The 57,671-nt window shown below is 33.3% G+C and carries 61 protein-coding genes and 1 riboswitch (1 of these 62 only partly in view); of the genes, 18 read left to right on the top strand and 43 right to left on the bottom strand.

All coding sequences use genetic code 11. The annotated features are described in order from the left end of the window. Positions 1–1,043, bottom strand: the 5' portion of a protein-coding gene (locus ACFWM3_RS03870) for a serine hydrolase domain-containing protein (protein ID WP_390310329.1). Its footprint begins 61 nt before the window's first position; 1,043 of the gene's 1,104 nt are visible here — the first part of the coding sequence; its start codon is at positions 1,041–1,043; its stop codon lies beyond the left edge, outside the window. A 355-nt stretch (positions 1,044–1,398) separates the two neighbouring features. Here ACFWM3_RS03870 and dltX point away from each other — a divergent pair, with 355 nt between their 5' ends. From dltX to ACFWM3_RS03840, 6 genes are all read left to right on the top strand, one after another. Further along, entirely contained in the window at positions 1,399–1,542 is a 144-nt protein-coding gene (gene dltX / locus ACFWM3_RS03865) for a teichoic acid D-Ala incorporation-associated protein DltX (protein WP_082459405.1), read from the top strand. Between the two features lie 11 nt (positions 1,543–1,553). Next, positions 1,554–3,068, top strand: coding sequence for a D-alanine--poly(phosphoribitol) ligase subunit DltA (gene dltA, locus ACFWM3_RS03860; protein WP_390310327.1), 1,515 nt, complete (start codon positions 1,554–1,556; stop codon positions 3,066–3,068). After that, a complete protein-coding gene (gene dltB, locus ACFWM3_RS03855) occupies positions 3,065–4,216 on the top strand; it encodes a D-alanyl-lipoteichoic acid biosynthesis protein DltB (protein ID WP_390310325.1) in 1,152 nt (383 codons plus the stop codon). Before dltA ends, dltB begins: the two co-directional genes overlap by 4 nt. Before the next feature lie 15 nt (positions 4,217–4,231). Further along, positions 4,232–4,471 (top strand): D-alanine--poly(phosphoribitol) ligase subunit 2, encoded by a 240-nt coding sequence (gene dltC, locus ACFWM3_RS03850; RefSeq protein WP_056468776.1) that lies wholly within the window; start codon positions 4,232–4,234, stop codon positions 4,469–4,471. Further along, complete coding sequence (dltD, locus tag ACFWM3_RS03845) at positions 4,468–5,685, top strand: D-alanyl-lipoteichoic acid biosynthesis protein DltD (RefSeq protein ID WP_390310324.1); 1,218 nt, start codon at positions 4,468–4,470, stop codon at positions 5,683–5,685. The genes dltC and dltD overlap by 4 nt, the downstream gene beginning before the upstream one ends. Positions 5,686–6,372: 687 nt before the next feature. Next, positions 6,373–7,344, top strand: coding sequence for a 2-hydroxyacid dehydrogenase family protein (locus ACFWM3_RS03840; protein ID WP_390310322.1), 972 nt, complete (start codon positions 6,373–6,375; stop codon positions 7,342–7,344). 216 nt (positions 7,345–7,560) lie between these two features. On the opposite strand, the gene metQ is transcribed toward ACFWM3_RS03840, so the two are convergent. From metQ to ACFWM3_RS03785, 11 genes are all read right to left on the bottom strand, one after another. Further along, positions 7,561–8,382, bottom strand: a complete 822-nt coding sequence (metQ, locus tag ACFWM3_RS03835; RefSeq protein WP_082459406.1) for a methionine ABC transporter substrate-binding lipoprotein MetQ — start codon at positions 8,380–8,382, stop codon at positions 7,561–7,563. A 22-nt stretch (positions 8,383–8,404) separates the two neighbouring features. Next, positions 8,405–9,073 (bottom strand): methionine ABC transporter permease, encoded by a 669-nt coding sequence (locus ACFWM3_RS03830; RefSeq protein WP_390310320.1) that lies wholly within the window; start codon positions 9,071–9,073, stop codon positions 8,405–8,407. Position 9,074: 1 nt separating this feature from the next. Next, complete coding sequence (locus ACFWM3_RS03825; protein WP_335410236.1) at positions 9,075–10,079, bottom strand: methionine ABC transporter ATP-binding protein; 1,005 nt, start codon at positions 10,077–10,079, stop codon at positions 9,075–9,077. Between the two features lie 139 nt (positions 10,080–10,218). Next, positions 10,219–10,329: riboswitch (SAM riboswitch) on the bottom strand. A 78-nt stretch (positions 10,330–10,407) separates the two neighbouring features. Then, positions 10,408–10,770, bottom strand: a complete 363-nt coding sequence (locus ACFWM3_RS03820) for a hypothetical protein (RefSeq protein ID WP_056468787.1) — start codon at positions 10,768–10,770, stop codon at positions 10,408–10,410. A gap of 286 nt (positions 10,771–11,056) precedes the next feature. After that, on the bottom strand, positions 11,057–11,380 hold the full coding sequence (locus tag ACFWM3_RS03815) for a thioredoxin family protein (RefSeq protein ID WP_056468789.1): 324 nt from the start codon (positions 11,378–11,380) through the stop codon (positions 11,057–11,059). 15 nt (positions 11,381–11,395) lie between these two features. After that, positions 11,396–11,746, bottom strand: coding sequence for a ribonuclease M5 (locus tag ACFWM3_RS03810; protein WP_088014517.1), 351 nt, complete (start codon positions 11,744–11,746; stop codon positions 11,396–11,398). A 216-nt stretch (positions 11,747–11,962) separates the two neighbouring features. Further along, positions 11,963–12,346 carry a glycine cleavage system protein GcvH gene (gene gcvH / locus ACFWM3_RS03805; RefSeq protein WP_098428612.1) on the bottom strand — a complete coding sequence of 128 codons (384 nt, stop codon included), beginning with the start codon at positions 12,344–12,346 and terminating at the stop codon, positions 11,963–11,965. 45 nt (positions 12,347–12,391) lie between these two features. Next, a complete protein-coding gene (locus ACFWM3_RS03800) occupies positions 12,392–12,748 on the bottom strand; it encodes an arsenate reductase family protein (protein WP_056468793.1) in 357 nt (118 codons plus the stop codon). 408 nt (positions 12,749–13,156) lie between these two features. Further along, positions 13,157–14,941 carry an acyl-CoA dehydrogenase family protein gene (locus ACFWM3_RS03795; protein ID WP_390310317.1) on the bottom strand — a complete coding sequence of 595 codons (1,785 nt, stop codon included), beginning with the start codon at positions 14,939–14,941 and terminating at the stop codon, positions 13,157–13,159. A gap of 70 nt (positions 14,942–15,011) precedes the next feature. After that, positions 15,012–16,187: an acetyl-CoA C-acetyltransferase gene (locus tag ACFWM3_RS03790; RefSeq protein WP_390310315.1), complete on the bottom strand. Its 1,176-nt coding sequence runs from the start codon at positions 16,185–16,187 to the stop codon at positions 15,012–15,014. Positions 16,188–16,208: 21 nt separating this feature from the next. Next, positions 16,209–18,590, bottom strand: coding sequence for a 3-hydroxyacyl-CoA dehydrogenase/enoyl-CoA hydratase family protein (locus tag ACFWM3_RS03785; RefSeq protein WP_390310382.1), 2,382 nt, complete (start codon positions 18,588–18,590; stop codon positions 16,209–16,211). A 248-nt stretch (positions 18,591–18,838) separates the two neighbouring features. Here ACFWM3_RS03785 and ACFWM3_RS03780 point away from each other — a divergent pair, with 248 nt between their 5' ends. After that, entirely contained in the window at positions 18,839–18,979 is a 141-nt protein-coding gene (locus ACFWM3_RS03780; protein ID WP_098232476.1) for a YuzL family protein, read from the top strand. Positions 18,980–19,155: 176 nt separating this feature from the next. On the opposite strand, the gene ACFWM3_RS03775 is transcribed toward ACFWM3_RS03780, so the two are convergent. Then, the gene (locus ACFWM3_RS03775) at positions 19,156–20,073 is read right to left on the bottom strand and encodes a proline dehydrogenase family protein (RefSeq protein WP_056468798.1); all 918 of its coding nucleotides are present in this window, start codon (positions 20,071–20,073) and stop codon (positions 19,156–19,158) included. A 188-nt stretch (positions 20,074–20,261) separates the two neighbouring features. After that, entirely contained in the window at positions 20,262–20,525 is a 264-nt protein-coding gene (locus ACFWM3_RS03770; protein WP_390310313.1) for a DUF2573 family protein, read from the bottom strand. Positions 20,526–20,790: 265 nt separating this feature from the next. Between ACFWM3_RS03770 and ACFWM3_RS03765 the strand changes: the two genes are divergently transcribed. The 4 genes from ACFWM3_RS03765 (at position 20,791) to ACFWM3_RS03750 (ending at position 24,423) form a co-directional block, all read left to right on the top strand. Further along, on the top strand, positions 20,791–21,594 hold the full coding sequence (locus ACFWM3_RS03765) for a formate/nitrite transporter family protein (RefSeq protein ID WP_390310311.1): 804 nt from the start codon (positions 20,791–20,793) through the stop codon (positions 21,592–21,594). 115 nt (positions 21,595–21,709) lie between these two features. After that, entirely contained in the window at positions 21,710–22,528 is an 819-nt protein-coding gene (locus ACFWM3_RS03760) for a GDSL-type esterase/lipase family protein (RefSeq protein WP_056468805.1), read from the top strand. After that, complete coding sequence (locus ACFWM3_RS03755; RefSeq protein ID WP_056468809.1) at positions 22,521–23,438, top strand: ABC transporter ATP-binding protein; 918 nt, start codon at positions 22,521–22,523, stop codon at positions 23,436–23,438. The genes ACFWM3_RS03760 and ACFWM3_RS03755 overlap by 8 nt, the downstream gene beginning before the upstream one ends. 25 nt (positions 23,439–23,463) lie before the next feature. Beyond that, positions 23,464–24,423, top strand: a complete 960-nt coding sequence (locus ACFWM3_RS03750) for an ABC transporter permease (RefSeq protein ID WP_390310381.1) — start codon at positions 23,464–23,466, stop codon at positions 24,421–24,423. A gap of 62 nt (positions 24,424–24,485) precedes the next feature. Here the strand turns inward: ACFWM3_RS03750 and ACFWM3_RS03745 are convergent, their stop codons facing one another. The 7 genes from ACFWM3_RS03745 to ACFWM3_RS03715 form a co-directional block, all read right to left on the bottom strand. Beyond that, positions 24,486–25,370 (bottom strand): cation diffusion facilitator family transporter, encoded by an 885-nt coding sequence (locus tag ACFWM3_RS03745; RefSeq protein ID WP_056469044.1) that lies wholly within the window; start codon positions 25,368–25,370, stop codon positions 24,486–24,488. A gap of 122 nt (positions 25,371–25,492) precedes the next feature. Further along, the gene (locus tag ACFWM3_RS03740; protein ID WP_025672328.1) at positions 25,493–26,191 is read right to left on the bottom strand and encodes a tryptophan 2,3-dioxygenase family protein; all 699 of its coding nucleotides are present in this window, start codon (positions 26,189–26,191) and stop codon (positions 25,493–25,495) included. 12 nt (positions 26,192–26,203) lie between these two features. Then, positions 26,204–26,833 carry an arylformamidase gene (gene kynB, locus ACFWM3_RS03735; protein WP_056468812.1) on the bottom strand — a complete coding sequence of 210 codons (630 nt, stop codon included), beginning with the start codon at positions 26,831–26,833 and terminating at the stop codon, positions 26,204–26,206. Positions 26,834–26,840: 7 nt separating this feature from the next. Further along, positions 26,841–28,115 (bottom strand): kynureninase, encoded by a 1,275-nt coding sequence (gene kynU, locus ACFWM3_RS03730; RefSeq protein ID WP_390310309.1) that lies wholly within the window; start codon positions 28,113–28,115, stop codon positions 26,841–26,843. Between the two features lie 173 nt (positions 28,116–28,288). Further along, positions 28,289–29,083 carry an ABC transporter permease subunit gene (locus tag ACFWM3_RS03725; RefSeq protein ID WP_390310308.1) on the bottom strand — a complete coding sequence of 265 codons (795 nt, stop codon included), beginning with the start codon at positions 29,081–29,083 and terminating at the stop codon, positions 28,289–28,291. Between the two features lie 23 nt (positions 29,084–29,106). Continuing rightward, positions 29,107–29,904 carry an ABC transporter permease subunit gene (locus ACFWM3_RS03720; protein WP_390310307.1) on the bottom strand — a complete coding sequence of 266 codons (798 nt, stop codon included), beginning with the start codon at positions 29,902–29,904 and terminating at the stop codon, positions 29,107–29,109. Positions 29,905–29,910: 6 nt separating this feature from the next. Further along, on the bottom strand, positions 29,911–30,795 hold the full coding sequence (locus ACFWM3_RS03715; RefSeq protein WP_056468823.1) for an ABC transporter ATP-binding protein: 885 nt from the start codon (positions 30,793–30,795) through the stop codon (positions 29,911–29,913). A 159-nt stretch (positions 30,796–30,954) separates the two neighbouring features. Here ACFWM3_RS03715 and ACFWM3_RS03710 point away from each other — a divergent pair, with 159 nt between their 5' ends. Together ACFWM3_RS03710 and ACFWM3_RS03705 are read left to right on the top strand one after the other, a co-directional pair. Beyond that, a complete protein-coding gene (locus ACFWM3_RS03710; RefSeq protein ID WP_056468826.1) occupies positions 30,955–31,548 on the top strand; it encodes a TetR/AcrR family transcriptional regulator in 594 nt (197 codons plus the stop codon). 692 nt (positions 31,549–32,240) lie between these two features. Beyond that, on the top strand, positions 32,241–32,483 hold the full coding sequence (locus tag ACFWM3_RS03705) for a hypothetical protein (protein WP_390310306.1): 243 nt from the start codon (positions 32,241–32,243) through the stop codon (positions 32,481–32,483). A 41-nt stretch (positions 32,484–32,524) separates the two neighbouring features. On the opposite strand, the gene ACFWM3_RS03700 is transcribed toward ACFWM3_RS03705, so the two are convergent. Then, positions 32,525–33,490: an ABC transporter permease gene (locus ACFWM3_RS03700; protein ID WP_390310304.1), complete on the bottom strand. Its 966-nt coding sequence runs from the start codon at positions 33,488–33,490 to the stop codon at positions 32,525–32,527. Then, entirely contained in the window at positions 33,483–34,406 is a 924-nt protein-coding gene (locus tag ACFWM3_RS03695) for an ABC transporter ATP-binding protein (RefSeq protein WP_390310302.1), read from the bottom strand. The genes ACFWM3_RS03700 and ACFWM3_RS03695 overlap by 8 nt, the downstream gene beginning before the upstream one ends. Positions 34,407–34,515: 109 nt before the next feature. On the opposite strand from ACFWM3_RS03695, the gene ACFWM3_RS03690 reads away from it, so the two are divergent. Continuing rightward, a complete protein-coding gene (locus ACFWM3_RS03690; RefSeq protein ID WP_056468839.1) occupies positions 34,516–34,758 on the top strand; it encodes a transporter suffix domain-containing protein in 243 nt (80 codons plus the stop codon). A 352-nt stretch (positions 34,759–35,110) separates the two neighbouring features. On the opposite strand, the gene ACFWM3_RS03685 is transcribed toward ACFWM3_RS03690, so the two are convergent. Then, positions 35,111–35,695: an LOG family protein gene (locus ACFWM3_RS03685; protein ID WP_390310300.1), complete on the bottom strand. Its 585-nt coding sequence runs from the start codon at positions 35,693–35,695 to the stop codon at positions 35,111–35,113. 99 nt (positions 35,696–35,794) lie between these two features. Between ACFWM3_RS03685 and ACFWM3_RS03680 the strand changes: the two genes are divergently transcribed. Then, positions 35,795–36,787, top strand: coding sequence for a Gfo/Idh/MocA family protein (locus ACFWM3_RS03680; protein WP_056468844.1), 993 nt, complete (start codon positions 35,795–35,797; stop codon positions 36,785–36,787). Positions 36,788–37,113: 326 nt separating this feature from the next. On the opposite strand, the gene ACFWM3_RS03675 is transcribed toward ACFWM3_RS03680, so the two are convergent. From ACFWM3_RS03675 to ACFWM3_RS03665, 3 genes are all read right to left on the bottom strand, one after another. Then, positions 37,114–37,527 (bottom strand): hypothetical protein, encoded by a 414-nt coding sequence (locus ACFWM3_RS03675; protein WP_390310298.1) that lies wholly within the window; start codon positions 37,525–37,527, stop codon positions 37,114–37,116. A gap of 148 nt (positions 37,528–37,675) precedes the next feature. Then, positions 37,676–39,559, bottom strand: coding sequence for a ribosomal protection-like ABC-F family protein (abc-f, locus tag ACFWM3_RS03670; RefSeq protein ID WP_390310297.1), 1,884 nt, complete (start codon positions 39,557–39,559; stop codon positions 37,676–37,678). A 118-nt stretch (positions 39,560–39,677) separates the two neighbouring features. Continuing rightward, positions 39,678–39,809, bottom strand: a complete 132-nt coding sequence (locus ACFWM3_RS03665) for an RAxF-45 family protein (RefSeq protein ID WP_286131636.1) — start codon at positions 39,807–39,809, stop codon at positions 39,678–39,680. 190 nt (positions 39,810–39,999) lie between these two features. Between ACFWM3_RS03665 and ACFWM3_RS03660 the strand changes: the two genes are divergently transcribed. After that, positions 40,000–40,392 (top strand): VOC family protein, encoded by a 393-nt coding sequence (locus tag ACFWM3_RS03660; RefSeq protein ID WP_390310295.1) that lies wholly within the window; start codon positions 40,000–40,002, stop codon positions 40,390–40,392. A 54-nt stretch (positions 40,393–40,446) separates the two neighbouring features. Here the strand turns inward: ACFWM3_RS03660 and map are convergent, their stop codons facing one another. From map to ACFWM3_RS03645, 3 genes are all read right to left on the bottom strand, one after another. Further along, complete coding sequence (gene map / locus ACFWM3_RS03655) at positions 40,447–41,193, bottom strand: type I methionyl aminopeptidase (protein WP_056468854.1); 747 nt, start codon at positions 41,191–41,193, stop codon at positions 40,447–40,449. 197 nt (positions 41,194–41,390) lie between these two features. After that, on the bottom strand, positions 41,391–41,801 hold the full coding sequence (locus ACFWM3_RS03650; RefSeq protein ID WP_390310294.1) for an NUDIX hydrolase: 411 nt from the start codon (positions 41,799–41,801) through the stop codon (positions 41,391–41,393). Continuing rightward, positions 41,798–42,406 carry a histidine phosphatase family protein gene (locus ACFWM3_RS03645; protein ID WP_390310292.1) on the bottom strand — a complete coding sequence of 203 codons (609 nt, stop codon included), beginning with the start codon at positions 42,404–42,406 and terminating at the stop codon, positions 41,798–41,800. The genes ACFWM3_RS03650 and ACFWM3_RS03645 overlap by 4 nt, the downstream gene beginning before the upstream one ends. Before the next feature lie 133 nt (positions 42,407–42,539). Here ACFWM3_RS03645 and ACFWM3_RS03640 point away from each other — a divergent pair, with 133 nt between their 5' ends. Next, entirely contained in the window at positions 42,540–42,755 is a 216-nt protein-coding gene (locus ACFWM3_RS03640; RefSeq protein ID WP_390310290.1) for a DUF6199 family natural product biosynthesis protein, read from the top strand. 48 nt (positions 42,756–42,803) lie between these two features. Here the strand turns inward: ACFWM3_RS03640 and ACFWM3_RS03635 are convergent, their stop codons facing one another. Continuing rightward, entirely contained in the window at positions 42,804–43,817 is a 1,014-nt protein-coding gene (locus tag ACFWM3_RS03635) for a S66 family peptidase (RefSeq protein WP_390310289.1), read from the bottom strand. A 160-nt stretch (positions 43,818–43,977) separates the two neighbouring features. On the opposite strand from ACFWM3_RS03635, the gene ACFWM3_RS03630 reads away from it, so the two are divergent. Next, positions 43,978–44,796 (top strand): COG4705 family protein, encoded by an 819-nt coding sequence (locus ACFWM3_RS03630; protein ID WP_390310287.1) that lies wholly within the window; start codon positions 43,978–43,980, stop codon positions 44,794–44,796. A 63-nt stretch (positions 44,797–44,859) separates the two neighbouring features. Here the strand turns inward: ACFWM3_RS03630 and ytaF are convergent, their stop codons facing one another. From ytaF to ACFWM3_RS03570, 12 genes are all read right to left on the bottom strand, one after another. Next, positions 44,860–45,501 (bottom strand): sporulation membrane protein YtaF, encoded by a 642-nt coding sequence (gene ytaF / locus ACFWM3_RS03625; protein WP_056468870.1) that lies wholly within the window; start codon positions 45,499–45,501, stop codon positions 44,860–44,862. Between the two features lie 189 nt (positions 45,502–45,690). Next, positions 45,691–46,401, bottom strand: a complete 711-nt coding sequence (gene tatC / locus ACFWM3_RS03620; RefSeq protein ID WP_286131628.1) for a twin-arginine translocase subunit TatC — start codon at positions 46,399–46,401, stop codon at positions 45,691–45,693. Positions 46,402–46,661: 260 nt separating this feature from the next. After that, the gene (locus ACFWM3_RS03615) at positions 46,662–47,492 is read right to left on the bottom strand and encodes an ABC transporter ATP-binding protein (protein ID WP_335474045.1); all 831 of its coding nucleotides are present in this window, start codon (positions 47,490–47,492) and stop codon (positions 46,662–46,664) included. A 95-nt stretch (positions 47,493–47,587) separates the two neighbouring features. Continuing rightward, positions 47,588–48,634, bottom strand: coding sequence for a FecCD family ABC transporter permease (locus tag ACFWM3_RS03610; protein ID WP_390310285.1), 1,047 nt, complete (start codon positions 48,632–48,634; stop codon positions 47,588–47,590). Between the two features lie 50 nt (positions 48,635–48,684). After that, positions 48,685–49,746, bottom strand: coding sequence for a FecCD family ABC transporter permease (locus ACFWM3_RS03605; protein ID WP_390310379.1), 1,062 nt, complete (start codon positions 49,744–49,746; stop codon positions 48,685–48,687). A 13-nt stretch (positions 49,747–49,759) separates the two neighbouring features. Beyond that, positions 49,760–50,755 (bottom strand): iron-siderophore ABC transporter substrate-binding protein, encoded by a 996-nt coding sequence (locus ACFWM3_RS03600; protein ID WP_390310283.1) that lies wholly within the window; start codon positions 50,753–50,755, stop codon positions 49,760–49,762. Between the two features lie 415 nt (positions 50,756–51,170). Then, complete coding sequence (locus ACFWM3_RS03595; protein ID WP_390310281.1) at positions 51,171–52,256, bottom strand: toxic anion resistance protein; 1,086 nt, start codon at positions 52,254–52,256, stop codon at positions 51,171–51,173. A gap of 13 nt (positions 52,257–52,269) precedes the next feature. Further along, positions 52,270–53,889: a YceG family protein gene (locus tag ACFWM3_RS03590; protein WP_390310280.1), complete on the bottom strand. Its 1,620-nt coding sequence runs from the start codon at positions 53,887–53,889 to the stop codon at positions 52,270–52,272. A 23-nt stretch (positions 53,890–53,912) separates the two neighbouring features. Beyond that, positions 53,913–54,119, bottom strand: a complete 207-nt coding sequence (locus ACFWM3_RS03585; RefSeq protein WP_390310278.1) for a helix-turn-helix domain-containing protein — start codon at positions 54,117–54,119, stop codon at positions 53,913–53,915. Between the two features lie 188 nt (positions 54,120–54,307). Next, positions 54,308–54,886 (bottom strand): TerD family protein, encoded by a 579-nt coding sequence (locus ACFWM3_RS03580; protein ID WP_056468894.1) that lies wholly within the window; start codon positions 54,884–54,886, stop codon positions 54,308–54,310. 33 nt (positions 54,887–54,919) lie between these two features. Then, complete coding sequence (locus tag ACFWM3_RS03575) at positions 54,920–55,513, bottom strand: TerD family protein (RefSeq protein ID WP_056468898.1); 594 nt, start codon at positions 55,511–55,513, stop codon at positions 54,920–54,922. A gap of 685 nt (positions 55,514–56,198) precedes the next feature. Further along, on the bottom strand, positions 56,199–57,671 hold a 1,473-nt coding region (locus ACFWM3_RS03570; RefSeq protein ID WP_390310276.1), incomplete at its 5' end, for an Ig-like domain-containing protein.

Below are 57,671 nucleotides of genomic sequence, written 5' to 3'. Positions count from 1 at the left end.
ACCTTTTGACTATTAGAAAACACAATTACATATGTTTTTGAAACAGGATCGAAGACATTCATACAATTAATTCCTGGAACTACCCCACGATTGTATAAATACTTGCCTTTATTATAAAATCCGTAAGCATAATGGTTTTGATACGGATTAATAAATTGAGTAAAACTTTTACTCAAAATTAGTTTATTTGAAATAAGTGCCTCGTCCATTTTTTGCATTCCTGAAACCGTTGCATAAATATCTCCACAGCCTAATAAATAATTAAAATTTGGGATTCGTAATTGCTGCGGATCATTTTTAGATTGAATTAATAAATAACCGAGAGCATGATTCCTTGTTTTATAAAAATCATTACCTTGTCCAATTTCAGTCATATTCGCTTTATCGAAAATATGTGTCTTTATATATTCTCCATAAGGAATTCCAGTTACTTTTTCAATAACATAAGCAAGTAAAATATAATTTGTGTCATTGTAATCCCATTTGTTCAACGGTTTATAATGTACATTTGATTTAACTATTTTCTTTATCAGATTCGATGATGAAATTGGATTAAATTGCTCTTTTTGTTTCTTAATCCCTGAAGTATGTGAAATTAAATGAAATAATGTTAATTTTGACCCATTTGGAAAGTCCGGTATGTATTTTGAAATCGGATCATTAAAAGATATTTTGCCTTCTTCTTTTAATTGCATTAACAACGTTGAAACAAAAAATTTAGAAATTGAGCCAACTGGGTAATAGGTATTTGGTTTGTTCGGTAACTGATTTGAGATATCTCGATAACCGTATCCTTTATTAAGGATATTTTCTTCATTCTTCCTTACAAGAACAACTCCGTTAAAATGAATTTGCTGTAAGTAGCGATCAATCTCTCCATTATTCTTATTTTGATCATTAGTAAAATCAACTTTATTCATCGAAGAGTGATTCGAAACTGTCACTTTCGAAGAGTTTTTATTCAAGATAAAACTACAAAAAGGAGACATAATTAAAACAGCTAAGAAACTAGGAATCAAGAACAAATAAATTTTTTTCATCATATACCGCTCTCCCATTTTGCAGGGTTAAGAGGATTTCCCTATATTCCCTCTTCCCCATTATTTTTACCTTACCCCTATTTTATTGTGCAATTTTTTAGTTCCAATCACATACTATCTTAAAGCTACTGTATCTAAAACTTTTAAATCGGAACGAAGAACAAAAATTCACTTCAATTACTTATCCTAATTGTATTAACAATCTTGTCCATTAATCTTTAAAATTTAATTAGAAAAAATTTACTTAAACCTTAATAATTTATTATCTGTTTGTAATTTTAAAAGGTGTTTGGTTAATTTTTCATCTATTTTTCGGTGTTATAATACGTCTAGCTAAAAATTAAGAAAGGGGAAACAAATGGGTAAAATCCATATTTTCCGTTCAAAGACTTTAAGGTTTTTATTTTATACTGCGTTTTATTTATCAATTTTACTTGCACTACTTTACCTATATGGATTTAAAGATTCATTTACTGGGACCTTTATATATAACGATTTTTAGGACGTGAGCTGATGAAATCAATTATTGAACAAATAGATTATTGGGCAATTAACACCCCAAACACGATCGCATTTCAAAATAGTGATTACTCTTTAACATATAAAACTTTAAAGCAACAATCAGATGCGATTGCTAGCTGGATGATTAAAAATAATTTTACGAATAAGCCTATTATTGTGTATGGGCATATGCAGACAGAAATGATTTCCATTTTCTTAGGAAGTGTAAAAGCAGGTTGTGCATATATTCCCGTTGATGAGTCTATTCCTTTTGAAAGACTCAAAAAAATGATTACTAATTCTGGAGCAACTTTACTAATTACACCAAAAGAAATTACTTTAGAGTTTGAATCCATTAAAATTATAAATTTTGGAGAACTACAGGAAATTATTGATTCTACTGATCTAGTCAATTCTTTAACTGATTTTAATGTTAAAGACGATGATACATTTTATATTATCTATACTTCCGGCAGTACTGGAGATCCAAAAGGTGTGCAAATTACTGAAAAAAACTTACGTAGTTTTACCGATTGGATATTGAAGGATTTTAATATACACAATGGACAACGATTTTTGAATCAAGCTCCATTCTCTTTTGATTTATCAGTAATGGATTTATATCCATCTTTATTGTCGGGTGGCACACTCATTGCTGTTGAAAAATCTTTGGTTGAGCGACCAAAAGTATTATTCGATTATTTAATGGAAAGTGATATTGAGGTTTGGACTTCTACACCTTCATTTATAGAGATGTGTATGATGAACCCAAATTTCAGCGAATCCCTACTACCAAACTTAAAGACTTTTCTTTTCTGTGGTGAAGTACTATCGAATAATAGTGCTAAGCAGCTTTTATCTAGATTTCCTAATGCCGAGATTTATAATACTTACGGTCCAACAGAAGGAACAGTTGCTGTAACATTCGTCCAGATTACTGAGAAGGTCATAAACCAATATTCCCCATTACCGATTGGAACTCCGAAAGATGATACAATCATTTACATTATGGATGAATTAGGGAACCCACTTCCAGAAGGAGAAACAGGAGAAATTATTATAGCTGGTCCAAGTGTTAGTAAAGGGTATCTTAATAATCAATTAAAAACTGATGCAGCCTATTATCAAATAAATGGTATGCGCGCCTATAAAACAGGTGATTCTGGTTACTTTGATCACGGACTTTTGTTCTATAAAGGTAGGATCGATTTTCAAGTAAAGCTACATGGGTATCGGATTGAAATTGAGGACATTGAAAATAACATTAGAAGATTACCATTAGTCCATTCTGCAGTTATATTACCAGAGATGAAGGATGGTAAGTGTATCGATTTACATTGCTTAACAGTCGTTAAAGAACACGATTTCGAAAAGGAATATCATTTAACACGTTTTTTAAAACAAGAATTAAATAAATATATGCCGACTTATATGATTCCAAGAAAATTTAGTTACTTACAAAGCTTACCAATGACAACGAATGGTAAAGTTGATCGTAAAAAATTATTGGAGCAAACTTACCAATGATTCCTTACGGTAGTTTTACGTTTTTCGGTATTTTGTTTGTTCTATTAATCCCAGCAGTCATATTAGGCTTTTTAGGAAAAAGATTAACTAACTACACAACATTTCTTTCTTTTGTGTTTTTATTATTAGTCTTTTCCTCTTCTAAAATACAAACCTTCTATCTAGTTGCTTATATAATTTGGGTAGTTATTTTAATAAAAGGTTATAGTGTTTATCGGAAGAATGCGAACCATTCAACTGTTTATTACTTAAGTGTTTTTCTATCAATTTTACCTTTAATAATTGTAAAGGTTTCACCGATATTTGAAAGTACTACACTTGTAGGCTTTTTAGGAATTTCGTATTTAACATTTAAAGCAACACAAGTCATTATTGAAATTCGCGACCACAGTATAAAAGAAATAAGCATTGTTGATTTCTTGAAGTTTTTATTATTTTTTCCAACGATCTCTTCTGGACCAATTGATCGTTTTAGGAGATTTCAACAGGATTATCAAAAAAAGCTAACGGCTAGTGAATACCAGGAGTATTTTCAAATTGGCGTTCATAAAATTTTTATTGGTTTTCTCTATAAATATATAATTGGTTATTTAATTAACGTTCATATACTTGAAACACAGCTTGTTGTAGGGCATACTTTCGTCTCAAATCTAACGTATATGTATGCATATAGTCTGTACTTATTCTTTGATTTTGCAGGTTATAGTGCATTTGCAATCGGCGTTAGTTATTTAGTAGGTATTAAAACACCTGAAAACTTTAATATGCCATTCATTAGTCGAAATATAAAGGACTTTTGGAATCGCTGGCATATGAGCTTATCATTTTGGTTTCGTGACTATGTATATATGAGAATGGTATTCTTACTGACTAAGAAAAAAGTGATAAAAAATAGAAGAAATATATCATATATCAGTTACACTACTTTATTTTTACTAATGGGTGCATGGCACGGGATCCAAATAAATTACCTACTTTATGGTGTATACCAAGCCATATTGATGTGTAGTTTTGATTGGTTTGAACAATTCAATAAGAAAAAAAAGATTTGGAAAAATAATAAACTAACACATGTATTAGCGGTTATTATTACATTCCATTTTATTTGTTTCGGATTTTTAATATTTTCAGGACATCTAGTTAACTAAAGGAGAATGAGTATAATGGAAAATTTAAGAGCAGAAGTTTTAAAACTTTTAGCAGATTTATGTAATACAGATGAAGTGGTTGAAAATCCAGATATTCTGATTTTTGAAGAAGGATTATTAGATTCATTTGGTACAGTTAGCTTATTAGTTGAAATCGAAGAACAACTTGGTATCAACGTAACGATTTCTGACTTCGATCGTGAGGAGTGGGCAACACCAAATAAAATCATTTCGATTTTAGAGGCTAGAAAATGAAAAAAGTTCAAATTTTTGGGATGATAACAGCTATTTTCATTTTTTTACTAGCTTTGTATCTTCCAAATTCTTTTTACGAACTATTTATTACAAAAGAACGATTAAATAATACAGCAGCATCTTTAAATCCTGAAACATTTCAAGGGACTTTACTTCAAAGCAAAATGTTAAAAGACCCAAAATTTCTACCTATTTTCGGGTCTTCAGAACTTGCTAGAAGAGACCCCTTCCATCCTTCTAGATTTTTTATGGGAGAAAAAGATGAATTTACTCCCTATCTAATTGGTCGAGGGGGATCACAAAGTCTCGTTCATTTTCTTGATTTAGCATCTTTAGGTGATGGAATTAAAAATAGAAAAATTGTGTTTGTTTTATCTCCACAGTGGTTTATTCCACATGGGATTGATGATACTCATTTTTCACCTAATTATTCTGCGCTTCAAACTTATTCATTCGTTTTTAATAATACAATTGATATTTCAGTAAAGAGACAAATTGCAAAGAGACTTTTAACGCTGTCAATTATCAAAAAAGACTCTTTATTAGTAACTCAACTAAAATCATTTATTTCAAATAACAAAAAAATTAAATTCGAGGCTATGGCTGAAAAGCCGTTAGCTTACACATATTTTAAAATACTTGAAAAGAAAGATCTTTTTGATACCGTTATAATGGATCCAGATAAAAACTTCCGATTAAAAAAATCAAAATATGAAGATTTATCCTGGGATCGAGTAGCTCAAGTTGCCGATAAAATGGGCCAACGTGAATCAACTTCAAACCATTTCGGTATAATTAATAAATATTATAAAAAGCACATTCAAAACCGTCTTCTAGCATTAAAAAATTATAAACACGATAGTAACTATGGTGTATCGCCAGAATATGATGACCTTCAAATGGTATTAGCATTATTAAAAAAAGAGCACACAAAAGCGTTGTTTATCTCCGTTCCAGTAAATGGACCATGGTATGATTACGCTGGTTTCCCTAAAGAAGGTCGAGAAGTTTATTACAAAAAAGTAAAAAAACAAATTGAAGATTCTGGATTCCAAGTGGCTGATTTTTCTTCACATGAATACGATGAGTTTTTCCTAAAAGATACAATTCACTTAGGCTGGAAGGGCTGGGTATATGTAGATCAATCTTTAAATAAGTTTTATTCAGTAAATCATACACCCCCTTCTGCAAGTTTAAATCATAGATATCAATGACAAAAGCAGACTAATGTCTGCTTTTTTTTCATTGTGTTGAAATATAAAATAGTCAAACGGATATTAAGTGAATCTTATTACTATTTTTTTGTTATCTAATATTTATTTTAATGTTAATATGTTTAGCTGTTTTAAAATATCAACAAACTATAGTATTAATTATTCTTGAGAAATTAAAAATATTTTGAGCTAATTTTTAGAAAAACAATTTCAAATAATAGTTTAGTAAAATGTTCGATATTAATTGACCTATAAACTGATTAATAAATAACTGTTAGTTTATGCTAAGTAAAGGCTATTTGATTAAGTTTTTATTGTAGACTTCTTTGAGATAAACAAGTTGATTGGAACGAAAGGGGTGCTCGACTCCTATGGGATATGCAGGAAGGCTGAGACCCCGCAGGCGCGCCGAGGAGGCTAAAGAATCTCGCCCCATGGAAAGCGAGCATCCCGTAGTGGAAATCAATATCACTCTACTCCTTTTACGAAAATATGATAATTAATTGACAAGATTTTTTCTCAACAACGTGAAGCAGACTTGTGTCTACTTTTTTCATTGCTGACAGACATTAAATATAAATATATTCTTTAAACTACCAAATACTAAATTAAACAATAACTTGAAACTTCATTTATAATAAAAACGATAACATTCAATTATTAAACTGTTGAAAGAAGGTTTCTAATTTGGCACATATCTTAGTAGCGGGAAAAATCCCAGAAAAAGCCGAGCAATTATTAAAAGATCATCATGTCATTGTTTATGAAAATGAGCAATTAATTACAGAAGATGAATTGTGTGAACTGGTTGTTGGGGTAGATGCAATTTTAAGTTTACTATCCACTCCAATCACCAAAAGAGTAATTGATGCTGCTAAAAATGTAAAAATTATTGCTAATTACGGAGCAGGATTTAATAATATCGATGTAGATTATGCAACTAGTAAAGGCATTCATGTTACAAACACTCCACTTGTTTCTACAGACGCAACTGCTGAGTTAACTTTTGGAATCCTCCTAGCTGTATCCAGAAGAATAGTCGAAGGGGACGAACTTTGCCGCACAATAGGTTTTGAAGGGTGGGCTCCATTATTCTTTAGAGGAACCGAAGTATCAGGAAAAACTTTAGGTATTTTTGGTTTCGGTAATATCGGACAAGCTGTAGCTAAACGAGCTAGGGCTTTTAATATGAATATTATTTATCACCAACCAAGAAGATTAAGTAATGAACTTGAACAAGAATTAAATGCCACTTACGTATCAATGGATGAACTTTTACAGACTTCTGACTATATTACCCTTCATTCTCCTTACAAGCCCGATCTACACCATTTATTTGGAAAAGAAGAGTTTTATAAGATGAAAGATACTGCATTTTTTATCAATGCAGCTAGAGGTCCTTTAGCGAACGAACAGGAATTAGTAGACGCATTAAAGGATGGCGTAATTGCGGGTGCTGCTCTAGATGTATTTGAATTCGAACCAAAAATAACAGAAGTGCTAAAATCACTTACAAATGTTGTATTAACACCTCATATCGGTAATGCAACATATGAAACTCGTGATGCTATGTCAGAAATAGCAGCTAAAAATATTATTGAGGTTATGGCTGAACGACCACCAATCTCACCTGTAAATCAAATTCTTGTGAAGAGCTAAATATAGAAAAGGGATGGGCATAAGTTAGTTTAACTGACTTATGTCCGTCCCTTTTTTATTTATTTTATTTGCGATTCCTTGGGATTTAATTGCATTGCCAATTTTATATGCGATTTTCAGAATTTATTTTCAGTTAATAGTTTTTTAAAACTTTATTACCTATAGAAAAAAGAGGGTTCCCACAAAAATTCACTTGGGATACCCTCTCTCTTTTTATTATTGACTTACAGGTACTACAGCACCTTTATATTTTTTAATGATGAAATCTTGAATTTCTTTTGAGTGTAATACTTTTACAAGCTCTTTAATTTCTTTTTTATCTTTATCGCCTTTACGAACAGCAATAATGTTTACATATGGAGAGTCTTTACCCTCTAAAGCAATAGCATCCTTCATTGGGTTTAATCCAGCATCAATCGCGTAGTTTGTGTTAATTAGTACTGCATCGCCTTCATTGTTTTGATAAACTTTTGGAAGCATACCAGCGTCTACGTCAGCTTGGAATTTTAAGTGTTTTGGATTCTCAACAATGTCTTTAATTTGAGCAGTAGTTGGATCAATTCCAGCTTTAAGTTTAATTAATCCTTCGTGTTGTAATAAGCTTAACATACGACCATGGTCAGCTACTGAGCTACTCATGATAATTTTAGCTCCATTTGGAAGTTCATCTAAGCTCTTATATTTTTTAGAGTAAACTCCAATTGGCTCGATGTGGATTCCACCAGCGTTTTCAAATTTATAACCATTTTCTTTCATTTGAGACTCTAAATATGGAATGTGTTGGAAATAGTTTGCATCTAATTCTTTTGAAGCTAGTGCTTTATTTGGTAATACATAATCTTGGAATTTAACAATTTTTAAGTTAATTCCTTCTTTTTTAAGGATTGGTTTAGCTTGTTCTAAAATAACTGCGTGAGGTACATTTGATGCACCTACCACTAATTCTTTATTTTTATCTTCTCCACCTTTATTACATGCTGCTAAAGATAATGCTAAAACACCTGCTCCTAATAAACTTGCGATTTTTTTGAATTTCACTGTCAGTTCCTCCCTTATATGATTAAGCTCTTTTATCTATTTTCGTTGTTACTAAATCTCCAATAAACTGAAGAATAAATACAATTAATAAAATAATGACTGTCGCAACAAGAGTTACTTGGTTATTAGAACGTTGGTATCCTTCCATAAATGCTAGGTTACCAAGTCCACCTCCACCTACAACACCAGCCATTGCTGTATAACCAACAATTGCAATTGTAGTAACTGTTAAACCTGAAATAATTGCTGGTAAAGCTTCTGGTATTAATACTTTTACGATGATTGTAAAGGTACTAGCTCCCATTGCTCTTGCAGCTTCGATTACACCTTTATCAATTTCACGTAATCCGATTTCGACCATCCTTGCATAGAATGGTGCAGCACCAATAATTAATGCAGGTAATGCTGCTTTTGCTCCTAGCATTGAGCCAAGTATAAAGATCGTAAATGGAATTAATAAAATGATTAAAATGATAAACGGTATTGAACGAAAAATATTTACAAACGCTGCTAGGATTGTATTAAAAAATTTATTTTCAAGCAACTGGTCTTTACTAGTTAAAAATAAGAATAAACCTATTATTAGTCCAAAAATAAACGTTGCAACCGCAGCAATTACAACCATGAATAATGTTTCTTGAGTAGCTACAAGCATTGCATCCCAATCAACATTCGGAAAAAGTTGTGTCATCTTATGCTACCTCCACTTCAACTTGTTTTGATTCTAAATAAGCGATTGCTTCTTTGATGTTTTTTATGTCACCAACAAGTTGAATCTTCATTGTCCCATAAGAGCCTTCAGCAGTTTGAACAATTTTCCCTTGCAAAATGTTAATCTCAATATCAAAGTGCTTAACTACCTCAGAAATATGTGGCTGATCTGCTTGACCATTTTTAAATGTTAGCTTGTAAGTATTATCCTTCCCATCACCTTGAGAAATTACTTCACCTTCATCATTGCCTTTGATTTGCGTCACAAATTTCTTTGTAATTGCTTGTTTAGGACGAGTAAATACATCAACAACATGGCCTTCTTCTACTACATTTCCGTTTTCCATTACTGCTACTCGTTGACAAATCTTTTGAATAACATGCATTTCATGGGTAATCAGAATTATTGTAATACCAAGCTGTTTATTAATATTTGTCAGTAAAGCTAAGATTGAATCTGTTGTTTCAGGATCTAATGCAGAAGTCGCTTCATCACATAAAAGAACATCTGGGTTATTAGCAAGTGCTCTTGCAATTCCGACACGTTGCTTTTGACCTCCACTTAGTTCAGAAGGATAAGCATTTTCTCTACCTTCAAGTCCTACAAGTTTAATTAATTCTTTCGCACGATTAATGCTTTCCTTTTTTGAAACTTTAGCAATTTCAAGTGGGAAAAGTATATTTTCTAATACAGTTCTTGACCACAATAAATTAAAATGCTGAAAAATCATTCCTATTTTTTGTCTTGCTTTTCTTAACTGACTAGATGAGCATTTAGAGATCGATTGACCATTAATAATTACTTCACCTGATGTAGGGGACTCAAGTCCATTTAGCATACGTAATAACGTACTTTTCCCTGCGCCGCTATATCCGATCATGCCAAAAATTTCACCTGCTTCAATATTTAAAGAAACATTTTGTACTGCGGTAACTGTGCCCTTTTTACCTTTGTATATTTTACTTACATTATTTATTTGAATCATACACTTGATCTCCTTTCAAAACATTCTAACAACTTATCTTTCAATTTTTTGTAAGTAAGTACTTTTTTAGTCGCATAAAACAAAAAAACCTTTCAACTCACATGAGCAGAAAGGTTTAACATACAAAAAGTATTCCTTTCTCTCATCTCTCAAAGCATATGCTTTGCAGGAATTAGCACCATTTCAATGACGTTCATTGACGGTTGCTGGGTTTCACAGGGCACAGTCCCTCCACCTCTCTCGATAAGAGTTAATCTTACGATCTATTAAGTTGTTTAACGTAATTTCTTTAACGTAAGTCCAATTCTACAAACTTAGACAGTAGTTGTCAACAATTTTCTAAAAGTTTTTTTTCGTTTTCTACACTTGTATATTGAAAAATCGTTTCCATTAGTAGTAATAATCGATAGTTCCCTTCAAAAGAAGCATCATTCAGTTTTAATAAAAGTCCTAACCTTTGCGAACCTGAATTTAGATATTCCCATCCATCTTTTGAAAAATTAACTCTAAGTTGCGGAATCGAACGATCAATTACCTCGATAAAAGGAGCCTTTTTACTTAACTTTATAAATACTTTTTCATTTAGGCAGTTTAATTCTACAATCCTTTCTTCGATTGGCAAAATGATTTGTAAATATTCCTTTTTTATAAATAAGTTTCTTGCTTGTCCTATCCACTCCTTGATATCCATAATAAACACCTCTCCCGATTTCTTTAATCTTATTTTCTCATAGATAAGGGGTGTATTCTTTATATTTCGCTCGACATTTACCTTGATAAAAATCTATATTTTAATTTTATTTCTACAACATTCAACTCATTTCCCGAGAAATATGTCAAAGGTTAGGGACATTTATAAGGGATTTAGAAAATGAAATAGCTCTCGTATGATCACTTAAAAAGACAAATAAAAAGAGTGCATTTCGAATGCACTCTCTTTAATGTAATGACAAAATCCTAAAAACTTGATGATCAACTCATCGTTTAATATATAAATTATATTTTTTTAACAATTCATGTAAATAAGGTACAGATTGAAAAGCGTAAATTTTTTGTTTCATTTCCCCATTTTCAAAAATAAGTAAACAAGGTACACTTTCAACCTTCCAGTTTTGAGCTTCTTCCACTATTTCATTAATATTTACCTTACTGATAGGTAAATTTGGCAGAATCTCATTTACAACTTCTAGCATTTTAGAAGCTACTTGGCATGTACCACACATTGCGGTATAAATATAAATAACTGTCGTCTCTTTTGATTGAATTCTTTGCATTATTTCATTCTTTGTCCATTGCTGCATGATCATTATTCCTCTTTAATTTGTACGTAAATAATCTGTAAATACTAAAATATCCGCCCCTAATAATACACTAGCTAAATGTTGACTCGGAGCTGTTGCCACTTCTCGATAACTTCTATCAATGTACAGATGCTCTGCCTGTGGAAATTCTCTTTTTAACAGTCTTCTAAGCTTTTCACCGGCCTCATCTGCATCTACTAACACATAGATTTCTCTTAAATCTAACATTTCAGCAAGCTCATCTAGCTTTGAAGTACCAACTGTACCATTCGTACAGATAATATCTACAGGCTCCTTTATGATCGTCTGTATTTTTCTCTTATCAGTAGTACCTTCGACAATGATAACTTTTCTTTGATCTTCAATATTCACTGGGCATCACCTAATGTATAGGACTCAAAAACTTTTGACTAAAAATCTTTTGTATATAGTATATTCGATTTCCCCTTAGTTGTTTCCTTTTTTTCCCTAAATGAAAATGTCCCTTTAAATTATGTTTTATGTAAATAAGTTAAGCTTTATTACATTAATTATACACGCAAAATAAAAAAGCGCCCAATTTGGACGCTTAATGTTAGATAATTAATCTTGATTGATCATTTCTTCGTATTGACCAGCAGTCATTAACTCATCAAGTTGAGAAGCGTTTGTAGCTTCAACAACTACCATCCATGCTTTTTCGTATGGAGATTCGTTTACGAATTCAGGATTTTCATCTAGATCAGAGTTTACTTCAATTACTTTACCACTGATTGGAGCATATAGTTCAGATACTGTTTTTACAGACTCAACGCTACCGAATGGCTCATTTATAGTAAGTTCATCGCCTACTTCTGGTAGCTCAACAAATACGATATCTCCAAGCTCTGATTGAGCGAAATGAGTAATACCGATATAGTATTTATTACCTTCAACTTTTACCCACTCATGTTCTTCTGAATAACGTAGTTCATTTGGAATTGACATTGTGAAATCCTCCTCAGATTAATTACCTTAAATTATATAGTTATTTTATAACCAAGCCTTTTCAAATACCTCTTCATTAAAACCAACTGTCGCTTTATCTCCATTAAAAAGCAGAGGTCTTTTAATTAATTTACCATCCGAACTTAGTAGTTCTAATAGCTCGTCCTCAGTCTTTGTTGGAATAACATCCTTCAATCCAAGCTCACGATATTTAACGCCGCTTGTATTAAATAATTTATTTATAGAAATTCCACTTGCTTTATAAAGATCAGCAAGTAATTCCTTTGAAGGTGGATTTAATGTAATATCAATTGCTTCAACCGGAATATTATGTTCTTTAAGCCAAGAAGCGGCTTTTCGACAAGTTCCACATTTTGGATATGTATAAAAAATGATACTCATTTTAGCAACTCCTCCCAAATTCTATTTTATCACAGGGAATATGCGAGTTAAAATAGTTCCGTTCGAAAATTCTGTAATAAGTTAGTTCCAAAAATATTATAGCAATATTCATCATACTAAACCAGTAGAACATTCGTGTTTTTCGACAGATTTAAACAAAAACCTTAAATATTTTTAATATATCAAAGTAATTTACTATATCATTCGATGAACCTCTTAAATTTTACTCAACTTATACTAGTATGGCACAAGTCATGGCAAAATTATCCTTATCTATTTAAGAATCTAGAACTATTTATTCTTTAATGCAAACGATTGGAGTAAGGGTGCTACAGCGTCTTTAAAAAACGAATCCCAAATTGTTAAATAAAAAAAACTGCCAATCTACAGATCGGCAGTTTTTTTTATTTATACAGTATAACGCTCTTCTTCTAATACATTAGCAGCAATTTCACGTTTCTTCGCAATTACATTAATTGGCGTATGACGTGTAAACTTACGAAGTGCTGAAGTCATCATTCTTAATGTATCACCAGACTCAACAGCAACAAGTGTTTCCTTAGCATGAGCTTCGATTTCATTAAATGCTTCTTGACAGAATACTTGAGTATAAAGTAATTTTTGGTTTGATTTTACTAATCCTACTTTGTTAATTGCCTTTTCAGTACGCAGAACTGTCGATTCCATTGCGTAAATATTGCTTACGATATCTGCAATATTTACTAGAATCTCTTGTTCATTGCTTAATGCTTTACCAAATTTTTGAACTGCTAAACCAGCAATCATGATCGCAATTTTCTTCGCATTACGAACTAAATATTTCTCTTGCTCTAAAGGAGCATCTCCCACTTCTTCAGGCATTAACATCATTAACTCTTCTTGAATTTGTTGTGCTTGTTGAAGTAATGGAAGCTCTCCGCTCATTGCTTTTCGAAGGTAAGTACTTGGTACAATTAAACGATTAATTTCGTTTGTTCCTTCAAAAATTCGGTTAATACGAGAATCACGGTAAATACGCTCAATTTCATATTCAGCCATGAAGCCATATCCACCGTGGATTTGCACTCCTTCATCTGCAACATAGTCTAACACTTCAGAACAGAAGAATTTATTTAAAGAACATTCAATCGCATATTCTGCTACAGCTGCAGCTACTGCTTTTGGATCTTTTGCTTGCTCTTCAGTTAATTGACTAAAGCGATCTTCGAAAAGTCCTACAGTACGATATGCTGAACTTTCACTTGCATAAACTTTTGTAGCCATACTAGCTAATTTTTCTTGAATTAAACTAAATTTAGCAATTGGTGTTTTGAATTGTTGGCGTTGGTTAGCATACGTTGCAGATAATTCTAAAGCACGTTTTGATCCACCAACTGTACCTACAGCTAATTTATAACGACCAATATTTAAAATATTAAATGCAATAACATGACCTTTTCCAATTTCACCTAAAAGGTTTTCTACAGGAACTTTTACATCTTCTAAAATCAGTGTACGAGTTGAAGATGATTTAATACCCATTTTCTTTTCTTCTGGACCAGTCGAAACACCTTCATAATCTCTCTCAACGATAAATGCTGAGAAGTGCTCTCCATCAATTTTTGCATAAACAACAAATACATCTGCAAACGCAGAGTTTGTAATCCATTGTTTTTCACCGTTTAAAACGTAGTGAGTTCCTTCAGTATTTAATTTAGCAACCGTTTTTGCTCCTAATGCATCTGATCCTGAACCTGGCTCAGTTAATGCATAAGCTGCAAATTTCTCACCTGATGCTAAACCTGGTAAGTAACGTTGCTTTTGATCATGATTTCCAAACAATACGATTGGAAGTGTACCAATCCCTACGTGGGCTCCTTGAGAAAGTGAGAATCCACCACCACGAGAAATTTTTTCTGTAATTAATGCTGAGCTAATTTTATCTAGTGCGATTCCGCCATATTCTTCTGGCACATCTGCTGCTAATAATCCTAGCTCACCAGCTTGTTTTAATAATCTTACAGTGCGGTCAAATTCGTGTTGCTCTAAATATTCTAATTCAGGTAAAACTTCATTCACTACAAAATCTTCAGTTGTTTTTGCAATTAATTTATGCTCATCTGTAAAATCCTCTGGTGTAAAAACTTTATCAAAAGTCACTTCTGTTGTTAAAAAGCTTCCGCCTTTAAGTAAGTTACCGATTGTTTTTTCCATCAATAATTCCTCCTATTTTCTATTTACTTGTTTGAAGATATGATTCTAACAATCTATTTCCGTACATCTATTAAACTAATTCAAATACTCCGGCAGCACCCATTCCGCCACCAACGCACATCGTTACAATCCCGAACTGCTCTTTGCGTCGCTTCATCTCATGTAATAAAGATAAAGTTAGTTTAGTACCAGTACAGCCAAGTGGATGCCCTAATGCAATCGCCCCACCGTTTACATTTACACGTTCTTCATCGAGACCTAAGTGACGAATAATTTGAATTGATTGGGAAGCAAAGGCTTCATTTAATTCAAATATTCCAATGTCAGATAAGCTTAATCCTGCTAATTTAAGAGCTTTTGGAATTGCTTCAACTGGTCCAATTCCCATTACCTCAGGAGCTACTCCAGCGACTGCAAAAGAACGGAATTTTAATAATGGACTTAGTCCTTCAGCTTCCGCTTTTTCGCGATCCATTACTAAGACTGCTGCAGCCCCATCACTTGTTTGTGAAGAGTTTCCAGCCGTTACTGAACCTCTTACATTAAATGCTGGTCTTAATTTAGCTAATACTTCAGAAGATGTACCTTCACGAACACCCTCATCTTGAGAGAAAGTAAAATTCTTTTCTTCTAATTTATTGTTTGCGTTAACTGAACGTAGCGTTACATCTACTGGAACGATTTCGTCTACAAAACGCCCTTCTTTAATAGCTGCTGCTGCACGCATATGACTACGTACCGCAAAAGCATCTTGATCTTCTCTTGAAATACCATAACGATTGGCAACTTGTTCAGCTGTATGCCCCATACCCATATAATACTCAGGTGCATTTTCTACTAATCTACTATTTAAACGAGCAACATGCCCTCCCATTGGTAGTAAACTCATTGATTCTGCTCCGCCCGCAATAATCGCTTCAGAATGACCTAACATAATTCGTTCACTTGCATAAGCAATACTTTGTAAACCTGAAGAACAATAGCGGTTCACTGTAATTCCTGGAACTGAATGCGGTAATCCAGCTAGTGCCCCAATATTGCGCGCCATGTTGAATCCTTGCTCAGCTTCCGGGGATGAGCAACCAAAAATAATATCATCGATTGGACCATCGTAATTTCCTGCACGCTTTAATGTTTCTTTTACAACTAATGCCCCTAAATCATCTGGACGAACTGTTGCTAGTGATCCTTTTTTCGCTTTACCTACAGGTGTTCTCGCACCCGCTACAATAACAGCTTCTCTCATATTCTTCCCTCCATCTTTAGATTAATTACGTAACGGTTTTCCTTTTACAAGCATGTGTTGCATACGTGCTTGAGATTTCATTTCAGAAATTAAACTTAAAAATGCTTCACGTTCAATATTTAATAAATACTCTTCGTCTACTAACGTTCCGAATGGTACTTTTCCACCTGCAATTACATAAGCTAATTTCTTAGCAATTGTTAAATCATGTTCACTAATATAGCCAGAATAGTACATTGAGTTTGCACCAGCTAATAAAGTTGCATAACCAGACTCACCAACTACTGGTACTTTTTCACGAATTGGAGCGCTATAACCTGCTTCATATAACTCAAGTACACGTTGTTTTGCTTCATAAATTAAATGATCTGAATTAAATACTTTGCGATCTTCATGATTTAAGAAACCATTTTCAAATGCTTCTTGTGCAGAAGTCGATACTTTTGCCATTGCGACTGTTTCAAATACTCGATTTGCAAGACCTTGTAGATCAAACTCTACACCTTCTGGGAACTGTTTTAATTGTTTAATGTAAAGCTCTTTACTACCGCCCCCACCTGGGATTAAGCCTACTCCAACTTCTACTAAGCCCATATAAGTTTCAGAAGAGGCAACTACACTAGCAGCTGGTAAACAAATTTCAGCACCGCCACCTAGTGTCATACCATAAGGAGCTACAACTACCGGTTTATCTGAGTACTTAATTTTCATCATTGCTTGTTGGAATCCTTTAACTACCATTTCAATTTCAAAATAGTTATCATCTTGTGCTTCCATTAAAATCATTGCTAAATTAGCACCAACACAGAAGTTTTTAGCTTGGTTGCCAATAACTAAACCTTTAAAATTTTTTGAAACTTCATCAACTGCGAAATTAATCATTTGCGTAATATCCATACCAATTGCATTGCTCTTTGTATGGAATTCTAAACATGCAACTCCATCTCCAAGGTCAATTAAACTCGCACCTGAATTTTGTTTAATCATTCGACCTTGTTCTTTTAAAACATTTAATTTAACTTCTTTATCATTTCTTACTAACTCTTCAAATTGACCATTATGATAGAAGCTTGTAACTCCATTGTCTTGCTTATAAAATGTTTCATTACCACGATCGATCATATTTTTAACCCAATTCGGTACAGTTAAGCCTTCGCTTTCCATTCGTACGACCGATTTAGATACACCAATTGCATCCCAAATTTCAAATGGTCCTAAATCCCAGCCAAATCCCCACTTCATTGCTTGGTCAATTCCGACGATGTTATCAGAAATTTCACCAGACAATTCAGCTGAATAAACTAATACCGGACTAATAATGCTCCATAAGAAGTTACCTGCACGATCATCAGCGTATACAAGCGCTTTCAACTTATTCGCTAAGCCTTTAACTTGTTTGATGCTTTCAGTTGAAGCCGTTTTCAAGCTTTTTCTTTCTCCATATTCAAATGTGCTTGGATCTAATTCTAAGATTTCTTTACCTTGCTTTAAGAAGAATCCTTGCCCAGACTTACTTCCAAGCCAATTACGATTAGCCATTTCCTTCATAAATTCTGGAACTTTAAATACTTCTTTCTCTTCACCTTCTACAAGCTCATAAACATTGTTTGCAACATGGATAAATGTATCTAATCCAACTACGTCCAATGTACGGAATGTAGCACTAGAAGGGCGCCCAATCATTGGCCCAGTAATTGAATCAACTTCTCCAACACTGTATCCGCCTTTTAGCATTTCTTGTACAGTTACAAGTAATCCATATGTTCCGATACGGTTTCCAATAAAGTTTGGAGTATCTTTTGCTAATACAACGCCTTTACCTAAAACGTCTTCTCCAAAACTTTTCATAAATGTAAGTACTTCTTCAGATGTATGTTTAGTAGGAATAACTTCTAATAATTTTAAATAACGTGGTGGGTTAAAAAAGTGAGTGCCTAAGAAATGTTTCTTGAAGTCATCTGAACAGTCTTCAGACATTGCTTCAATTGAAATACCTGATGTATTTGAGCTCACGATTGAGCCTGGTTTGCGGTATGCATCAACACTAGCTAATACTTGTTTTTTGATTGCTAAATTTTCAACAACTACTTCAATAATCCAGTCAACTTCGCTTAAACGACTCATGTCATCTTCAAAGTTACCTGCTTGAATTAACGTTAAGTTTTTCTTAGATGCAAGAGGAGCTGGCTTTTGTTTCAATAATTTCTGAATAGCCGTTTGACTAAATCGATTACGAAATTCTTTGGAGTCAGTAGAAAGACCTTTTGCAGCATCTTCCTCAGATAGTTCTCTTGGGACAATATCAAGTAATAATGTTGGAATACCTATGTTTGCCAAGTGTGCAGCGATACCAGATCCCATCACACCAGAGCCGAGTACAGCGGCTTTTTTAATTTTTTGGATCATATGCATTTCTCCTCCTCATATCTTGAATGAATACTCATTCACTTTCTGGATAAAACAATCCATTATCAATGAGCCCTCTTCTTCCACTATATGATAAATTCTTATTTTTCGCAATAAACAAAAAGTTCAAATTAATAAATTTTATTTATGATCTAAATTCCTCCCTCTGCTTTTTTTATCACACTCCATTTTTTACTAATAAGTTTATTTAAATAGGTTAGTCTAAGAAATGGAGGTGATAAGATATGAAACGTGAAAGAAATCCATCAAAGGGTGGAGTTAGTGCAGCAAGTGTTCAGGGTAATGCAAGTCATGGAGATCAAAGAGAAGAAAAAGGTAGACAAAGTAACAATCAGCAGTACGGTAAAAAAAATATGGGTCAGTAAGCTTTTTTCGCTCAAACTTAATAATAAAGCTAGGATCTTGCTGATTTAAACAATTATATGAATAATGTTGTTTTACTAATAACTTACTTATCACAAAAAAATCCTGTATAAAGAGAAAAAGGCTGACTAAAAAGGATCCTCACTCAATCCTTTTTAGTTAGCCTTTAATTTTAGAATTATTTACTGAACATACCTTTTAATACGAACGCCACGTTAGCAGGACGTTCTGCAAGACGACGCATAAAGTATCCGTACCAGTCAGTACCATAAGGAACATAAACTCGCATATTATAGCCTTCTTTAACAAGCTCTAATTGACGCTCTGTACGAATTCCGTATAACATTTGGAACTCAAATTGATCGTTTGGAATATTATGTTCTTTTACTAATTGTTTTGTGTACTCAATCATTGCTTCATCATGTGATGCGATTGCAGTAAAGTTACCGTTTAATAAGTGCATTTTAATGATTTTTTTGAAGTTTTCATCCACATCTTTTTTCTCTGGGAATGCTACTTCAGCAGGCTCTTTATAAGCACCTTTTACTAAACGTAAATTTGGTTTTAAGCTGTTTAAATCTGTAATATCGTTTTCAGTTCTGTATAAATAAGCTTGGATAACTGTTCCGATATTATCGTACTCAGATCTTAATTGCTTAAAGATACGGATTGTTTTTTCACAACGAGTGAAATCTTCCATATCAATTGTAACGAATACACCATTCTTTTTAGCTGCCTCTAAAATACGACGCATATTTGATAAAACTAGCTCGTCAGAAATATCAAGACCCATAGAAGTCATTTTTAGAGAACATTGTGAATTTAAATTTTCTTTTCCAATCGCTTCAATTGCTTCGATACAGTGATCAGCCATTTCATTTGCTTCTTCAACCGTGTCAACGAATTCCCCAAGATAATCAATTGTTACTTTTAAATTCTTTTTATTTAAGTCCTGAATAACTTTTGTAGCTAAATCGATTGTTTCGCCTGCAACAAAACGTCCTGCACCAAATCTTAGGCCATATTTTTTAGCCATTTTAGTTAAAAACTTATTTTTAGACATAAATAAAAAAGCATTCTTCATAACTTGTTCCATTACTCTACCCCCAAAATTAAACTTTACTTTTCTCTCTATATAGTACTAATGTATCATCTATTGAAATTTGTTAAAACAATTATTTAATAATTTGTCGAATTTTGTTTATTGAAAAATGTATGCCCTTACTTAATATTATATTATCATAATTTATATATGTCGTCATCTTTGAAAATTATGGATAAAGATTATTGCTTATTTTTGTTAGCCATAGCTTCTCTATGCTGGTCATTTAACGTTTTAATCTCTTTTATTAAATTAACAACTTCTTCTTTAGCTTGAGGATATGTATCATTCCAATGTTTTACTAATGTCGGCATTGATTTTGATATGTATGTATACATAACCCACTTTTCCACTTTTGCTTGTTTTTCCTCTGACCAATCTCCTAATAACAATTCCGTATATTTTTTTAGTAACGCATCAAATTTTGCTTCAAACTCATTTTCCAATTGAAATCACCTCTCCATTTTATTATTAAGTTTTCAAAATCCAATTTGAATCTTTCCTTTTTTTACCTAAACCTGTTTACTATGAAATTATATTATATCTTCAACCAGTAGTAAGATGATTATTAAAAAATGTAAAGTAAAATTAATAAATAGTATCTAACTTATTCAATTTCATAATTTGTTCATAATTTCACAAACTCGTAATCGTATTTTGTTTGTATACTATGAATGTGTTAATCAAAGAACGCATAGGGAGTGAAACCATTTGGAACGAGATAGTATCCAATATTGTATTGACTTAGCTCTTAAAAAAAAGAAAATACTAGACCAAAGCTTAGTTAAATATTTAACACGCGCTGCTTTAGCTTCTATTTATATAAGCTTTATTCTCATTGTTTGTTTAAAATTAGCAGAATTATTTAGATTACAAAGTTCACCATTTACATCTATAGCTTATCCATTCGTTTTCGCTACAGCATTAGTTATGATTATCTATGGTGGTGGAGAGTTATTTACTAGTAATACGATGTACTTTACGTTTTCAACTTTAGCTAAAAAAACTTCAAAACTAGATTTAGTAAAAAACTGGATCGCATGTTATTCAGGCAATATTCTTGGAGCATTTATTTTTGCAATTATTTACTTTTTAACAGGTTTAGCAAAAGATTTTCCTGCCAATCATTTTCTAACTGGTGTAGTCGACCATAAAATTCACGCTTCATTTTTCCACTTATTTTTTAAAGGTGTTTTATGTAACTGGCTTGTCTGTCTTGCTTGTTTTTTACCAACTAGATTTAAAGATGATTTAGCAAAAATGTTACTGATTTTTTTATTAGTATTTGCGTTCTTCTTCTCTGGTTATGAACACAGTATCGCAAATATCGCAGTCTTTACATTATCCTATATTATGCCGCATGATGTAGCCTTTACGTTTGGTGATGTATTGCATAATTTAATTCCAGTTACAATTGGAAACATTATTGGTGGTTCAGTTGGTGTCGGAATGGCATATTACTTCTTAAATAATGAACGAAAATTAGAAGTAAAAGAATTAAAACGCGTTTCGTAAACCTAATTTACCTGTCCTCTTTTTTTGGAGGACAGGTTTTTTCGTGCAAATCTAATTTTATTATGGTAATAATGATTTTATAATGAAAATTTTTCCTTTTTTGGTGGTGTAAAATTTGAAATACAATAATTTTGTTCGGTTGATCATGTTCATTTCATTACTATGTTTCCTTATATTATCATATGGCTTCGTGAAAGGTGCTTATACTGTTTTAAATCCTCAAAAAAGCAAACTAATTGTGAATAATAATACACAGAAAAATAATCAAAATGACAGTGTTCACAAAAACAATAAACTGAAGATTGTTGCATTAGGAGACTCACTTACGCGTGGTGTCGGTGATGATGAGGGAACAGGTTATGTAGGAAGAATAAAAACCATTCTTCAAAAAGAGTATAAACAACCAACAACAATCACGAATTTAGCTGTTAGTGGCGCAAAAACATCAGATTTACTTAACGATATAAAGAAAAAAAATATCCAAGAAACGATTGGCTCTGCGGACATAATCGTTCTTTCCATTGGAAGTAATGATTTATTTCCTGGCGCTAATCAATTAAACGAACAATTTTTAAAGACATATCGTCCAGATGAAAAAACGTTCAAAAATAATCTACAATCAATTTTTAAATTAATACGTCAAAAAAATCCTACAGCATCTATTTATGCATTTGGTTATTATAATCCATTTCATAATGTTCAAGGTTTAGATGCATCGTCAAGCTTTGTATCGAGATGGGATAATCTACTCGAATTAGCGGTACTTCAAACTAATAATGCATACGTCATTCCTACATTCGATTTATTTTTTAATGAAGAAAAGAAATATTTGTACACTGACCATTTTCATCCAAACAAAGACGGTTATATTGAAATGGCAAATCGCTTAACTAGTAAAATAGGAAGTCAGCTTCGAGGTGAGTCGAATGAATAAAGTTCTTAAATTAGATGGTGTTACAAAAAGCATTAAAGGAAAAGTACTAGTCGATAAAATTTCATTTGAAGTGTATGAAGGTGAAGTGTTTGGCTTTCTAGGTCCAAATGGAGCTGGAAAAACAACAACGATTCGAATGCTAGTCGGATTAATCAAACCAACAAAAGGAACGATTGAAATCGCTGGTTATCCAGTTAAAACGCATTTCAAAGAAGCGATGCGACAAATTGGATGTATTGTAGAGAATCCAGAATTATACGGATATTTAACCGGATGGGAAAATCTAAATCAATTTGCGAGAATGTTAGGAATTAAAGATGATAAAAAAATAAGCGAAGTTGTAAATTTAGTAAAGTTAACTGAGCGGATTCATGAAAAGGTAAAAACATATTCACTCGGAATGAAACAAAGATTGGGGATTGCTCAAGCATTACTTGGAGGCCCAAAACTTCTTATTTTGGATGAACCAACTAATGGATTAGATCCTGCCGGTATTCGTGAATTACGTGAATTTATTCATATGCTTGTAAAAGAGCAAAATATAAGTGTATTTATTTCAAGTCATTTATTAAGTGAAATCGAAATGATTTGTGATCGAGTAGGAATTATAAATAAAGGCAAAATGGTTAGAGTTTCAACAGTTAAAGAATTAGTAAAGGAAGCGGCTGAAAGAGTTGAATGGCGAGTTTCTCCATTACAAAAAGCGCTAGATTTATTAAAAAAGGATTCTACGATTCAAGATATCGTAGTAAAGGATGAACTTATACTTTGCCGAATGTCGCCTCTCAAAATTAATGAGGTCATTCAACATTTCGTAGCAGAAAATATACAAGTGAATGGCGTTAAAACAATGTCTGAAACATTGGAAGATTTATTCATGGAAATGACTGGAGGCGAAGTTCGTGGCTGAACTAATTAGACTCGTCTTTAACGAAATTGAAAAAATGGTAAGGAAACGAAGAATACTTGTTATCTTTTTCATTTTAGCAGTGCTAATCCCTATTTTTGTTTATGCTCAACTACAGCAAACTGAAGAAACAGTTAAAAGACTTGGTACTGATAATTGGAAAGTAGCACTTCAACAAAAAATAGTCGACCAACAAAATAGATTAAACTCATCAGGAATACCTGAAGAATGGAAAAGTTGGTTAAAGGTTCAAATTGATCAAGAGCAATATTATTTGGATAACGATATAAATCCTACTACGCCTGGTGCTCCTACATTTATACGAAAATTAATTGAACAAAGTATTGGGTGGCTACTTCTACCTTTATTGGTCATGGTCATTACAATTGATATTATTTCTGGTGAGCGAAGCGACGGTACGATAAAAATACTACTAACCCGCCCCATCAAAAGATGGAAGGTTTTACTTAGTAAATACATATCAATTTGTTTATTAATCTCTTTTCTTCTCGTTCTATATGGTGTATTAGCATATGTCGTTTCAGGATTTGTTTTCAGCTTTAAAGGCTGGACAGTACCTGTGTTAACAGGATTTGTCATCAAAAATAACCAGCTAATAACTGATTCCGTTCAACTGATTCCCCAATGGCAATACATCATAATGGCATTTGGACTTGCTTGGTTTGTCTGTATTATAATTGGAACACTTTCATTTATGGTATCGGTATTAGTTCGAACTACACCCGCTGCAATGGGCATTATGCTAGCCGCTTTAATAACAGGAAGCGTCCTAAGTGGACTAGCTACATCATGGTCAGGAGCAAAATACTTCTTTAGTGTAAACCTTGGCCTAACTGACTACTTGGCCGGTCAACTCCCTTCCATTGAGGGACTGAACATGCACTTCTCTTTAATGAATTTATCCATATGGGGAGTATTAGCTTTACTAATCTCATTCATTGTATTTATTAATCAAGATATGAATTAAATAAAACGGGGATCGAAAAAGTTTAAATTCTTTTCCGATCCCCTTTTCCTGTTTTATATACCTTAATCCTTTCCTGCTCTACCTGACCTTAATGGCTCAACATGAATGTGTGTATATTGAATTCCATGTTGTTCGCTTAATATCATTTCGATTTGGTCTGTGATGCCGTGACTTTTACTCACATCTATTCCACCGTCTACTTCTATGACTACATCTGCGATTGTTGTATTTCCGTACATTCTTGCTCTTAGATCTACAACTTTATGTACACCTGGTACTTTATCAACTGTTTCTGTAAAAAGATTCATTTCTTCTGGATCGAATCCATCCGTTAATAGGAGGGTTGCGTCATAAAAGATCTCCCATGCCGTTTTGCAAATAATGACACCTACTAAAATGGCTGCGATTGGATCGATAATAGGAAAACCAATCGAAGCACCTAAAACACCAATCGTCGTTCCGAAGCTAACTAATGCATCGGAAAAATTATCTTTCGCTGATGCCTCAAGCCCTTTACTCTTCGTTCTCTTAGCAACTTTATTATTATAAAAGTAAATGCCAAACATAAAGATTCCAGAAGCAAATGCCACTACAGCTGCTAGTCTATTCGGAGTTTCATATTCTCCTACGAAAAGTGATCGTATATTTTCAATAATAACCTGTAAACCAACTGACATCATAATAAAAGACGCAATTAAAGTAGCTATTTGCTCTGCTCTTGAATGTCCATAAGGATGGTCTAAATCTCTCGGTTTTCGTGCGATTCTTATTCCGATAAATACAGCCAAAGTCGCACCAATATCAGTTACATTATTAAGTCCATCAGCTAAAAGAGCACTAGAATCTGTATAAAAACTAACAAGTACTTTTACAGTCGCAAGAACTAAGTAGGAAATAACACTTAAAAAAGCAGCAAAGTCTAATTGCTTTTGAAGATTTTTCTCCATGAACTCACCCCGCTCTACTAAAAAATCATATGGGCTTATCATACCCATAATGCAATTTTTCCATTTTAAGTAAAAAAAAACAGATCCGAATAATCGAATCTGTTTTTATCATCCCTCTATTATTAAAGTGGCTTTGGATTATAGCTTGATCCCGTTAAATCTGTTAAGTCACAAACCGTTTGCCATAATTCAGGATAAAATTCAAATCGTACAGCACGTTCTAATGCTTCTGCTGGTACTCCTTTTAAGCTCTTTGTATTCATACCAATCATGCGTCGAACAAGTTGAATATGCTGTCTGCGGAATGATTGGAATCTTTCATCGAAGCAAGTTAATTCTTGCATTAATTGGAATAACTCAAAGTTTTTAGCTGCATCTTGATGTAATTGAACAGGTGTAAGTAAATTTTCATCTAATAAATCTTTAAAAGGCTGCCAAAGTGTTGGACCTAATTTTAAGATTTCATTAAATCCAGGAGAATCTTGACCGCTACCTCTTCCTAAAGCTAAACGAATAATATGATAGTCACTTGGACTTACTAGTTTTACCATATCAAATACTGCTGGTAAATGTACTAGGTGATTATTAATGCGTTGTAAGTGATGTGTTGCTTTCGTAACCTCTTTTGCACGCATGTGTTTATCTGCAAAATGAATAGATTGGATGATTAATTTAAAATGTAACTCAGCAATTTGGTGAACCGTTTGAAACGTTAATTCATCCGGACAAAATAATTCTTCGTCAGGTTTTTGTAAACTTAATAATTCTTCTGTTCGAATATACTTTTCGTAATCTGTCAGTTTTTTTTGCTCTTGTGTCATTTCTAAATCCCCCTAAACTAATTTACGTAAAACTGCTCGTACTGGACTACCATCTGCGTCTGTTAATGGTAGCGGTAATGCAATAAGCTCATACTCACCAGGAGTTACATTTCTTAAATCAATCGATTCAAGAATATGAATACCCGCATGATGAAGAGCATGATGTGCTTCTAGTTCTTTACTATCAAGTGGGTCTACTGAAGGTACATCTACTCCAACTAATTTAACGCCTTTTTCATGTAAAAACTCTGCTGCATCCTTTTCAATATGTGGAATTCTCTCTGGGAAAACGCTATCATTTTTCCATGAATTTGTTTTAATTAATAAACGTTCTACACCATCGAAATGAAAAGATTCTAAATCCGACTTTTTAATGCTATCTACTTCAATCAACTCGATTACTTTTGCAATCCCTACATATAAATTAGGATCTAAATCTATGACTCTCTTACCATTTTCATCAAAATGAAATGGTGCATCAATATGCGTTCCTGTGTGAGTACTGAAAGTTAACCTCCCAACATTAACAGAGCCACTTTCTTCTTTTGTCCAACTCAATTGGAATGAAAAATTTGTATCACCTGGCCATACAGGCATACCATCTTCAAGTCTTCTTGATATATCAATTAAAGTCATTGGCATACAACTCCTAAGCGATGATTTCTCGTTCATTCTTAAACTGTTCATATTGTTTCTCAACCATGATTTTCTTTAAGATTTGTACACTATTCCATACATCCACATAAGAAGTATAAAATGCGATTGGTGCTAATCTGATTACGTTTGGTGCTCTAAAGTCTGGAACAATCCCATTTAACTTTAATGCTTTACAAATCCTTGCAGCATCATCGTGTTCAAGACAAACATGTCCACCTCGATCTGAATCATCAAGTGGATTACCAATTGTAAAACCAAAGTCACTTAATTCTTCATTGATTAAGCTCATTAGGTAAGCTGTACTGTGTAAAGACTTTTCTCGAATTTTTTCAATTGTAGCTTCTTTATACATTTCAAGTGAGCCAACAAGCGGTGCCATGCTTAAAATATGCGGGGTACCAATTTGATAAGCACTAACTGTATCAGACGGAACAAATTCATGCTTCATATCGAACTGCTTTTCTTTATTTGAACCGAACCAACCAGCTAGTCCAGGCATAGTCCCAAAATGTTTTTCGTGAACAAATAGGCTTCCCACTCCACCTGGTCCACTATTTAAATATTTATAATTACACCAATAAGCAAAATCGACGTCCCATTCATGGAACTGATGAGGGATTGCACCAACAGAATGGCATCCATCAAAGCCAATTACTATTCCTCGCTCATGTGCAGCTTTTGTTAATCTTTCTATATCTAATAATTGACCGCTTCGGTATAAAACAGTCGGAAGAATAATTAAGGCAATTTCATCAGTCATTGCTTCAATAATATCTTCTTCTCTAATTGTTCGACAATCACGGCTTTTTACTTGAATTAAATGAGTTTCTGGATCAAAGCCCTTTAATCTTAATTGACTTTGAATTGCATAAATATCAGACGGGAAGTTTAATTCATCTGCTAATATTTTCGTTTTCTGACCTGTTGGATGATAGAAAGAGGCAATTAATTGATGAAGATTTGTAGTTGTTGAACCAGTTACAATCACTTCATTCTCGTTTGCCCCAACTAATGGTGCACTTAATGCTCCCAATTTTTCTGCAAAATAATACCATGGATGATCGCCCTGCATCCATCCATCAATTGCAAGTGTCTTCCATGAATCTAATAAATCTAGTAAACTTTGTTCTGCTCTTTTTGAAAGAAGCCCTAGAGAATTTCCATCTAAATAGATTGTATTGGGTTGTAAGTAGAACTCACTACGATAATTTGATAATGAATCTTTTCGATCTAGAAATTCTGCAAATTCTTTTGTTGGTTGAAACATCCCCTTGTTTTACCCCCTTGCAAGAAATAACCTACTATATTAAAGGTATTGCGATTAATAATATATGTCAATATTTTCTGAATATAATATTAAATAAAAAAAGTGCCAACAAATCCAAAATATCCCTATCTTAGATTTTGACACAATTTATTCTTCGATTTAATTGCTTTTCCTTACAAATGTAGGTCCCGTTTCTTAAACGAAACATATGTGACAATAGTTAATATTACAATTAATCCGATTGAAATAGTTGTATAAATCCCATCAAATCCTCGACCATACATAATATCTTTCGCCTCAAAGTACTTAAAAGGTGTAAGATATTTTAACCCTTCAATCCGATTATTCAAATCAATTGCAATTGATAAAATAAATGTGATTAATAGAATACCAGTTGCATAAGAGGCAGCCTTTTTGGAATTTTTACAAACTGCAGCTATAGCCGAACCAATTACTAAAAATAATAGCTGTAAAATAAACATCCCGACCATTACCACTGCTATATCACCATTTACATTCTCACCTTTACTATACTTTCCTACTATTAGTACACTTGATATCCATGTAATACCGTTAAAAATAAGAATGTTTACTAGAGCACTCATTAATTTAGAAGTTATGATCTTAATTCTAGAAATAGGTTTTACAAATAAAAACTCAGCTGTTTTATCTCGCTCTTCTTTAGCAATTATATTAGCGCCCAGCATTGCCGCGTGAATCGTTGCCATTAAATATAAATATAAAACTAAGATGCCAAAATATCCGCTTGCCTTAGATAAATCTAGTGCTCCTGAGCCCATGATCGCTTGAAGGGATTTCGGCATTTGATTAAAAAGGTCAGTTATTTGGCCATTAGAAGCTGTAGCTTTATATTTCGCCATTCCACTACCTACTAAAAAAACAATTCCGATACACCAAAAAATAATCGATTTACGATATGTCTTCATTTCTCTAAAAAATATGTTCATTTCCACCCTCCCTTTCCTTTAACTTATACTGCATGAACATCCTTCTTCTTATAAATCACATAGCTTGCAATTATTGAAACAATAATAATTCCGATCGACAAAGTTAAAAATTGTGATTCAAATTTCGAATGAGCAATTATATATTTCGGTTCAAAATATTTAAAAGGTGATAGAAAACGTTTGGCATTGCTTTCATCTGTAGCCACTACCATTCCAACTACAAAAAATCCGAAAACAATCGCAAGTGAAATTGATAGCACTGCTTTGATTTTTGGAAATACAACTGAAATTAAAATGCCAATTCCAAAAAAGAGTATCTGCGTAATAAACAACGAAACAGATAGTAATATAATTGACTTACTACTATAATCCGCTGTTTTTACGTACTCAGCCATTATAATAGTTGCTACTAGAAAGAATACATTTGTAATCGCTAATGAAACAATACCTGCAAAAATCTTTGAAGTCATAACTTTTGTTCTAGTAACTGGTTTTGTTAGAAGAAAATCGGCTGTTTTTTCACGTACTTCTTTTGAAATAATTGAAGTACCTAAAATCATCGCTTGAATCGCTCCACAAAGAGAAATATAGATAAATACATACGAGTAAAATCCTAATATGTTACCAAAGCTTTCAATCTCAAGTCCCAGTGCTTTTCTTACTCCTGCCGGATAACCCTCTAGCACTTTTGAAAACTCTGCATAGTCCTTTGCAATAGCTGGGAATAAAGATAAGAAAAAAACGACGATTGCTATTAAAGAAGCCGTCCAAATGAAGGTGGATTTCCGATAAGCTTTTAATTCGTGTAAAAAAATATTCATTGCTTATTAGGCCTCCTTTTCATAATAATGTAAGAAAATTTCCTCCAGGTCAGGCTCTTCAATCCATAAATTTTCAATTTCGATTTCCGCTATTTTTTTCAAAACTTTATTTATATTGCCTTTAAAAATAAAGCTAATCGTTTTACCTTTGATTTCAATATTATTTACCCCTGGCATATTGAAGAAATTTGGATCTACTTCGTTTTGAATATCTATTTTAAATCGTTTGTAATTGTTTTCTTGTAACGTGCTTATTTTTTCTACTGTAACAATCTTACCTTCTTTAATAATTGCAACTCGATCACATAAACGTTGAACTTCACTTAAAATGTGTGATGAAAATAAAATCGTTGCTCCTTTTTTATTTTCCTCCTCTAATAAGTCAAAAAATCTTTGCTGCATTAAAGGATCAAGACCACTTGTCGGTTCATCCAATATAATTAACTTCGGTTCATGAAGTAATCCTTGGACAATCCCTACCTTCTTTTTATTACCTAAAGATAAATCATCAATCTTCTTCGTTAAATCGAGGTCCATAACTTCAGCTAATTCTTTTATTCTTTTCGTGCAATCTTTTTTATAAAAACTAGCTGAGTATTTTAACAAATCCATTACTTTCATATTGTCATAATAAAAAACTTCAGATGGCAAATAACCGATTTCTTTTTTTATTTCTGGAGCAAACTGTACACAGTCCTTTCCAAATATTTTAGCACTACCAGTCGTAGGATAAATTAGCGAAAGTAATGTTCGAATTGTAGTTGATTTACCTGCACCATTTGGACCAATGAATCCGAATATTTCTCCCTCTTCTATATTGAAACTTATATCTGTAATTCCTCTAGAATTGCCATAGGTCTTCGTTAAATTATTAATTTCAATCGCGTACATAAATGAACCTCCCGCTTTGTTTTGAAATATTTCTTTGTGATTATTACAAAACTAGTATATACCTCAATCATAAAAAAGAGAATATGTTTTGAAATAATTTTAATAAAATATTTCAAAACATGATATACTATTATATAGATAATGACGGAGGTATCAATATTGGACGGATATAAAAAACGAACTCTGCAGAAAATGGAGAGCATTGAAAAAAGTACAACTAAATTATTGTCATTACCTTTAAATGATATAAAAATAGCAGATATTGCAAAGTTAGCGAATGTATCACAAGTATCAATTTACAATTATTATGGTAGTAAAGAAGCCCTACTAAAAGCTACAATTATTCGATTAATGGATCATCAATACGAAGAAACAAAACAAATGATTTCAAGTGATATTCCTTTTAATGAAAAAATTAAGGAATTATTTATTCGTAAGAAAAACGCTCTGGATATAATTAATCTTGAAATGTTTACAGCATTAATGAAAAAAGACTCAGAACTTCAAGAATTAGTATTAGATTTTACAATGAACAAATCATTCAAAATGCTGATCTCACTAATCGATGAAGGACGTTCACTAGGTTTAGTTCGAAATGAGGTTCAAAACCAAACATTATTAATCTATATCCAAGTCTTGAGCCAAGCTTTTTTAAATATGGACCAAACAACTTCACAATATATCCAACAAAAAGAAGTAGTAGATGAAATTATGAATATATTCTTATATGGATTACTGAAACAAGAGGACTAAAATAGAATAATCGGCAGAATAGTTATAAAAAAAGGCATCTTTACTTGGGGAAAGATGCCTTCACGCTGTTGAAAAACAACCTTGTCAATTAACTTACCAAATTTTCGTAAAGGAGTAGAGAGATGTTGATTTCCACTACAGGATGCTCGCTTTCCATGTGGCGAGATTCTTTAGCCTCCTCGGCGAGCCTGCGGGGTCTCAGCCTTCCCGCTTATCCCATAGGAGTCGAGCACCCCTTTCGTTCCAATCAACTTATTCATCAAAAAGAATTCTGCAATAAATCCTAATCAAATAGCCTTTACTTATAATATCCTAACAGTTGTTTATTGATCAGTTTGTAGGTCAATTGATATCGAATTAATTAATAAACTAATCAATAAAAATTAGCTCATAATATTTTTTACTTCTGAAAAAACCATTACTGGTGTTATTTGAATCATAAAATTGATCATACATAATAAAATTTAAAACCATTAATAGCTAGATCATCCAAAAAATGAAAATTTCATCATTAATAAATGTTCATTTAATGTCCGTTTTCTCTATTGATCGTTTTATATTTCAACACCTAAAAGGCATCTTTACTTTTTGGAATATTCTTCTAGTCAAACTTATCCCTAGTTTTGTATTATCTTACCCTTTTTGTTCATAGAATGAATTACTATATTTATTTTAAACTCTTGGAGGAGTATATGCGCAAAACGATTCTATGGCTTAAAGAAAATTGCGATGAAATTAAACGTGGCTTAATTGGTGGATTTACCATTTTCAGTCTAGCTGTTATTTTTTTCACAACTGCTTCCTCAGTAGAATACAACCAAAACGCATGTCTTAAATGGGAGTATAACAAATCTGCACAATTCAACGTTTGCTCAATTTACAAAACATCTAGTACTAATACCATTCCATACGAATCAATGCTGAAGGAGAAATAGAATAGAGTAAAAGGATAAGGCGCTTTACCTTATCCTTTTTTCTATTGTCCAGCAACGTCCCTCTTCTTAAAGATTTCGCCAGCAGTGACAAGAAATATTAAAATATAAATGATCAATACTGCTATAGAAAATTCAATTCTCATGCCGTTTTCTATATTGATCCCCTTTGTATAAACTGTTAAATCAGTGTGCATAAATGGTAAGAACTTAGACCAGCTTTTCTCTCTTAATAATGTTCCTATCCCATCGGAAGTTGCTAATAGGATTATACTTATTAATAAAGAAATACTACTTGTCCTTAAAACTGTTGATAAGAAATAAGCAACAGCAACAAAGAACAAGTATGGTAGTAGATTAATTAAATAATCGTTTAGTAAACTTGGTAAAATACCTTGCTCTACTACATGATTGTTTACATATTGTAATACTGGTTGTGCACTAAAATTTAAACCGTTTAACGCGCTACCTATAATAAATGAGTAAATAATGATTGCAAAAGAAAAGATGAAATATAATATTACCAAACTGATAAATTTTGCATAATAAATCATTCGTCTTGTTGATGGTTTAACGAGCAAGAAATTTATTGTTTTCCACTGATGTTCTTTTGACATCATATTACTTGCAAAATAAATCAGAAGGATTCCAATAATGTTCGTTACGACTGCACCTTTTTTCATAAAGTCCAACACAGTGTGTTGTTGAATTGGTGAAATATTATGTGCAAGACGATACTTATTGATCTCATATGTCTCTTTTTGCTCTTTTGCAAATGCGGGCAAGTCGGAAGAGTTTTGCCCTGCTAATACTTCTTCTATCTTTTTATTTTCTATTTTTAATTCTGTTCTCCAGTTTTCAGCTTTTGCTGCTCCGCTTTCCTTTTCTACATAATCCCATCTTCCAAGGACAATAATTGGGATAAATAGTAAAATTAGCGTGATGATAAATGATTTTTGAACGAATATTTTACGTAATTCGTTCTCTATTAATCGTATAAAATTACTCAATGACATTTCCTCCTGTCAATTGAATGAACAGATCTTCTAACCTTTCTTTTTTGCGCGTTACATAATAAATCTCTATTCCTGCCAGTACCAACTCTTTCATTAATGAAGGAATATCTTCCTCATCAATTTCAAAAATAATTGTTTGATCATTAATAACGTCAAATTTGTACTTATTATCTCCGTTTGTAAAACTACTTTCAAAAACTTTCGTGCTTTTTACAACTACTTCTATAAATAACTTCTCACCACTTTTATCATTCAGTTCAATTGATTCAACAAATTGACCATTTTGAATAATGATTGAACGATCACAAATCAATTCTATTTCAGATAATAGATGACTAGATAGTAGGATTGCTGTTTGTTCGACCTCAGCAATCCGTTTTAAATAATCACGGATTTCTCTTACTCCAGCCGGGTCCAATCCATTAGTTGGCTCATCTAAAATTAAAATTGAAGGATTATGTAATAACGCTTGGGCAATTCCTAATCTTTGCTTCATCCCTAATGAATACGTTGAAAACTTTTTATGTATAGCATGCGAAAGTCCAAGTAAATCAATAACCTCAAGAACTCTCTCCTTCGAGACACCTTCTAACATTCGAGCAAAATACATTAAATTTTTATACCCACTATAAAAAGGATAAAATGCAGGAGTTTCAATCATTGCTCCGATATGTTTGATTGATTCTTTAAAGTTTTCCTTAATCGAATTGCCTTGGATATAAATCTCACCACTCGTGATACTCATAAGTCCAACAATCATTCGCATTGTCGTCGTTTTTCCTGAACCATTTGGCCCAAGTAAACCTAAAACTTCCCCTTTATATAACTCGAAACTAATATCTTTAATAATCTTTTGATTGCTAATCGTCTTATTTACACTTTTTAGCTCAAGAACAATATCTCGATTCATCTTGAGGCCTCCTATTTCTGCAATAATAACTTACTAACTATAAAGTTTTCCCCTTCCTTTTCTCAATAATTAATGCTATTCTCATGGAAGGAATTGAAAGGAGAATATCATGAAAAGAATACCATATTACTTAGTATTTGGCTCATTTATCCCATATTTATTAATCTTTGCTTTACCTTTTTTACCTGTTTCTGGGAGCTTAAAAGCTGGTCTGATTGCTCTATTAGTTATTCTTGGAGAAGGAATGTTTTGGATTGGTGGAGTATTTGTAGGTAAAGATGTTATGACGAACTATCGTAAAAAATTGAGTCCGGCAAAATGGTTTAAAAATAGAAGAAAACAAGAAAATTGATGAATAAAGGGATGCTCTCATAAGTAGCCCTTTTTTTTTATGCAAAATGTTAGTTGTGGACAGAATGAGGACAGAATGTGAAATTTGTTGATAAAGTTGTTAACAATGTTTATAAAGTAATGATTTTTATTTCATAAAGTCATTAGAGTCAAATTAAGATTGATTTTGTCTGTTGATAACTAGTGAATTCAGACTAAAAAGTACAAACTTATATCGAACATTGTTGATAACTTATGAAAATTGTTAATCTAATGTGTGAAGCAATAGAACTAGGAATCTCTCTAAATCTGCAAAATTTAATTAAACTTCACAATAAAAAAACCCACAAATTTGTGGGTAGTACCAAAAACAATTATTTACCTTCTAGTTGCTTCCATTTATTTTGCATTACAGGTGGTTCATAGTTATGCATTAGTTTTAGTAGGTCGTCTGCATTTTCTGCAACAACAAATAATGAAAGTGTATTTTCGTTCATAAATCCTTCTTTTACAGCATGTTTAAGCAAATCTAACACAGGGCTAAAGAAGTTATCAACATTTAATAAACCAATTGGCTTATTGTGGATTCCAATTTGTGCCCAACAAATAATCTCAAATAATTCATCGAAAGTACCAATTCCGCCCGGCAGTGCAATAAACCCATCGGACATCTCGTTCATTAAAGCTTTTCGCTCATGCATTGATTCTGTCTCAATGAATTGCGTTAGCCCTTTATGGGCAACCTCTCCACGAAATAATCCACCAGGCATAATGCCAATGACATTTCCACCTTGTTTTAACACTTCATTTGCAATTTCTGCCATAATTCCTAGTCTTGATCCACCATAAATTAAATCTATATTATTACTAGCAAATAAGGCACCTAGTTTTTTTGCTTGAAGACTAAATGACTCTCTATTCCCAAGATTTGAACCAGCATAAACACAAATTTTCTTCATAAAATGTCACTTCCTTCGATGTATTTTACTTTATTTTAACATATCTTTCGATTAGGATTGTAAAGATAAAGTTAACTAATTTATTTAGGAGTTGAAAAAATGAATTTAGGTACTATTGGAACAAGCTGGATTACAGAAAGTTTTATCGAAGCTTCAAAGGATAGTAAATTGCTTAATTTAACAGCGATTTATTCTAGAAATGAAGAAACTGCAAGGGCATTTGCTACAAAGCACAACGCTCCTAAGTATTTTACGAATATTGAAGAATTAGCGACAAGCCCTGATATCGACGTAGTATACATAGCATCGCCGAACTCATTACACTATGAACAAACCATTTTATTATTAAAAAATAATAAACATGTCATTTGTGAAAAACCAATTTTCTCAACAATTAATGAGTTAGATCATGCCTTTAAAGTTGCAGAAGAAAATGGAGTTTATTTATTTGAAGCAATTCGTAACTTCCACTCACCTAACTTTACAGCTTTAAAAAAAGGTCTAGAAAAAGTTGGCCAAATTAGAAGTGCTAATCTGCATTATCTACAATATTCTTCTAAATATGATGCATTCCTTAGAGGTGAGAATCCAAATGTTTTCTCTCCAGAATTTTCTGGTGGGGCATTAGTAGATTTAGGTGTTTATCCAATTTACGTAGTAATTGGTTTATTTGGAAAACCAGCCTCAGTAAATTATACTCCTGTTAAATTGCGTACCGGTATTGATGGTAGTGGTACATTAGTGTTAAATTATGAAAACTTCACCTGTAGCATCCAATGCTCTAAAGTCTCTCAATCATATATTGAAAGTGAAATTACTGGTGAAATCGGAACTTTAGTTATTGATAAGCCATCTCCAATTTCAAAAATTACTTTGATTAACCATAAATCAAAGCACCGTGAGTCTTTGGAAGTTAGCCAAGTCCCGAATGATATGCTATATGAAATCCAAAATATTACTAGCATAATAAAAGAATCAAATCAAACAGAATATGAAAACTTAAAAGAGCTTAGCAAGCTAGTTTTAACAGTAACTGAAACTGCAAGAAAGCAAGGCGGAATTGTATTTGGAGTTGAAAATAAAGAAAACTAGCCGATTGGCGAGCCTTAGGTGAAGACAGAGGCGTAGTTGCACTTATACTTAATTCCTAAAATTGGCAACTAACGTCGAGTTTTCTTCTGCGCTTCCAATTTATACTTTCTAGAGAAATTAATAAAAATACCAGTTATCCGATTAGGTGGATACTGGTATTTTTCTTTATAGCTTAATTAAGCGTTAGGATTCTCTTCTGATAATCCTAAAAGTAAACTTTGGATATCAATAAAATAGGCGAAATAACCCATTTGAGGAATAGATGTTTTTGGAACTACTATTTTATGTAAGAGCTGATTAAAAAGATTAATCAGCTTTATTGTTTTTTAATATACAACAACCCATCCTACTCCTGGCACAAAGTACCATCTTCTACCACCAAGGATATAATACCCTCCAGACCAATAACCTCCTGGTCCAGGAAACCCATGTCCCGGCCCATATCCTGGTCCGTGCCCATGCCCTGGTCCATATCCTGGCACATGGCCGTGTCCATATCCTGGTCCATATCCTGGCACATGGCCGTGTCCTTGACCTGGCCCATATCCTGGCATTTGACCATGTCCTGGCACTTGACCATGTCCTGGCACTTGACCGTGTCCTGGCATTTGACCGTGTCCTGGCATTTGACCGTGCCCTTGACCTGGTCCGTATCCCGGTCCCTGTCCTTGGCCTTGACCTTGGCCTGGTTGAGAATAACCCGGTCCAGGATCTCGGCTATAAAGTTCATCAAATATCATGCACTCACCACCTAAATAGAATCATATCCCTATAGCATATTAATTCTGATGGTGGCACGAGCAAGTACTAAGACATTTAACTAACTAATTTATTTAATTGATGTTTTTGCCTATAAGTTTCTATAAATCCTATATTAGATCTTTTAATTTAATATTCAATACATTCTTCAAGTTCTTTATATAAAGCGGTACATTTCATTTCTAATTCTTCAAGTGCTCGATGATAATTCTGTAAAATGTTTAGATCATTTTCATGTAACATTTGTTTATTGATTTCACTGATTGCTTCTTCCAAAGAATAGATTTCATTTTCAATGTCTTCGATCGTTCGCATTTTTGTTTTTATTTTTATCGGTTTAGAATACGAATTTGTTTTGATTACTTTTTCTTTTTCTCGATTATTTCGATTGATTGTCATTTTTTCTTTCGCAATTTGGTATTCATCAATAAATTCGAAAAGCTCTCCATTGTCTAGCCAATAAATTTTTGAAAATAGCTTGTTAATGAAATAACGGTCATGCGAGACAGAAAGAATCGTTCCTTTAAATTTTTCAAGAGCGTCTTCTAGTACTTCTCTAGATTCAATATCTAAATGGTTAGTAGGCTCATCTACGATCAATAAATTAATATCTTGATACATAAGTTGAGCTAATCTTAATCTCATTCTCTCTCCACCACTAAGTTGACTTACTTTACGATAGACCATATAGCCGTAAAATAAAAAGCCAGCCAATATATTACGTGCTTCACCTTCTGTAACATGTACTTCCTCTCTAAATTCCTGAAGTACTGTGTGATCCAAATGAACAGGTTCGTAATGTTGTGACAAATAACCGATCTTTATGTTACTGCCTAGTTTAATTTTTCCTTCCTCGATTGATGACTGACCTAAAATCATCTTCAACAAAGTTGATTTACCCGTCCCGTTATCTCCTACAATTACTGCTCTTTCGCCATAATATAATGAAAAGTTAAGCTGATTAAATAAAACTTTGTCTGCAAATGATTTTGAAAGATTCTCGGCAACAATTACATCTTTTCCACTGCGACCAGATTCCTCTAATTGAAATGCCATTTTCTTTTTTTGTAATATCGGGCGTTTTAATCTCTCAATTCGTTCTAGCGCTTTTTCCATACTTCTAGCTCTTCTATGCAAACCTGCATTCGGTGGGTTTGCTTGATTAGCCCATTCTCTTAAACGTTTAATCGTTTCTTTCATTTTTTGTATTTTCTTTTGCTGCTCTTCATAAGCCTGGAATTCTTTTAGTAATCTTTCTTCTTTTTGAATAACATATTGTGAATAATTCGTATGGTAGACGTTAATTTCTCCATCTTCTAATTCTAAAATATGATTGACAACTTCATCTAAAAAATAACGATCATGCGAGATGACAATAATCGTTCCTTCGTACTCCTTTAAGTATGAACCTAACCACTCAATAGCAGATAAATCTAGGTGATTTGTTGGTTCATCAAGTAATAGTAAATCAGGTTGTTGTAAAAGCACGATTCCTAATCCAATTTTTGTTTTTTCTCCACCACTTAAAGAAGCAAATTGTTTAGTAAGTAAATCGGTAATCCCTAAACCATTAGCAATTTTCGCAAGTGAAGCCTCCATCTCGTAACCACCGTTATTACTAAACTTCTCTTGTAATGTTCCATAACTTACTAGCAATTGTTCTAAAGTACGTTCATCTACCGTATTAGACATTTTTATTTCTAATTGCTTCATTTCATTTTCTATTTTTCGTAATTCTTCAAAAACCGTTAATAATACATCCCTACTAGTCATCTCATCTGGAAAAACAGGAATTTGAGCTAAGTAACCTGTTTTTAATCCTTTTTTAAAATGAATTGAACCAGTGTCAGGTGCTTCTATGCCCGTTAAAAGTTTAAAAATACTAGTTTTACCGCTTCCATTTGCTCCAACTAAACCTACACGGCTACCTTGATGTATTTGAAATGATAATTCTGTAAAAAGTGAATTTCCACCAAACATTTTTGAAATTTTTTCTATACTACATGCAATCATGATAAATTCTCCTTCTATTTTCCGTACCAATCCATAGAAAAAAGCCATAGACTAATGAACCCATCCATGGCTTAAATAATGATTTTAAATAGAAGTGTGTAATCACACGATTATTTTATCAATTAAAGTCGTAGGAAAGAGTACGTTTTCGTTTTATTTGAGTTGTTAAATTGTTAAAAATGGACAGACGTATCCCGTTAACAGCTAAAAACGCAAATTTTGCACGACAATAATATAAGAATTCTATCATTTGTGCGCAAACCATTTGAAAACGTAACATCTTTTCTACACCTCCCTTTCGAACTTAAATTTATTTAAATTATAAAATATTTTAACTTTTAGCACAATAATTATTCTATTTGGTTATACTTAAAACTGTGAGTTATTGTTCGCAATTCATATATAAATATTCATTAGACCTAAAGAAAGAGGAGAAAAAAATGAAAAAAATTTTACCTCATATTTACGTTGAAAACTGTAAAGAAGAACTGGAGTACTACAAACAAATCTTTGGTGGGGAAATTAAAAACACACAAACCGGCGATGGTATGGAAATGTTTAAAGGGCACGAAGGAAAATATATACATGCAGAATTACATATCAATGAAAACTGTGTAATTTATTTTGCAGATGCATTTAGACAATTAACAAAAGGTGACAATGTTTGGACAACACTAGACATGAGTTCTGAAGGTGAAATTAATTCGATTTATGAAAAGTTATCAAAAGACGGAGAAATTCATATGGAGCTTCAAGACACATTTTGGAATGCTAGATTTGCTGTAGTAAAAGATAAGAACGGATTTACTTGGGAGTTAAATTATTCTAAGTAAATGTAACCCAAAAAATAAAAGCGAAGAACTTAAATTCTTCGCTTTTCTTATTTCTTAAATCTGAGTTAAAATAATTGGTTCACCTTTTGTTACAACAATTGTATGTTCGCATTGGGCAACTAAACTCTTATCTGGCGTTACAAAAGTCCAGCCATCTCCTGACTCGATAATGTGGTCTGCATTTGCAGAGATAAACGGCTCAACTGCTAATACAAGACCGTCCTTTAATAAGGCTTTATCCATTGGATCGAAATAACTTAAAATATGTTGTGGGCTTTCGTGAAGGCTTTTTCCAATTCCGTGGCCTGTTAGATTTTCAATGACATTTAAACCATTTTTACTTGCTTCATTATATACTGCTCTTCCAATTTGGTTTTGTTTTGAACCTGCTTTTGTTTTTTTCATTGCAGCCCAAAATGCATCTTCTGCAACTTTACAAAGCTTCTCTTTTAATAAATCACCTTTCCCAACTACGAAAGAGATTCCAGTGTCTGCGTAGTATCCATCTAATGCTGCTGACACGTCGACATTAACTAAATCACCATCTTGAAGTACTCTGTCTCCTGGAATTCCATGGGCTACTTCTTCATTAACACTAATACAAGTTGTGCCAGGAAAATCATACTCTTTTTGTGGGGCTGAAGTTGCACCATGCTCCTCTAAAACTTGTCTACCGATTTCATCTAATTCTTTAGTTGTCATTCCAACAACAGCTCTTGCTTTCATTTCCTCTCTCGCTAACGCAACGATACGACCGATCTTTCTTAAAGCTTCTAATTCTTGTTCATTATTGATAATCATTTTATTGCTCCTGATTCTATTTAATAATTTGACTTTCTTATATTATGCCATAATATTACTATGTTATAGTCTTTTAAGCACTTATACAAGACAAAAAAGGGCAGGATTAAATGCGGGGGTTTAGGAGACGAGTACGATTTTAAGAGACTAAAGCATTTAGTAATCCCCATAATCTCTATAAAAATTAACTAACATACTTACCCTTGAAATGTATAAGGAACAGATGATTCTAATAATTTTTCGATTCCCGACTTATGATAGGGCATTAATTGATTTGCCGTTTGGAGATCTATCCATTTAATTTGTAGGATTTCCTCTTCTTGTGAAATGACTAGATTTCCACCTATTATTTTTGCACTAAATGTAATTAAAATTGCATGATGCCCTCTTTCAGGAAAAAAAGCTTCGTTAATTGCGACTATATTTCCTACTTCCACTTCTAATCCAGTTTCCTCATACGCCTCTCGTACTGCTGCTTGTTTTAGCGTTTCATTTTCTTCGACAGCACCGCCAGGTAAGGTCCAAACTTCATTTTCATTTTGTACCATTAAAACACTTTTATTTAAATCATCATAAATAAGCGTATAAACTACATTAACCTTTTTCATTTTGCCACCTCTACTAGATCCTTAATATGATTCGTATCATTTAGAAAACGGATCAATCTACCTCTTTCATTAATCTCTAATAAGTGAATACCTGTATCTCCAGTAAAAAATCCAAAGTCTGTATGAATCGGCATTTTTAAAAATGAATGGATTAAATTATGTATAACACCACCGTGAGCTACAATTGCAATTCGATTAAAATTAGTTGAACTTGCTAAAATTCTCGAAAAAATCATTTCCATTCTCATTCGAAATTCGATTGCAGACTCCCCATTTTCTACTCTTTCATGAGGATGCTCAGGCATAGGGATCTTTTTTGCTTCTTCAAATGATACTCCTGCTAGAACACCATTATTATGTTCCATTAAATAGTCTTCAAATTTTATTTCGCATCCTGTATTTTCTGAAAGTATTGTTGCAGTTTCTATCGCTCTTTTTAGAGTGCTCGACCAGATTAATTCTGGTGCAAATTCATTTTTTACTCTTTCAGCCATTTTTTGAACTTGTTTAATCCCTAAATCAGTTAAAGAAAAATCTGCTCTACCTTCATGTACATTTAATAGATCTGCCTCAGATTGACCATGACGAATTAATAAAATTTCCATAATATCCATCCTCTTTTAATAAACACTTTTTTGAGACAAGGAATGTCATTATAACATTAATATTCAAACTTTTCAGTAAACAAATGAAATGTGTTCTAAAATATTAAAATTTATCTAAAAAGGAGGCGAAACTATGGTAGGGAAAATTGTATGCTTTATTTTATTAATTCCTATATACGCTATTTTGTTATGGTCCTTTTTTGATACAAGGGAAAGTATATTATGGGGTAGACGTTGGATGTATAAAGAAGAACCCGAACTTTCTGATGGATATATTCTTTACACAAAAGTAGTGATTGGTATTTTCACGGTGATTGTTACAATAATGGCTCTTGATTTCTTTTTTTAAATTAAAAAATAAGCGTTCTTTTTATAAAAAAACGCTTCATGTTTTGAATTAAATAAAAGACTGAACAATCTTACCTTTTCCACCATTTACTTCTACTTCAGCAAATGCTCCGTTAATCAAAGTAATTTGAGGTGGTACATGCCCGCAATCAATATCATAAATAATTGGGATAGCTAATTCTTCATTTAACTCATTATATACATCTTCTATTGTATAGTTATCGACAGTTTGATTTGCCGCACTACGTCCAAATAATATCCCTGAGCAATTTTCAAACCATCCGGCTAATTTCATCTGCACTAAGGATCTTCTTAAATCTGTTGTATTCATTTCACAATTCTCAAAATACCAGATAATTAGTTCTTCTCCAATGTATTTACCTCTAAATAAACGCACATCACCATAAGGTGTTCCGACAAGATGTCTAATCACATCAATACACCCACCAAGCAATCTTCCTTGAATTTTCTCATCTTTTTTCGAAGTAGTTTTCCAATTTGTTTTTTCGGATAAATGAAATACATATGGAGTTGGATTTTCATGCTGCCATTTTCCTTGGAACAATTCTGATGAAGTTTGAGTGATGGAGCCACCGGATTTAGTTGCTAATACCTTCTGCCACATAGCCGTTGTCTCGTCGGAGTATTCTCCTCTTAAATCGATTAAATTCGTACCGTGTGCACTAGCAATGCCTGTTATTAAAGTAAATGCTAATAAAATAATACTCGTATCAGAATATCCTAAAATCCATTTATCTTTATAGCTTTCAAATGTTAATTGATTAAGAATCTCGATTGCAAGCTCTCCACCCCACGGCGGAAAAATTAAATCTATTTTCTCATCATCCATCATTACATTTAATTCATTTGCACGTTTGTTAGCATTCGCTGATTTTGCTTTGTCCTGTGTCCAAACAACATCTCCACATTCCACTTTAAATCCGTCTTCTTCCATGCGGTGAATCGATTGCTTCAACAATTCGTGGAACTGCTCTTTTAAGCCAGATGATGGTGCGGTCACTCCGATCGTTGCACCACTTTTAAAAACTGGATACTTAATCATTTTATCACCCATTTTCTTTTAATTGATTCTAATTGAATGCGAAAGGATATACAACCAAAATTTCTAAATCCTGGATTTTTCATAATTCCTACCCGTTTTTCATTCTATTTTCATAAAACTTGTTTACATTTTATTTAAATCCAGTAAGGAGGATTATGAAATGGAAATGATTGAACAAAAGCAAATAAATAAGACAACAAGTGCACCAATACAAAATATATTTAAAAAGGTCCCAGAAGTAACAATCTTTTTCTGGCTTACTAAATTAGTAACGACTGGTATGGGCGAAGTTTTTTCCGATTATATCGTAAAAACTTTAACGCCAGTAATAGGTGTTGCAGTAGCTTTAATCGTCCTAATTCTGTCTTTGTACTTACAATTTAAAGTCCGTAAATATGTACCTAGTATTTATTGGTTAGTTGTTGTAATGATTAGTGTATTTGGTACAGTAGCTGCAGACGTGGTACACGTTGGTCTTGGCGTTCCATACGTAATATCAACCGTGTTTTTTGCCGTCTCGTTGGCAATTATTTTTATGATTTGGTATAAGATGGAGAAAACTCTTTCGATCCACAGTATATACACACGACGCCGTGAGATTTTATATTGGTCGGTTGTTATGGGAACTTTCGCTTTAGGAACTGCTGCTGGCGATATGACGGCATCAACAATGCATTTAGGTTATTTTACATCAGGTCTACTGTTCGCAGTGTTATTAGCAATACCAGTAATTGGTAGAAAATTCTTCAAGCTAAATGAAATTTTCTCATTTTGGTTTGCTTACATTATGACTAGACCTGTTGGAGCGTCATTTTCTGACTGGAGTTCTGTATCTCAAAAGCACGGTGGACTTGGATTCGGTGGTGGGCCAGTAAGCCTAGTATTATCGATTATCATCATTATCCTAGTTGGATATCTTTCTTTTTCAAAGAAAGATGTACAAAATGAGGATGATTTCGCCCAATCTACAATCGCTTAATAACATATTAAAGAAAAGAGCTGATGTTGAAATTTTGTCATCAGCTCTTTTCGAATTTTATTTTTATATTAAATTGTGTATCGCAATCAACACTAATATTATTCCACTAATAATGGAACTAAACTGTCCAAGTGACCATCCACCAATTTTTACATTGGCAACTTTTTTTCCTAAAAGAACTCCTAACCAAATGGCCAAAAAGCTAAAAATACTAGCAGCTATAGATATTGCAAATGGTGAAAGTCCGATTAAACCAACACCTAAGCCATTCGTAAGTGCATTCATTGAAACAGCAGTCCCGAGTATGATTGCTTCAAAACTACTTATGTCTCCTGAATGGTCAACATCGGCTTTTTCCGGTGAACTTAAATAATTTGTAACGATATTTGAAACTGGTTCGTCATCTTCATTTACTATAGTCTTTTTATCTTTTCTCGGAAAAGTAAGTAGAACAATTCTAAGTCCAATCACCAGTAAAAAAAATGCACCGATTACATTAGACAGTGTTCCTGGGAACACTTTTGATAAATATTTTCCTGCAACAATACCTGCTTCACTAAAAATAAACGCTATGATTGAAATAATTAAATTCGCTAATAAACCAACCTTTATACCTCGAATTCCATATGTTATTCCTACTCCAAAATTATCAATACTAGATGAAAAGGCCAGAAATAAAACAGTGATCCAAATTGAATAATGCATAGTTTATGCTCCTTACTTCATCTTTTTCCGACAAAAGTCATTTGCCTAGCTTTTTATAACCTATGCAGAATTTATGATTAGTCAACTTGTTCAAAGTTTAAAAATTTACTAATAAAAAAATTAAGAGTGTTAAGACTTTTTAATGAACCTTATACAAAAGCTGTTAAACAAAAAGAGGTAAATGAGCTTTTACTCATTTACCTCTTTTTTTCTATATACCGATTTAGATGTTAATATACTTAGTTCATATAATAAAATTAATGGAATCGAGACTGAAATATGTGAAATAAAGTCTGGTGGTGAAATACAACACGCCACGATTACTAAGATAAAATATGCATATTTTCTCACTTTCTGTAAGTAACTAGGCTTTACAATGCCGATCTTTGTTAAGAACATAATTACGACTGGCATATCAAAAAATGCAGCAAATGGAACGACTAGATTAAATAGAAAAGAGAAATACTTATCAACTGTGTAGTTTTGTTCAAGCATACCTTGTCCCATTATAGTTAGGAATCTAAGGATATTAGGAAAAACAAAATAATAACCAATAACTAATCCAAAAACAAACAGAAAAAATAACGCGGGTATATAAAATCCTATCCCTTTTTGTTCAGAAGGATGTAAACCCGGTTTAACAAATAACCAAGTTTGCCAAGTTGCAACCGGGATCGTAAAAACGGCCGCAAAAACGGCAGATATCGAAAAATATACCCATAATATGTCCCCAGGGCTTAGTACGACTAGTTTATATGTTAAATCCCTTGTTAAGAATTTATAAATTGGTTCAACATAAACGAGTCCAATTATAAATAGAACAATAAAAGTAACTGCTGTAATGATTATTCTTTTACGCAGTTCCTCAAGATGATCGACTACTTCCATTTCTTTATTCATATGAATTCTCCGCTTTGTCATTTACTAGAATAATTGTAATAAATACTTTTTGATCCCACTATTGATTATTTCAAACAAATACAATTAGTTCAAATTAAAATTTTTTAATAATAATCATGTTATAAAAATAGATGAACGAATGACTGTAAATAAGTTAGCTAGAAAAATTAGCTATACAAAAAATCACTAATAAAAAAATAAGTGTAATGTATTTATTTTCACTTATTTTTTTATTAGTGATATTAACCCAAAGTCACAAGTTAACTATCCTTACCTAAAGGAACGACTAGTGGTGTATTAGCTATTGGATCTTCTATTATTATGCACTTTAAACCGAAGACTTCTTCGACTAGTTTTGCAGTGATAATCTCCCGAGGATCTCCTTGTGCAATAACTTGGCCATCTTTCATAGCGATAATATTATCTGCATATCTCGCAGCATGATTCAAATCATGTAAAACAGCAACTAATGTATTCCCTTGTTGATTAAGATCTTTAAATAACTCTAACAACTCAATTTGATGAGCAATATCAAGGTAAGTTGTTGGTTCATCAAGAAGGAGCATTGGTGTTTGTTGGGCAAGTACCATCGCGACCCAAACTCTTTGTCTTTGTCCACCAGAAAGTTCATCAACGTATCGATGTGACAAATCACTCGTATTTGTAAGCTCCATCGCAGACATCACTGCTGCTTCATCTTCATCAGTCCATTGTCTTATAAGACTCTGATATGGGTATCGGCCATGTGCGACCAAATTCGCTACCGTTATACCGTCTGGAGCAGTTGAAGATTGTGGTAACAAACCTAGTTTACGAGCTACTTCCTTTGACTTATAAGATGTAATCGCTTTTCCATCTAGTAAAATTTGCCCTTCAGATGGCTTTAACAAATTTGAAAGTGTTCGGAGTAAGGTTGATTTCCCACATCCATTTGGACCAACAATTACTGTAAATGATCCGTCTGGAATTTGTACTGAAAGGTTTCTGGATATTACCCGATTATCGTATTTGATTGTAATGTTTTCTGTCCAAAGCCTAGACTCTGTTTGAATCGTCTTTTGGCTTTGAATTTCTGCCGCTGTTAACTTCATAATTCATTTTCAACTTCTTTCAATCAGAATATCGTAATACATGAAACCCCTTTTGCGAGAATGTTCCTACTAAACCTTGTACATTTTTATTTCGTTTAAGCTGCTGATCGTGCTTGACGAAATAATAGCCAAACTAAGTATATTCCACCTAATGATAAAGTTACTACACCTACCGGAAAAATTGTTCCTGGAATTACTCTTTGCGCAAGAACATCCGCTCCTAGTAAAAGAAACGCTCCCATCATCGCTGCTGGTAAAATACTCTCTTCTGATTTGGTGATACGTTTAGCTATTTGTGGTGCAACAAGCGCTACAAAACTAACTGGCCCTACTACCGCTGTTGGAGCAGCCGTCAATGCAACTGCAATAAGAATCAGTAAGATTTGGGATCGTTCAATTGGAACACCATGAGATTTTGCAGCATCCATGCCGAACTCCATTTCGCGCAATGGTCTGTTCATAATCCCAGCACATATAATGAGAATAATGACAGCAATTGCTGGAGGGACTACTTGTTTCCAATCTATTCCATTCATTGATCCAACTCCCCAAGCCGCTGCAGTTAACGCAACCTCTGCATCACTTTTAATAAGCAGCATCGAATTGATGCTTCCTAAAATCGCCGAAACTGCTATGCCGACGATAATTAGGCGAAAGTTCTGCGTTCCTTTTCGAAAAGCAAGCAAATAAATAAGGAGAGCCGTTGTGAATCCGCCAATCAAAGCCCCACCGGCTATACTAATATAGGAAGTCGACTTAGCGACAAGTAGCACTATAAGTGCTCCAGTATAAGAGCCTGAGGTAAAACCAATGATATCAGGAGACCCTAATGGGTTCCGAGTAATTGATTGAAAAATCATGCCACTTATTGCTAAACCTGCTCCAAAAACAATCGCTGCCACCACCCGTGGTAAACGCCATTCGACTACGACAGTTCTCGTCATCCCTGTCGCTTGGCCAATTAAAGCAGAAAAAACTTCGTGAACACTCAATTTCAGTGTACCTACCATTAATGCAAACATTGCAATTGCAATCGTGGCTATAAGAAGGATTGCCGTAACAATCATGCTCCTCACATCAATTCGCGCCTTTACAGGCCATTTCAGTTGTAGATAGTGCCTACCATAATTAATGGGGCGCATAATATTCACTCCTTCTTACATTCAAACCTATGCCACAAATCATTTTCATTTTATAATCCACTCGCTTTACGTCTACGAACAAGAATCAGTAGAATCGGTGCTCCAACTAGTCCTGTTATGATTCCTACTGGAACTTCTGAAGGTAACAATACAACTCTACCAATAATATCTGAAAGGATGAGTATGATCGGTGCTACCACTATTGAGTATAGAAAAATCCAGAATTGGTCTGGACCGACAAACCATCGTACACAATGCGGGACCATTAAACCTATAAAACCAATTGGTCCAGCTATCGCAGTAGCCCCGCCAGCTAATAGCGTGATTGCAATCAAACCTATTGCTCGAGTTACACCAACATTTACTCCTAAAGAGGATGCACGATCATCTCCGAAGGCAATCGCGTTTAATGCAGGAGTAATGACAAAAGCTAATAATGCACCAACGATTAAAATGGGTAGAACAAGCCAAAGGTCATCAAGACTTCTCCTAGCTAATGTCCCAACACTCCAGTTTAACATTCGTGCAAATGCCTTACTATTTATTAATGTTAATGATGTAGTAATCCCACTCAAAGTGGCACCAAGTGCTACTCCAGCAAGTGTAATTTGTACAGGTGTAGGAGCCTTTTTACCAGCTCCTCCACTTATAACATACACAGCAATTGTCGCTATTAATGCACCAGCAAGTGCAAACCACATATAGGCAGTCACCGATGTAACAGAAAATACACCAACCCCTATCGCAACTGCGAAGGCTGCCCCAGCATTTACACCAAGAATTCCAGGGTCTGCTAGAGGATTCCTAGTCAGTACCTGGATTAATGCTCCAGCTAGTCCGAATGCTGGACCAACAATTAGTGCAATAACTGTTCGTGGTATCCTTGTATTTTGAATGATCGTGTGGTCATAGCTATTGTTTGGTGAAAACAACGCATCCCATACTACCCCAAAAGGAATTGATTTAGCACCGATCATTAAACTCAAGAACACTACGCCTACTAAAAGTAATAATGCTACGATGAAGCCCAAAAATCGTTGCAACCTCATTGAAGTAATTGTCTTTGCATTATTCCCAACTACTTGAGTCGTTTTGTTTTTTGGTTGCTTCATCGTTGTCACTGTATTACTCCCCGCCTTCTAATGCTTTTTTAAACTGTGGTGGTAAATTATCAATTGCCCATAATAATGCAGGAACCGTTCCTGTTGAGAATGCGTTTGATGAATTTGTATCAAGTATAATTGATCTTCCATCAGCTACAGAAGGAATCTTCTGATAAAGTTTATTATTTGCTATCTCTTTTGGATCAACAAAAATAGGTAAAACAATCGTAAGATCAGCATTTAATAGATCTAACTTTTCGTCAGCAACTTTAATAAAGAAGTTACCCTTAGCTAATTTTTCAATCTCTTCCTTGTTTTTGAATCCAAGTCGCGTTATAAAATCAACACGAGAATCGCCTTTTACGTATGCACCAAAACCTGAAGAATCATAAGCACCAACTGCAACCGTTTTACCTGCAAATTCAGGATTTGCCTTAGCCGCTTTATCAAATGCCACATCTACATCCTTAAGTAATTGTTCACCTTTATCAACTTTACCAAGTGCTTGTGCAATCATTCGCACCTGATCTGTAGTATTCGTTAAATAATTATCTCCACCCTTAGGAACTCCAACCGTTGGTGCGATCTCTGAAAGGCGTTTATATCGTTCTTCATCACCTGAAGATTTTACATCAAGAATTAAATCTGGTTTAAGAGAAGCAATTTTCTCATAATCAAGTTCCATTGTTCCAAGAATAGTTGGTGATTTTTTATATGCACCTTTTAACCAAGGTCCTACACCGTCACCACCAAATGCAAGCCAGTCACTCGCACCAATTGGTTCAACTCCAAGACTTAGTGCCGTCTCTGCATCTCCCCAACCTAGAGCAACAACACGTTTCGGATGCCCTTTGATCTCCACTTTTCCGAATTTAGTATCAACTGTGACAGCGGATTCATTTGAAGACTTTTTATCTGACTTTTTACTTGAATCTGATGAACAGCCAACTAGACCAATCAATAAAAATAAAGACATGAAAATCCCAAGTAATTTGGGCATTTTGATATTGCTAATCATTTCGTTCTCTCCTTAATTAACATTGAAGTTGATAATCATTTTCAATCATTAATTATACTAAAGAGACTTTTATTGTCAATATATTTTCGTCATTGTTACAGAACTTTCAGAATTATTCACTTGTCAACTTTAATCATTTAGTTAAGTGCCACCATTCTAACCTTCCATTTATTTACAACGCCTATGTATTTTGCATTAACTTTTCATTCCATCTCATTATATTATAATAACATTTTTTTAACATAAAAGAATCAAATTTTACTAAAAAGACTCCCCGATTATCTAAAGAAGAAACACTATTTAATTCAGCATTAAGTAAATAATTAAGAAGCGTTCAGTAAAAATCCAATACAAAAAAAGTCAGTAGCTTGTCGGCCACTGACTTTTCAAAACGATCGAATACCCCTTAATATCTTTACTTTCCTTGTTTAAGCTTAATGTAGTTTTCTTGCAGCTGTTCTAAACGCAATTTACCTTGTTCACGTTGAATTTTATTTTCTTCTTCAATCGCTTTTGTTTCTTGCATACCCTTCATGATGATATTCCAAGTTTCTTCCATCGTTTCAATCTTAATGCTAGGAGAACCTGATAATCTAGCAATATCAACACTTTGCTGTGAAATTGTATTGGCATTACGTAATAATAATTCGTTTGTTCTCTTATCTAATTCATTCATTGATTGCGCTACTAAGTTTTGTCTCTTAGCTGCTATTGCATTAATTAATGCAGTTTTAAAAATTGGAATTGTTGTTACAAATGCTGAGTTAATTTTACCAATTAGTTTAGTATTACCACGTTGTAATAAGCGAATTTGCGGAGCTGATTGATAAGCAACTTGTTTTGCCATTTCTAAATCGTAAGTTCGTTGTTCAAGTAACTCGATGGCATTCTTTAAGGAATCTAACTCCATCATAGCAAGTTGATTACCTGATCCAGCTCTTTCAGTTAAAGCAGGCAGCTGTGTTTTTAACTCTTCTGCTTTCATTTCTGCAGCTACAATATATTTTTCTAACTCCATATAATATGTTACATTTTGCTCGTATAGTTGTTCTAATGTATTTGTAGATGTTTTCATTTCGTGTTCATACTTTGTAATTTCTACATAGACTTTATCAATTTCAGTACCCATTGATTGATATTTATCAAATAATTTATCAATTAACTTTTGACCGCGATTAAAAATTTTTGAAAAAAGCCCTTTTTCTTCTGCAAAATCTTTCGCATCAAAGCGGTCCATAATTTTCCCTAATTGTTTCAATAGAACGCTAGATTCTTCCATACTAGAAGCTTTAATTGTATTTAATATTTTACCTGAGAAGGTTGAAATTTCAGTTGCTGGCTCTTTCCCATACTCCAATAAAGCTATTTGATTTTTATGGTCTATTGAACCTGCTAAACGGTGTACTTCAGGTTCATTTCTTAATTGTAATTTCATATCATTTGCATTCGCTTGTAAAATTTCATCTTGCTTTTCTAAACTAGTAAGTGTATTTATAGACATTTTAAGTTCCCCTTTATTTAACTATTTTTCTAAATAGATTTTTAATTAGTGACTGTCCTGATGCTCGCAACACTTGAAATTCAGTATCAAAAGTAACTTCATCTAGCCAATGAGAATCGAATAATTTGTCATCTACGAATAATTCGATATCATTCTGACCCGTCGGATTAAGTAAAACTAGATCCACTCCAAACTCATTTAATAAAAGAAGTAGTGCTGCATCGTTTCTATTTAGTTCACCATCTCTTTCTGTATTATAAATAATTAATTTTGGAACTTGCTGTGTATAATCAAACTGTTGTAGTAATCTTAATATTTCATTTGGTATATTCATTGATTGGCTAAATAAAAATAGTTGTGTCTGATCCATTGTTTCATTTGGTAGCGACTTAATATTAGCTCGGTCAACATATCTGGATATAGCAGAAGCTAGACCAAACTGTAATCCGCTTGGAAGTTCCTTATATCTCCACCAGTTACTAGCCATCATCTTATCAGGATCAAGTAGCCCGTCACGCCCTAAAGAATTTTGATAATGATATTGTTGGTTTCCTTTAACTAATTGGGTAAATGGAAATTTATCTATTTTAAGTGTTAAATTGCTTTCAGTTAGTTGGCTAATCTTTTCCCAGTATTCACGGTGATTTTTTGTCACGCCTAAAATCTTCATAAAGAAAACTGGTATTTCAATACTATTGTCCTTTACTTGAAAATTAGGACGTAACATTGCTCTTTCTTTATGTAAAATGAATAGTTCATCAAAGGTTGTTTTTAACGTAATTGATCGAGGAGCATAATTTCTAAATTGCCATGGTTTATATAATAATGAATCCTCAGTATGCAATAATTTCTCAATTTCCTTTGTTGCTCTATGGGCAACTGTACTCTTTCTAACTGGCTTTTCTATTGGAAAAGGTACTAAAGGTGTCGTTGAAGGTAATATTTTAATTCCGTCGCTCTTGGTACCCAATAAATGAGATAATGAATCTTTGCCCTCAGGATGAAATATAGCAACATCAAAACCTAAAAGGATTAGTAAGTAAAGGAAATAACATTCACTTAACGTTGTGTCACCATACCATAAGATCAGTGGAGAACTATTAGGAAAACTCTCAATCCATTTATTTACATGGTTATGTAACCATTTCACGAGATCAACTATTATCCTTCTAAAATTAGGATCAAGGAATCCATTTTTATGTGAATCTTTAAAGATAGATAATACAGATTTAATTTGCTCTCGAATATGTCTATGTATGTTCTGATTTTCGTGTTTCGGAATTAATCGCTCACCTTCAAGGAATGCAATTAGTCTGTTCACTGACAATCCATTTTCAGCAGTGTTTATTGTTACTATTCTTTGAACTGCTTGCAACATATTATTCGAAATTGTCTTGTTTAAATCATCGCTTAATAGAATGACATTTAAAGACTCGTCATGTACTAGTTCATATAAGTTTTCAAAATACTCGTCTTCATCAATGTTTGTTCCTAAAATTCGCCATGCAATTTGATTAAACTGTATGGTTTCACCTTCTACTTGATAAGATTGTCTTAATTTCAAAGGTTGTTTCAAGATACTCAACCACTCATGTTGATTAATATCCATTGCTTTTGGGTTGATCACAGACATATAGATACTCCTTTCCGATGTCATTATTTCATTTTTGCTTGTCCGAAAACTGCTAACATACCTTCACGAGTTACTACCCAAGAGGAACCAAATTTACGTATCGTACCTTCTGGAAAATCATTTATTCGTTTCCGTAATGTTGAGTCATTGATCCCCCATTCTTGACACGCTTGACGCGAACTAAGTAAACTTAGATCATTTAAATTTATCGTATTACTTTGTTTATTCAAAATCCCACCCCGAACTTCCAAATAATGCAACATTACATTAGGAAAACATTTTAAACTTAATTACCATCTAGGACATCTTTAGAAACTTATTCCTCACTATCTTTCTAAAGATGTACTAAATGATAATAAAGGGGAAATATAAACACTTTCCCCCTTTAACTATTAACCTACTTTTTTGTTAGGTAAAATTAAGCGTCTAATCCGTAATCTCTAACTAATGAAATTAAACCGCCTTGGTATCCACTACCAATCGCATTAAATTTCCATTCGCCATTGTGGCGATATAATTCACCTACAACTACTGAAGTTTCAATTGAGAAATCTTCACCTAAATCATAACGGATTAACTCTTCCCCATTCGTTTCATTTAAAATACGAACATAAGAGTTGCTTACTTGTCCGAAGTTTTGGTTACGTACATCAGCTTCATGAATCGTAATCGCAAATGCAATCTTTTCAACTGAAGCAGGAACGTTTGCTAGATTAACTGATACTTGCTCATCGTCACCATCACCAGCGCCAGTTCTATTATCGCCATTGTGTTCAACTGACCCATTTCCACCTACAGTATTGTTATAAAATACAAAGTCTTTTTCAGATGCACATTTACTTGCACCATTTAATAAAAATACTGATGAATCTAAGTCAAAGTCATTTCCACCAGAGTACTTATTAGTGTCCCAACCTAATCCAACAACAATGTTCGTTAAACCAGGATTTGTTTTTGTTAAATCAACCTTTTGTCCTTTTAATAAATTTACTGTCATTTTAAATACACTCCTTTTTTATTTGATTATTATTTATTGAAAACGTTGAACAATTTTATCGATTGCTATATCCTTTGTTCCCTCTCCCACTGCAGAGAACTTCCACTCTCCATTATGGCGATAAATCTCACCTGGGAACAACGCAGTTAAACCTGAATAATTATCAGTAATGTTGTAGTGTACTAACTCAGAGTTTGCTGACTTGTCTACTACACGAATAAATGCGTTTTTAATCATACCGAAATCTTGCTTACGTTGAACACAAGCATAGATATTCACAACAAATACAAGTTTATGTACATAAGATGGCACCTTATTTAAGTTAACAAATACTTGCTCATCATCACCGTTTCCATCACCAGTTAGATTATCTCCTGAGTGTACTACGCTACCACATAAGCTTTTTTTGTTTCCAAAGTAGATTACATCACTTGCACTTCTTAACCTGTCATTTTCATCTAACATTAAAACAGAAGCGTCACAGTCAATATTTTCTTGTTTACCAAATCCGAAAAAACCGCCACTTTTTTTCACTGGATCCCAACCTAAACCTACAATTAAAGAGGAAAGTCCCGCTCTTCCTTTTGTAAGGTCGACTTTTTGACCTTTTTGTAAAGAAATTGCCATATGCTATTAACACTCCTTATCATGTATTAATCACGCTTGCGTGATTCATAGTTTAATATTATCATATAAGTTTTCGAAATTCTATTAACAACTTAGTTTTTTGTGGAATATGTTCCATTTTCTTGTGATAAAACCGTTTGGTGAGTTTGTCTTGAGTAGCCTTGTAGATTATTTATTTGTGCAAGTTCGGATGATAGTTGGGGGATAACAATTAAGGAGTCTATTTGTGCTAATAAACAGGGGCCTGCAAATAAATTCTGAAAATCGCAATTAAAATTGGCAAAACTGCAATTAAAATTTGAGAATCGCAATTAAAAATACCGAAACTGCAATTAAATTCCACAGAATAGCAATTAAAATTAAATATTACCCGTACCAGTTAAGGTATTTTAACCTAAACATTATAAATTAGTAGAAATCTTCGAATAGAAAACTAGTAAATTTGTGTTAATTCTTACCAAATCGAATAAAAACCTGCTAATTATCAAAAAAATGGCCAACTTTTTCAATTCCTATTGAAAATCGTAGCCGGGATACCCTCCACCTACTGAGACGTCCAAGAAATTAAAAGGAGGCCGCCCCTTATGTCAGTTAACCCGACTTATGAGACAGCCCCAACCCTTTATCTAATGAATGTTACCTTGAAAATGTAATATCCCTTTTAAGGGGTGGTTTATCGATTTGATCAACCCTTCTTTACTTTAATTGTAGTCGCATTACTTACATTTCCACTCTTATCCGTAGAAGTAATTTTTAAAGTCGTTCCAGTCTTTAAATAAGATTTAAGTTTAATCGTAAATTTACCACTACTATTAGCAGTTGCTTCCCCAATTTTAGTAGAACCATTCTTAACTACTATCTTAGAACCTGCTTCAGCTGTTCCTGTAATAACTTTTGTTTTATTTGTTACAGCTTTAACAGTTGGTGCTTTTGGAGGTGTTTTATCGATTACTTTTACTTGAACTGTTGCACTAGTATTTCCAGCTTTATCAATCGATACAACCGTTAATACTGTTCCTGCCTTTTGCTTTGTTTTTAATAGGATACTGAATTTCCCTTGTTTATCTACAGTACCTTGCCCAACAATTGTTTTACCTACTGAAACCTTAATTGTGGACCCAACTTCACCTTTACCAGTTACTCTCGTATCTGAATCTTTTACTGTATTGACAACTGGTTTCGTTGGAGGTGTTTTATCGATTACGGTTACTTGAGCTGTCGCACTAGTATTTCCTGCTTTATCAATCGATACAACCGTTAATACTGTTCCTGCCTTTTGCTTTGAATTTAATTGAATGCTGAATTTTCCTTGTTTGTCCACAACACCTTGGCCAACAATTGTTTTTCCTACTGAAACCTTAATCGTTGATCCTGCTTCAGCTGTTCCAGTTACTCTCGTATCTGAATCTTTTACTGCATTGACAACTGGTTTCATTGGAGGAGTTTTATCAATTACTGTTACTTGAGCTGTTGCACTAGTATTTCCTGCCGAATCAGTAGAAACAATTGTTAATACTGTTCCAGCTGATTGTTTTGCAATTACAACGTCAAAACTTCCATTACTATTTGTCTTTACTGAACCAAGAGTTTTATTTCCTACAGAAACGATAATCGTCGAACCTGCTTCTGCTGTTCCAGTTACATGTGTATCAGAATCCTTTACAACATTAACAACTGGTTTGATAGGAGCTGTTTTATCTACTACAATTACGTCCGTGACTGAACTCTTATTACCTGCTTTGTCCGTTGAAACAACAGATAATTTTGTTCCTGCACTTTGTTTTGAAGATAATAAAACGCTGAAATTACCATCTTGATTTGTTACTGCTTGACCTAGTATGTCAATCCCTTTTGAAACTGTGATTGTTGATCCTGGCTCTGCTTTTCCTGTTACATAAGTACTATTATCTTGTACCGCATTTACAACAGGCGCATTCGGTGCAGTTTTATCTACTACAATTACTTCAGTTATTGAACTATTATTACCGGCCTTGTCTGTTGAAAAAACTGATAATATTGTTCCTGCACTTTGTTTTGAAGATAATAGAACTGTGAAGTCACCATCTTCATTTGTTACTGCTTGTCCTAGAATGACAATCCCTTTTGAAACTGTGATTGTTGTTCCTGGCTCTGCTTTTCCTGTTACATACGTACCTAC

Origin of the sequence: Gottfriedia sp. NPDC058432, from assembly GCF_042721555.1 — a bacterium.
Lineage (GTDB): Bacteria > Bacillota > Bacilli > Bacillales > Bacillaceae_G > Gottfriedia.
This window is presented reverse-complemented; position numbering and strand designations above follow the sequence as displayed.

Excerpts from the sequence above, each read along its gene's own strand:
- abc-f (WP_390310297.1), bottom strand. The coding sequence starts at position 39,559 with ATGATTGCATGTAGTATAGAAAAAATTTCAAAAATGTTTGGTGGAAAT.
- ACFWM3_RS03825 (WP_335410236.1), bottom strand. The coding sequence starts at position 10,079 with ATGATTCAAATAAATAATGTAAGTAAAATATACAAAGGTAAAAAGGGC.
- tatC (WP_286131628.1), bottom strand. The coding sequence starts at position 46,401 with ATGAATAAAGAAATGGAAGTAGTCGATCATCTTGAGGAACTGCGTAAA.
- ACFWM3_RS03615 (WP_335474045.1), bottom strand. The coding sequence starts at position 47,492 with ATGAAGTTAACAGCGGCAGAAATTCAAAGCCAAAAGACGATTCAAACA.
- ACFWM3_RS03745 (WP_056469044.1), bottom strand. The coding sequence starts at position 25,370 with ATGGAGAAAAATCTTCAAAAGCAATTAGACTTTGCTGCTTTTTTAAGT.
- ACFWM3_RS03740 (WP_025672328.1), bottom strand. The coding sequence starts at position 26,191 with ATGACACAAGAGCAAAAAAAACTGACAGATTACGAAAAGTATATTCGA.
- kynU (WP_390310309.1), bottom strand. The coding sequence starts at position 28,115 with ATGTTTCAACCAACAAAAGAATTTGCAGAATTTCTAGATCGAAAAGAT.
- ACFWM3_RS03650 (WP_390310294.1), bottom strand. The coding sequence starts at position 41,801 with ATGAAAAAGGTTAATGTAGTTTATACGCTTATTTATGATGATTTAAAT.
- ACFWM3_RS03635 (WP_390310289.1), bottom strand. The coding sequence starts at position 43,817 with ATGATTAAGTATCCAGTTTTTAAAAGTGGTGCAACGATCGGAGTGACC.
- ACFWM3_RS03575 (WP_056468898.1), bottom strand. The coding sequence starts at position 55,513 with ATGGCAATTTCTTTACAAAAAGGTCAAAAAGTCGACCTTACAAAAGGA.
- ACFWM3_RS03755 (WP_056468809.1), top strand. The coding sequence starts at position 22,521 with ATGAATAAAGTTCTTAAATTAGATGGTGTTACAAAAAGCATTAAAGGA.
- ACFWM3_RS03610 (WP_390310285.1), bottom strand. The coding sequence starts at position 48,634 with ATGCGCCCCATTAATTATGGTAGGCACTATCTACAACTGAAATGGCCT.
- gcvH (WP_098428612.1), bottom strand. The coding sequence starts at position 12,346 with ATGTCAATTCCAAATGAACTACGTTATTCAGAAGAACATGAGTGGGTA.
- ACFWM3_RS03690 (WP_056468839.1), top strand. The coding sequence starts at position 34,516 with ATGAAAAGAATACCATATTACTTAGTATTTGGCTCATTTATCCCATAT.
- ACFWM3_RS03675 (WP_390310298.1), bottom strand. The coding sequence starts at position 37,527 with ATGATATTTGATGAACTTTATAGCCGAGATCCTGGACCGGGTTATTCT.
- ACFWM3_RS03720 (WP_390310307.1), bottom strand. The coding sequence starts at position 29,904 with ATGAATATTTTTTTACACGAATTAAAAGCTTATCGGAAATCCACCTTC.
- ACFWM3_RS03660 (WP_390310295.1), top strand. The coding sequence starts at position 40,000 with ATGAAAAAAATTTTACCTCATATTTACGTTGAAAACTGTAAAGAAGAA.
- dltD (WP_390310324.1), top strand. The coding sequence starts at position 4,468 with ATGAAAAAAGTTCAAATTTTTGGGATGATAACAGCTATTTTCATTTTT.
- ACFWM3_RS03800 (WP_056468793.1), bottom strand. The coding sequence starts at position 12,748 with ATGAGTATCATTTTTTATACATATCCAAAATGTGGAACTTGTCGAAAA.
- ACFWM3_RS03590 (WP_390310280.1), bottom strand. The coding sequence starts at position 53,889 with ATGTCTGTGATCAACCCAAAAGCAATGGATATTAATCAACATGAGTGG.
- ACFWM3_RS03680 (WP_056468844.1), top strand. The coding sequence starts at position 35,795 with ATGAATTTAGGTACTATTGGAACAAGCTGGATTACAGAAAGTTTTATC.
- ACFWM3_RS03605 (WP_390310379.1), bottom strand. The coding sequence starts at position 49,746 with ATGAAGCAACCAAAAAACAAAACGACTCAAGTAGTTGGGAATAATGCA.
- ACFWM3_RS03790 (WP_390310315.1), bottom strand. The coding sequence starts at position 16,187 with ATGAGAGAAGCTGTTATTGTAGCGGGTGCGAGAACACCTGTAGGTAAA.
- ACFWM3_RS03685 (WP_390310300.1), bottom strand. The coding sequence starts at position 35,695 with ATGAAGAAAATTTGTGTTTATGCTGGTTCAAATCTTGGGAATAGAGAG.
- ACFWM3_RS03830 (WP_390310320.1), bottom strand. The coding sequence starts at position 9,073 with ATGACACAACTTTTTCCGAATGTTGATTGGGATGCAATGCTTGTAGCT.
- ACFWM3_RS03775 (WP_056468798.1), bottom strand. The coding sequence starts at position 20,073 with ATGGAACAAGTTATGAAGAATGCTTTTTTATTTATGTCTAAAAATAAG.
- ACFWM3_RS03705 (WP_390310306.1), top strand. The coding sequence starts at position 32,241 with ATGCGCAAAACGATTCTATGGCTTAAAGAAAATTGCGATGAAATTAAA.
- ACFWM3_RS03630 (WP_390310287.1), top strand. The coding sequence starts at position 43,978 with ATGGAAATGATTGAACAAAAGCAAATAAATAAGACAACAAGTGCACCA.
- ACFWM3_RS03595 (WP_390310281.1), bottom strand. The coding sequence starts at position 52,256 with ATGTCTATAAATACACTTACTAGTTTAGAAAAGCAAGATGAAATTTTA.
- ACFWM3_RS03715 (WP_056468823.1), bottom strand. The coding sequence starts at position 30,795 with ATGTACGCGATTGAAATTAATAATTTAACGAAGACCTATGGCAATTCT.
- ACFWM3_RS03695 (WP_390310302.1), bottom strand. The coding sequence starts at position 34,406 with ATGAATCGAGATATTGTTCTTGAGCTAAAAAGTGTAAATAAGACGATT.
- ACFWM3_RS03820 (WP_056468787.1), bottom strand. The coding sequence starts at position 10,770 with ATGGATATCAAGGAGTGGATAGGACAAGCAAGAAACTTATTTATAAAA.
- dltX (WP_082459405.1), top strand. The coding sequence starts at position 1,399 with ATGGGTAAAATCCATATTTTCCGTTCAAAGACTTTAAGGTTTTTATTT.
- dltC (WP_056468776.1), top strand. The coding sequence starts at position 4,232 with ATGGAAAATTTAAGAGCAGAAGTTTTAAAACTTTTAGCAGATTTATGT.
- ytaF (WP_056468870.1), bottom strand. The coding sequence starts at position 45,501 with ATGCATTATTCAATTTGGATCACTGTTTTATTTCTGGCCTTTTCATCT.
- ACFWM3_RS03645 (WP_390310292.1), bottom strand. The coding sequence starts at position 42,406 with ATGGAAATTTTATTAATTCGTCATGGTCAATCTGAGGCAGATCTATTA.
- ACFWM3_RS03665 (WP_286131636.1), bottom strand. The coding sequence starts at position 39,809 with ATGATAGAATTCTTATATTATTGTCGTGCAAAATTTGCGTTTTTAGCT.
- dltB (WP_390310325.1), top strand. The coding sequence starts at position 3,065 with ATGATTCCTTACGGTAGTTTTACGTTTTTCGGTATTTTGTTTGTTCTA.
- dltA (WP_390310327.1), top strand. The coding sequence starts at position 1,554 with ATGAAATCAATTATTGAACAAATAGATTATTGGGCAATTAACACCCCA.
- ACFWM3_RS03725 (WP_390310308.1), bottom strand. The coding sequence starts at position 29,083 with ATGAACATATTTTTTAGAGAAATGAAGACATATCGTAAATCGATTATT.
- ACFWM3_RS03640 (WP_390310290.1), top strand. The coding sequence starts at position 42,540 with ATGGTAGGGAAAATTGTATGCTTTATTTTATTAATTCCTATATACGCT.
- ACFWM3_RS03795 (WP_390310317.1), bottom strand. The coding sequence starts at position 14,941 with ATGGAAAAAACAATCGGTAACTTACTTAAAGGCGGAAGCTTTTTAACA.
- ACFWM3_RS03815 (WP_056468789.1), bottom strand. The coding sequence starts at position 11,380 with ATGCAGCAATGGACAAAGAATGAAATAATGCAAAGAATTCAATCAAAA.
- ACFWM3_RS03600 (WP_390310283.1), bottom strand. The coding sequence starts at position 50,755 with ATGATTAGCAATATCAAAATGCCCAAATTACTTGGGATTTTCATGTCT.
- ACFWM3_RS03580 (WP_056468894.1), bottom strand. The coding sequence starts at position 54,886 with ATGACAGTAAATTTATTAAAAGGACAAAAGGTTGATTTAACAAAAACA.
- kynB (WP_056468812.1), bottom strand. The coding sequence starts at position 26,833 with ATGCCAATGACTTTAATTGATATATCAAGAAGACTTGAAGATGGTATG.
- map (WP_056468854.1), bottom strand. The coding sequence starts at position 41,193 with ATGATTATCAATAATGAACAAGAATTAGAAGCTTTAAGAAAGATCGGT.
- ACFWM3_RS03780 (WP_098232476.1), top strand. The coding sequence starts at position 18,839 with ATGAAACGTGAAAGAAATCCATCAAAGGGTGGAGTTAGTGCAGCAAGT.